Source organism: Pseudoclavibacter sp. 8L, from assembly GCF_902506465.1.
Lineage (GTDB): Bacteria > Actinomycetota > Actinomycetes > Actinomycetales > Microbacteriaceae > Pseudoclavibacter.
Map to the genome: position 1 here is coordinate 1839086 of NZ_LR733186.1, position 56983 is coordinate 1896068.

51 protein-coding genes and 1 rRNA gene are annotated in these 56983 nt (G+C 68.0%); 38 read left to right on the forward strand and 14 right to left on the reverse strand.

Annotated elements, in window-relative coordinates:
* Positions 1 to 146 precede the first annotated feature (146 nt).
* On the reverse strand, positions 147 to 509 hold the full coding sequence (locus GV007_RS15335) for a hypothetical protein (RefSeq protein WP_236558532.1): 363 nt from the start codon (positions 507 to 509) through the stop codon (positions 147 to 149).
* Positions 506 to 868, reverse strand: a complete 363-nt coding sequence (locus GV007_RS15340; RefSeq protein ID WP_160073914.1) for a bleomycin resistance protein — start codon at positions 866 to 868, stop codon at positions 506 to 508. Before GV007_RS15340 ends, GV007_RS15335 begins: the two co-directional genes overlap by 4 nt.
* Positions 869 to 907: 39 nt before the next feature.
* Between GV007_RS15340 and GV007_RS15345 the strand changes: the two genes are divergently transcribed.
* Complete coding sequence (locus GV007_RS15345; RefSeq protein ID WP_160073916.1) at positions 908 to 1507, forward strand: helix-turn-helix domain-containing protein; 600 nt, start codon at positions 908 to 910, stop codon at positions 1505 to 1507.
* Here GV007_RS15345 and GV007_RS15350 read toward each other — a convergent pair.
* On the reverse strand, positions 1504 to 2247 hold the full coding sequence (locus GV007_RS15350) for a DUF1028 domain-containing protein (protein WP_160073918.1): 744 nt from the start codon (positions 2245 to 2247) through the stop codon (positions 1504 to 1506). The two genes, GV007_RS15345 and GV007_RS15350, sit on opposite strands and share 4 nt — an antisense overlap.
* Before the next feature lie 158 nt (positions 2248 to 2405).
* Between GV007_RS15350 and GV007_RS15355 the strand changes: the two genes are divergently transcribed.
* The 5 genes from GV007_RS15355 (at position 2406) to GV007_RS15375 (ending at position 8512) form a co-directional block, all read left to right on the forward strand.
* Positions 2406 to 3935 carry an ABC transporter substrate-binding protein gene (locus tag GV007_RS15355; protein WP_160073920.1) on the forward strand — a complete coding sequence of 510 codons (1530 nt, stop codon included), beginning with the start codon at positions 2406 to 2408 and terminating at the stop codon, positions 3933 to 3935.
* An 83-nt stretch (positions 3936 to 4018) separates the two neighbouring features.
* Positions 4019 to 4984: an ABC transporter permease gene (locus GV007_RS15360; protein WP_160073922.1), complete on the forward strand. Its 966-nt coding sequence runs from the start codon at positions 4019 to 4021 to the stop codon at positions 4982 to 4984.
* Complete coding sequence (locus GV007_RS15365) at positions 4981 to 5904, forward strand: ABC transporter permease (protein WP_160073924.1); 924 nt, start codon at positions 4981 to 4983, stop codon at positions 5902 to 5904. Before GV007_RS15360 ends, GV007_RS15365 begins: the two co-directional genes overlap by 4 nt.
* Entirely contained in the window at positions 5901 to 7517 is a 1617-nt protein-coding gene (locus GV007_RS15370) for an ABC transporter ATP-binding protein (protein ID WP_160073926.1), read from the forward strand. Before GV007_RS15365 ends, GV007_RS15370 begins: the two co-directional genes overlap by 4 nt.
* Before the next feature lie 77 nt (positions 7518 to 7594).
* The gene (locus tag GV007_RS15375) at positions 7595 to 8512 is read left to right on the forward strand and encodes a DUF808 domain-containing protein (RefSeq protein ID WP_160073928.1); all 918 of its coding nucleotides are present in this window, start codon (positions 7595 to 7597) and stop codon (positions 8510 to 8512) included.
* Between the two features lie 28 nt (positions 8513 to 8540).
* Here the strand turns inward: GV007_RS15375 and GV007_RS15380 are convergent, their stop codons facing one another.
* Positions 8541 to 9461 carry a LysR family transcriptional regulator gene (locus tag GV007_RS15380; protein WP_160073930.1) on the reverse strand — a complete coding sequence of 307 codons (921 nt, stop codon included), beginning with the start codon at positions 9459 to 9461 and terminating at the stop codon, positions 8541 to 8543.
* 136 nt (positions 9462 to 9597) lie between these two features.
* Between GV007_RS15380 and putP the strand changes: the two genes are divergently transcribed.
* Complete coding sequence (gene putP / locus GV007_RS15385) at positions 9598 to 11100, forward strand: sodium/proline symporter PutP (RefSeq protein WP_160073932.1); 1503 nt, start codon at positions 9598 to 9600, stop codon at positions 11098 to 11100.
* 125 nt (positions 11101 to 11225) lie between these two features.
* Here the strand turns inward: putP and GV007_RS15390 are convergent, their stop codons facing one another.
* Both GV007_RS15390 and GV007_RS15395 read right to left on the reverse strand, forming a co-directional pair.
* Positions 11226 to 12941 carry an amidase gene (locus GV007_RS15390; protein ID WP_160073934.1) on the reverse strand — a complete coding sequence of 572 codons (1716 nt, stop codon included), beginning with the start codon at positions 12939 to 12941 and terminating at the stop codon, positions 11226 to 11228.
* Positions 12938 to 13978 carry an agmatine deiminase family protein gene (locus GV007_RS15395; protein WP_160073936.1) on the reverse strand — a complete coding sequence of 347 codons (1041 nt, stop codon included), beginning with the start codon at positions 13976 to 13978 and terminating at the stop codon, positions 12938 to 12940. Before GV007_RS15395 ends, GV007_RS15390 begins: the two co-directional genes overlap by 4 nt.
* 82 nt (positions 13979 to 14060) lie before the next feature.
* Between GV007_RS15395 and GV007_RS15400 the strand changes: the two genes are divergently transcribed.
* Entirely contained in the window at positions 14061 to 14696 is a 636-nt protein-coding gene (locus tag GV007_RS15400) for a TetR/AcrR family transcriptional regulator (RefSeq protein ID WP_160073938.1), read from the forward strand.
* Positions 14686 to 16506, forward strand: a complete 1821-nt coding sequence (locus GV007_RS15405; RefSeq protein WP_160073940.1) for a DEAD/DEAH box helicase — start codon at positions 14686 to 14688, stop codon at positions 16504 to 16506. Before GV007_RS15400 ends, GV007_RS15405 begins: the two co-directional genes overlap by 11 nt.
* 287 nt (positions 16507 to 16793) lie before the next feature.
* On the opposite strand, the gene GV007_RS15410 is transcribed toward GV007_RS15405, so the two are convergent.
* Positions 16794 to 18845, reverse strand: a complete 2052-nt coding sequence (locus GV007_RS15410; protein ID WP_328809502.1) for a Cna B-type domain-containing protein — start codon at positions 18843 to 18845, stop codon at positions 16794 to 16796.
* A 232-nt stretch (positions 18846 to 19077) separates the two neighbouring features.
* Here GV007_RS15410 and GV007_RS15415 point away from each other — a divergent pair, with 232 nt between their 5' ends.
* Both GV007_RS15415 and GV007_RS15420 read left to right on the forward strand, forming a co-directional pair.
* Positions 19078 to 20514 (forward strand): GH1 family beta-glucosidase, encoded by a 1437-nt coding sequence (locus GV007_RS15415; protein WP_236558533.1) that lies wholly within the window; start codon positions 19078 to 19080, stop codon positions 20512 to 20514.
* Positions 20511 to 21182: an HAD family hydrolase gene (locus tag GV007_RS15420; protein WP_160073946.1), complete on the forward strand. Its 672-nt coding sequence runs from the start codon at positions 20511 to 20513 to the stop codon at positions 21180 to 21182. The genes GV007_RS15415 and GV007_RS15420 overlap by 4 nt, the downstream gene beginning before the upstream one ends.
* A gap of 117 nt (positions 21183 to 21299) precedes the next feature.
* On the opposite strand, the gene GV007_RS15425 is transcribed toward GV007_RS15420, so the two are convergent.
* The 3 genes from GV007_RS15425 to GV007_RS15435 are packed head-to-tail and all read right to left on the reverse strand — an operon-like array spanning position 21300 to position 24482.
* Positions 21300 to 22196, reverse strand: a complete 897-nt coding sequence (locus tag GV007_RS15425; RefSeq protein ID WP_160073948.1) for a glycine betaine ABC transporter substrate-binding protein — start codon at positions 22194 to 22196, stop codon at positions 21300 to 21302.
* A 43-nt stretch (positions 22197 to 22239) separates the two neighbouring features.
* Positions 22240 to 23217, reverse strand: a complete 978-nt coding sequence (locus GV007_RS15430) for an ABC transporter permease (RefSeq protein WP_160073950.1) — start codon at positions 23215 to 23217, stop codon at positions 22240 to 22242.
* Entirely contained in the window at positions 23214 to 24482 is a 1269-nt protein-coding gene (locus tag GV007_RS15435; RefSeq protein ID WP_104299607.1) for a quaternary amine ABC transporter ATP-binding protein, read from the reverse strand. The genes GV007_RS15430 and GV007_RS15435 overlap by 4 nt, the downstream gene beginning before the upstream one ends.
* A gap of 462 nt (positions 24483 to 24944) precedes the next feature.
* Between GV007_RS15435 and GV007_RS15440 the strand changes: the two genes are divergently transcribed.
* The 20 genes from GV007_RS15440 (at position 24945) to GV007_RS15535 (ending at position 46910) form a co-directional block, all read left to right on the forward strand.
* Positions 24945 to 25787 (forward strand): CPBP family intramembrane glutamic endopeptidase, encoded by an 843-nt coding sequence (locus GV007_RS15440; RefSeq protein WP_160073952.1) that lies wholly within the window; start codon positions 24945 to 24947, stop codon positions 25785 to 25787.
* A gap of 834 nt (positions 25788 to 26621) precedes the next feature.
* A complete protein-coding gene (locus tag GV007_RS15445) occupies positions 26622 to 26804 on the forward strand; it encodes a hypothetical protein (protein ID WP_160073954.1) in 183 nt (60 codons plus the stop codon).
* 59 nt (positions 26805 to 26863) lie between these two features.
* Positions 26864 to 26980, forward strand: a 5S ribosomal RNA gene (rrf, locus tag GV007_RS15450).
* A gap of 249 nt (positions 26981 to 27229) precedes the next feature.
* The gene (locus tag GV007_RS19110; protein WP_201297721.1) at positions 27230 to 30271 is read left to right on the forward strand and encodes a hypothetical protein; all 3042 of its coding nucleotides are present in this window, start codon (positions 27230 to 27232) and stop codon (positions 30269 to 30271) included.
* A 156-nt stretch (positions 30272 to 30427) separates the two neighbouring features.
* On the forward strand, positions 30428 to 31465 hold the full coding sequence (locus GV007_RS15460) for an HAD-IIA family hydrolase (RefSeq protein WP_160073956.1): 1038 nt from the start codon (positions 30428 to 30430) through the stop codon (positions 31463 to 31465).
* Complete coding sequence (locus GV007_RS15465; protein WP_160073958.1) at positions 31462 to 31632, forward strand: hypothetical protein; 171 nt, start codon at positions 31462 to 31464, stop codon at positions 31630 to 31632. Before GV007_RS15460 ends, GV007_RS15465 begins: the two co-directional genes overlap by 4 nt.
* Positions 31629 to 32510, forward strand: a complete 882-nt coding sequence (locus GV007_RS15470) for a TlyA family RNA methyltransferase (RefSeq protein ID WP_236558535.1) — start codon at positions 31629 to 31631, stop codon at positions 32508 to 32510. The genes GV007_RS15465 and GV007_RS15470 overlap by 4 nt, the downstream gene beginning before the upstream one ends.
* Complete coding sequence (locus tag GV007_RS15475; RefSeq protein ID WP_104242281.1) at positions 32507 to 33430, forward strand: NAD kinase; 924 nt, start codon at positions 32507 to 32509, stop codon at positions 33428 to 33430. Before GV007_RS15470 ends, GV007_RS15475 begins: the two co-directional genes overlap by 4 nt.
* Complete coding sequence (gene recN, locus GV007_RS15480) at positions 33427 to 35175, forward strand: DNA repair protein RecN (RefSeq protein WP_160073960.1); 1749 nt, start codon at positions 33427 to 33429, stop codon at positions 35173 to 35175. The genes GV007_RS15475 and recN overlap by 4 nt, the downstream gene beginning before the upstream one ends.
* A gap of 11 nt (positions 35176 to 35186) precedes the next feature.
* On the forward strand, positions 35187 to 36908 hold the full coding sequence (locus GV007_RS15485) for a CTP synthase (protein ID WP_236558536.1): 1722 nt from the start codon (positions 35187 to 35189) through the stop codon (positions 36906 to 36908).
* Positions 36905 to 37549 carry an NUDIX domain-containing protein gene (locus tag GV007_RS15490; protein WP_104242279.1) on the forward strand — a complete coding sequence of 215 codons (645 nt, stop codon included), beginning with the start codon at positions 36905 to 36907 and terminating at the stop codon, positions 37547 to 37549. Before GV007_RS15485 ends, GV007_RS15490 begins: the two co-directional genes overlap by 4 nt.
* An 11-nt stretch (positions 37550 to 37560) precedes the next feature.
* The gene (xerD, locus tag GV007_RS15495; protein ID WP_160073962.1) at positions 37561 to 38523 is read left to right on the forward strand and encodes a site-specific tyrosine recombinase XerD; all 963 of its coding nucleotides are present in this window, start codon (positions 37561 to 37563) and stop codon (positions 38521 to 38523) included.
* Positions 38520 to 39392, forward strand: a complete 873-nt coding sequence (locus tag GV007_RS15500; RefSeq protein WP_104242275.1) for a ParA family protein — start codon at positions 38520 to 38522, stop codon at positions 39390 to 39392. The genes xerD and GV007_RS15500 overlap by 4 nt, the downstream gene beginning before the upstream one ends.
* Positions 39376 to 40242: a segregation and condensation protein A gene (locus GV007_RS15505; protein WP_416362314.1), complete on the forward strand. Its 867-nt coding sequence runs from the start codon at positions 39376 to 39378 to the stop codon at positions 40240 to 40242. The genes GV007_RS15500 and GV007_RS15505 overlap by 17 nt, the downstream gene beginning before the upstream one ends.
* Entirely contained in the window at positions 40235 to 40831 is a 597-nt protein-coding gene (gene scpB / locus GV007_RS15510) for an SMC-Scp complex subunit ScpB (protein WP_160073964.1), read from the forward strand. Before GV007_RS15505 ends, scpB begins: the two co-directional genes overlap by 8 nt.
* Positions 40832 to 40934: 103 nt before the next feature.
* On the forward strand, positions 40935 to 41840 hold the full coding sequence (locus GV007_RS15515; RefSeq protein ID WP_160074370.1) for a pseudouridine synthase: 906 nt from the start codon (positions 40935 to 40937) through the stop codon (positions 41838 to 41840).
* Positions 41837 to 42931: a prephenate dehydrogenase gene (locus GV007_RS15520; protein ID WP_160073966.1), complete on the forward strand. Its 1095-nt coding sequence runs from the start codon at positions 41837 to 41839 to the stop codon at positions 42929 to 42931. The genes GV007_RS15515 and GV007_RS15520 overlap by 4 nt, the downstream gene beginning before the upstream one ends.
* Entirely contained in the window at positions 42928 to 43719 is a 792-nt protein-coding gene (gene cmk, locus GV007_RS15525) for a (d)CMP kinase (RefSeq protein ID WP_160073968.1), read from the forward strand. The genes GV007_RS15520 and cmk overlap by 4 nt, the downstream gene beginning before the upstream one ends.
* The gene (gene der / locus GV007_RS15530) at positions 43712 to 45259 is read left to right on the forward strand and encodes a ribosome biogenesis GTPase Der (RefSeq protein ID WP_104242269.1); all 1548 of its coding nucleotides are present in this window, start codon (positions 43712 to 43714) and stop codon (positions 45257 to 45259) included. The genes cmk and der overlap by 8 nt, the downstream gene beginning before the upstream one ends.
* Positions 45260 to 45458: 199 nt before the next feature.
* Positions 45459 to 46910: a glyceraldehyde-3-phosphate dehydrogenase gene (locus tag GV007_RS15535; RefSeq protein WP_160073970.1), complete on the forward strand. Its 1452-nt coding sequence runs from the start codon at positions 45459 to 45461 to the stop codon at positions 46908 to 46910.
* Positions 46911 to 46987: 77 nt separating this feature from the next.
* Here the strand turns inward: GV007_RS15535 and GV007_RS15540 are convergent, their stop codons facing one another.
* Positions 46988 to 48490 carry an APC family permease gene (locus tag GV007_RS15540; protein WP_160073972.1) on the reverse strand — a complete coding sequence of 501 codons (1503 nt, stop codon included), beginning with the start codon at positions 48488 to 48490 and terminating at the stop codon, positions 46988 to 46990.
* 236 nt (positions 48491 to 48726) lie between these two features.
* On the opposite strand from GV007_RS15540, the gene GV007_RS15545 reads away from it, so the two are divergent.
* The 6 genes from GV007_RS15545 to GV007_RS15570 all read left to right on the forward strand — a co-directional run bounded on the left by GV007_RS15545 (position 48727) and on the right by GV007_RS15570 (position 52946).
* Positions 48727 to 49275: an RNA polymerase sigma factor gene (locus GV007_RS15545; RefSeq protein WP_160073974.1), complete on the forward strand. Its 549-nt coding sequence runs from the start codon at positions 48727 to 48729 to the stop codon at positions 49273 to 49275.
* Entirely contained in the window at positions 49272 to 49847 is a 576-nt protein-coding gene (locus GV007_RS15550) for a hypothetical protein (protein WP_160073976.1), read from the forward strand. The genes GV007_RS15545 and GV007_RS15550 overlap by 4 nt, the downstream gene beginning before the upstream one ends.
* Positions 49844 to 50140, forward strand: a complete 297-nt coding sequence (locus GV007_RS15555; RefSeq protein WP_160073978.1) for a hypothetical protein — start codon at positions 49844 to 49846, stop codon at positions 50138 to 50140. The genes GV007_RS15550 and GV007_RS15555 overlap by 4 nt, the downstream gene beginning before the upstream one ends.
* Positions 50141 to 50209: 69 nt before the next feature.
* On the forward strand, positions 50210 to 51691 hold the full coding sequence (locus GV007_RS15560) for a S1C family serine protease (RefSeq protein WP_160073980.1): 1482 nt from the start codon (positions 50210 to 50212) through the stop codon (positions 51689 to 51691).
* 58 nt (positions 51692 to 51749) lie between these two features.
* Positions 51750 to 52175, forward strand: coding sequence for an NUDIX hydrolase (locus GV007_RS15565; RefSeq protein WP_201297722.1), 426 nt, complete (start codon positions 51750 to 51752; stop codon positions 52173 to 52175).
* A 114-nt stretch (positions 52176 to 52289) separates the two neighbouring features.
* Positions 52290 to 52946, forward strand: a complete 657-nt coding sequence (locus tag GV007_RS15570; RefSeq protein WP_160073982.1) for a PadR family transcriptional regulator — start codon at positions 52290 to 52292, stop codon at positions 52944 to 52946.
* Positions 52947 to 53000: 54 nt separating this feature from the next.
* Here GV007_RS15570 and GV007_RS15575 read toward each other — a convergent pair whose 3' ends face one another.
* The gene (locus GV007_RS15575) at positions 53001 to 53672 is read right to left on the reverse strand and encodes a hypothetical protein (RefSeq protein WP_160073984.1); all 672 of its coding nucleotides are present in this window, start codon (positions 53670 to 53672) and stop codon (positions 53001 to 53003) included.
* Complete coding sequence (locus tag GV007_RS15580) at positions 53669 to 55117, reverse strand: alanine--tRNA ligase-related protein (RefSeq protein ID WP_160073986.1); 1449 nt, start codon at positions 55115 to 55117, stop codon at positions 53669 to 53671. Before GV007_RS15580 ends, GV007_RS15575 begins: the two co-directional genes overlap by 4 nt.
* Positions 55118 to 55224: 107 nt before the next feature.
* Between GV007_RS15580 and GV007_RS15585 the strand changes: the two genes are divergently transcribed.
* Positions 55225 to 55938, forward strand: coding sequence for an RraA family protein (locus GV007_RS15585; protein WP_201297723.1), 714 nt, complete (start codon positions 55225 to 55227; stop codon positions 55936 to 55938).
* A gap of 37 nt (positions 55939 to 55975) precedes the next feature.
* Here GV007_RS15585 and GV007_RS15590 read toward each other — a convergent pair whose 3' ends face one another.
* Positions 55976 to 56902 (reverse strand): SDR family NAD(P)-dependent oxidoreductase, encoded by a 927-nt coding sequence (locus GV007_RS15590; RefSeq protein WP_160073988.1) that lies wholly within the window; start codon positions 56900 to 56902, stop codon positions 55976 to 55978.
* Positions 56903 to 56983 lie beyond the last annotated feature (81 nt).

Sequence of the window (56983 nt, forward strand, 5' to 3'; positions counted from 1 at the left end):
CCGGCGCCCACCGAGATCTACACTTATGCGACGTCGGCAGCGTCAGATGTGTATAAAGAGACAGTGCTCGGCCTGTCACGAGATCCTAGCCAGTCGGTGGGCCCGCGATGGAGGCGAGGGGACTGCGCGCCCGCACCGTGCGAGGCTCACCAGCCGTGCGTGTTCATCCACTCTCGCCGTTGGTCGGCCTCCTCGCGGGACTCATCGCCGCGCCACGAGTCGTGCGCCGACAGGGCACCGTCGTCGAGCGTGACGAACGCGAAGCAGACGCCGCAGAGGGCTCGGCCGTGCGGGTAGCCGTCCGGGAGCCTCGGCGCCGGAACCGCGGGCGACCCGCTCGCCGGGCACCTGGGCGCGTCCGCGTCGATGTCGCTCCAGAGGAGGCTCGACCCCGTCCGGTTATGGAGGCCGGCGTGGCCAGCGCGACGCGTGCAGATCTCGCCGCTGCGGCGGCTGAGGCACAGCATCCGAGCGGCACCTGGCAGCTGGGCGATCGGGCGATTGCTCACGATGCTCCGATGAGGTTCAGCTGCGTGCCGTCGATGTCCACGAGGTACCCGACCCGACCACCCCAGGCCTCACGGGTGATCGGATGCAGTCGCGGGAACCCGACGCGCGTCTCCGCCACACCCGTCGCCCGGATCGCGGCGTAGAGCTCGTCGACGTCGGCGACGCGAATGCTGCACATCGCGCCGCTCGAGAAGGGATCGAGGTCCGGATGTGGGAAGAACTCGAGCGCGACCGTGCCGCGTTCGAGGATCAGCCACCCCGCATCCCGGTAGGCCGTCTCGAAGCCGAACGAACCGTAGAAGGCGGCCGTCGCGTCGAAGTCCCTCGAGGGGAGATTGGGAACCGCACGATCACGCATGCACCCAGCCTAGGCACGCTGCCTCGGTAGACTCGCGGCATGGCTGACCCGCGAGGATCCGAGGACGAAGAGCAGTTCGCGGTCACCTCGCTCGGGCTCGCGGTCCGGGCGGGCCGCAAGCGCCTCGATCTCTCGGTGCACGCGCTCGCCAAGCAGGCGGGAGTCAGTCTCGGGCTCATCAGCCAGCTCGAGCGCGGCATCGGCAATCCGTCGCTCGGCTCGATCCAGCGACTGGCGACCGCGCTCGGGGTGCCCATCACGCAGCTCCTGGAACCGCCGGCACCCGACTTCGCCGTCGTCACCCAGGACCGACGGCTGCGCTTGCCGACTCCGACCGATGTCCCGGAGGACGAGCGCGCGGTCCGTGAGCTGCTGACGCCTCGCAGCGAGTCGACGCTGCAGCTCATCCGGTCCGTGCTGCCGCCGCGCTTCACGAACGCGGGCCGCCCGTTCCGGCATATCGGAACGGAGAGCGTCACCGTGCTCTCCGGTCGCCTCATGGTGGTGCACGGTGAGGAGCAGGTTGTCCTCGAGGCGGGGGACACCGCGACCTACGCCTGCTCGACCGCCCACTGGTGGTCGAACGAGCACGATGGCGAGACGGTCGTCATCGGGGCCGTGAGCCCCTTCGAGCGCTAGGCCTGCGTCGAGCGCTCGCCCCTGCGGGAGTCTTCCGGCTCGGCGTCGACGGACGAGCTCGAGATCAGCGCCTCATGCAGGTCCTGGATGCGCAGCTCGAGCAGGCGGTCGAGCTCGTCGACGGGGTGGGTGTGGTCATCGACGCGCAGGTCGATCGCGAGCTCCGGCGGGTGGATGCGACGTTCCTGCTTGGTGGCGACGATGATCGCCGCGCTCTGCCGGCCTCGCGCGTCCCCGCCTGCGCTCTGGCCGGCGTGCAGCGCGACGAGCAGTCGTCTCGCGAACACGGCGATCGCGGTCGTCTGCTCGTGTTCGGGGGATCCGGGTTCCGGGGCGCTGCGCTCGAAGGAGTCGGCAATGGCGTCGAGCACTTCTGGCCCGGTGAGCAGGTTGCCGACGGTCACGTAGTCGGCGCCGTGGCGCTGGCCCGTCCAGGGGCTCGTGAGGTCTCCCACCCACGCGCCGGTGCGTCCGGTCAGGTCGAGTGCCGCCGTCTGTCGGAATTCGGGAGCGTCGTCCCATTCGGCGACGCGGCCCACGACGGCGTCGGGTGATTCGCCGGCCGCCAGGGCGTCGAGCATGCTGCCGCGCAGGGCTCTGTTGGTCCACGCCTGACTGGCGACGACCCCCACGGTCGGATCGATGGCGAGCACGGCGTTGCCCACCGCAAGGGATCGACTTGCGGTCACGGCGCCGAGGAGGCCCGCCGCGCGATCGCGTGCCAGCAGTGTGAAGGTCATGCTCGTCCTCGTCTCAGCAGCGCGCCTCGAGGTGGGAACCCCGGGCACTGGAATCGTTTGTGACGATCCTGTTTCGGCCGCCCTGCGGCCTTGTACCTCGCCCAAGCGTGCCACATACTGATGAAACATTCACGAAAATGAACGAAGTGGAGTGCATCATGCAACGACGAAGTGCAGGGATCGGAGCCGCGGCCATCGGCGCGCTCCTCGTCTTGAGCGGATGCTCGGCCGGCGAGAGCGTCGATCTCGGCGCCGGAGACGCCGTCGAAGGCGAAGTGCTCCACGCGGCAATCGGCGGCGAACCCGACCAGCTCGACCCCCACAAGACGTCCTCCTACTTCTCGTTCCAGGTGCTCGAGAACGTCTACGACACCCTTGTCGAACCCGACGAGAACCTCGAGATGCAGCCAGCGCTCGCGGAGTCCTGGGAGACCAGCGACGACCAGCTGACCTGGACCTTCACGCTGCGCGACGGTGTCACCTTCCACGACGGCTCCGACTTCACGAGCGAGGATGTCGTCTACTCGTACAACCGCATCATCGACGAAGAGCTTGCCAACGCGTGGAAGTTCGACGCCGTCACGAACGTCGAGGCACCGGACGACTCGACGGTCGTCATCACAGTCTCGCAGCCGACCCCGAACCTGCTCTCCAACCTCGGTGGCTTCAAGGGCATGGCGATCGTCGAGCAGTCCAACGTCGAATCCGGGGAGATCGCGAACGCGCCCGTCGGCACCGGCCCCTTCTCGCTCGCGAGCTACACGAGCGGCGACCGCATCGAGCTCGCCGCAAACCCCGACTACTGGGACGGCGCCCCGAGCATCGGCGGCGTCGAGTTCCAGTTCATCTCGGAGCCCTCGACGGCGCTCGCGGCGCTCAAGAGCGGTGAGATCCAGTGGACCGACGTCGTCCCCGCGCAGCAGGTCGAGGAGCTCAGCGGCGACGAGTCCATCGAACTGGGACAGAACCCGTCGAGCGACTACTGGTACTTGGCACTCAACGAGGGCAAGGAGCAGTGGCAGGACCCACGCGTCCGCCAGGCCATCGCCTACGCCATCGACCGCGACGCCATCGTGCAGGCGGTCAGCTACGGCACCGCCGAGGCCAACCAGCTCGCCATCCCGCAGGACAGCATCTGGTACACGGAATACGACAAGTACTCGACCGACATCGAGGAGTCGAAGCGGCTCCTCAGCGAGGCCGGTTTCACCGGCGGAACGCTCGACCTGCTCGCGACGAGCGAGTACCCCGAGACCGTCACGGCAGCGCAGATCATCGCATCCAACCTCGAGCCGCTCGGCATCACCGTCGAGATCAGGCAGCCCGACTTCTCGACCTGGCTCGATGAACAGAATTCCGGCAACTTCGACATGCTCATGATGGGCTGGCTCGGCAACATCGACCCGGACGACTTCTACTACTCACAGCACCACAGCGACGGTGGCAGCAATGCCCAGAAGTACTCCAACCCGGAGGTCGACGCGCTGCTCGACTCGGCCCGCACGGAGACCGACCAGGCCGCGCGCAAGGAGCTGTACGCGCAGGCCGCGACGATCATCGCCGACGACGCCAGCTACATCTACCTGTACAACCCGTCGGTGATCCAGGTGTGGAGCCCGACCCTCGGCGACTACGAGGCGCGCGCTGACCGGGCGACGCGCTTCCGCGACGCCACGCTGACCCCGTAGCCCGCCCCCGCCCAGCGACCGGGCGAGACGGCGGTACAGCAAGAAAACAACCCAGGACACAGGGTCCACGAGGGGAAAACCCAATGAGAATGTCGTTCGGCTCCATCGCCGCGTTCCTCGGCTGGCGCCTGCTCTACTCGGCGATCGTGCTGCTCGGAGTGCTCGTCGTCGTCTTCTCCCTCGTGCACTTCGTGCCGGGCGACCCAGTTCGGCTGGCGCTCGGCACGAGGTACACGCAGGAGGCGTACGACGCGCTCCGGGCGGCGTCCGGCCTCGACCGGCCCATCCTCGAGCAGTTCTTCTCCTACGTCGGCAACGCGCTCACGGGCAACCTCGGCGTGAGCTTCCGCAACGGCGACGCCGTGACGACGACGCTGCTCGAGCGCCTGCCGGCGACGCTCTCGCTGGCCGGCGTCGGGCTCGTGATCGCGCTCCTCATCTCCGTGCCTGCCGGCATCTGGTCGGCGCTCCGGGAAGGGCGCGTGAGCGACGGCGTCATCCGCGTCACGAGCCAGTTCGGCGTCTCGATTCCGGACTTCTGGATGGGCATGCTGCTCATAGGGCTGTTCTCGTCGACGCTCGGCTGGCTTCCCTCGAGCGGCTACTCGTCGATCAGCGAGGACCCGGCCGACTGGGCCAGGCACGTGCTCCTGCCCGGTCTCACCGTCGGCCTCGTCGCAGGGGCCATCATGACGCGCTACATCCGCTCGGCCGTGCTCGAGGTGGCGTCCATGGGCTACGTCCGAACCGCGAAGTCCAAGGGGCTCTCGGCGTGGACGGTGACGATGCGCCACATCGTCCGGAACGCGCTCGTGCCCGTCCTCACGATCGCCGGCATCCAGCTCGCGACGATCCTCGGCGGCGTCATCGTCGTCGAGGTCGTCTTCGCCTGGCCTGGACTCGGACGTCTCGTCTACGACGCCGTCTCCTCGCGCGACTACCCGCTCATCCAGGGCTCCGTGTTGCTCATCGCCGTGATGTTCCTCGCCGTGAACTTCATCGTGGATGTGCTCTACGCGCTCGTCGACCCGAGGATCCGGCTCTCATGACCGCACAGAACCCAGAAGCCACGCGGCAAGCGGAATCCGGCCCGCCCGCACCGGAGGATCGCACCCGCGTCGCAGCCTGGCGCCTTCTCCTCAGCAACCCCGTGACGGTCGTCAGCGCGGTGCTCCTCTTCATCGTCGTGTTCGTCGCCCTGCTCGGTCCCTGGATCGCGCCATACGGCGTCAACGACGTCGACGTCGCGAACCAGCTCCAGCCGCCGAGCGCCGCGCACTGGTTCGGTACCGACGACCTCGGACGGGACGTGCTGAGCCGTGTGATGATCGCATCTGGCGTCTCCCTGCAGGTGGCGTTCGTCTCCGTCACGTTCGCCTTCGTCGTCGGCGTGCTGGTCGGCGTCATCTCCGGCTACGCGGGCGGACTCCTCGACACCGTGCTCATGCGCCTCGTCGACGTCATGTTCGCGTTCCCCGTGCTGCTGCTCGCCCTCGCGATCGTCGCGATCCTCGCGCCGGGGCTCGCAACGACCATGCTCGCGATCGGCATCGTCTACACGCCGATCTTCGCGAGGGTCGCCCGAGCGAGCACGCTCTCGGTCCGCGTCGAGCCGTACGTCCAGGTCTCCCGCACGATGGGCACCCCGTGGGCGAGCATCCTCGGCCGCCACGTGCTGCCCAACATCACCGGCCCGATCATCGTGCAGACCTCCCTCTCCCTGGCCTTCGCGATCCTGGCCGAATCGGCCCTCTCCTTCCTCGGTCTCGGCATCCAGCCGCCGGCACCCTCCTGGGGCGGCATGCTCTTCGCCGCGCAGGGCTTCATCAGCCAGGCCTGGTGGATGAGCCTCTTCCCCGGCGTCGCGATCTTCATCACGGCGCTCTCCTTCAACCTGCTCGGCGACGGGATGCGAGACGTCCTCGACCCCAAGCAGCGCACCCTCATCGAGTCAAGGAGGAAGCGATGACCGCTCCAGCGCTCCGCGTCGCCGACCTGCGGGTCTCCATCGGCCGCAAGGACATCGTCCGGGGTCTGGACTTCTCGATCGAGCCAGGCGGAACGCTCGGCATCGTGGGCGAGTCCGGATCGGGGAAGTCGATGACCGTCCTCGCCGCCACCGGACTCCTCGACGCGCCAGGCGCCCGCGTCACAGGCACCAGCACGCTCAACGACCACAAGCTCGGGCAGGTCGAGCTGATCGGCGCCTCCGCCCGAACCCTGCGGAGCGTGCACGGCAACGGGATCGGCTTCGTCTTCCAGGACCCGAGCACCTCGCTCAACCCGCTGCTCACCCTCGGCCGGCAGCTGACCGAATCGCTCGAGACGCACCGACGCCTTTCGCGCCGCGCCGCGCGCACGAAAGCCATCGAGCTCCTCGACTCCGTCGGCATCCCAGAGCCTGAAGCGCGCTTCGACGCCTACCCGCACGAGCTCTCAGGTGGGCAGCGGCAGCGCGTCATGATCGCCATCGCGCTCTCCTGCGACCCCGGCCTGCTCGTCGCCGACGAGCCGACGACCGCCCTCGACGTGACCACGCAGGCGCAGATCATCGATCTCGTCCGCACCCTCCAGCACGAGCACGGCACCGCCGTCATCTGGATCAGCCACGACATGGGCGTCATCTCGCAGGTCGCCGACGAGGTGCTCGTGATGCGCCACGGCGAGGCCGTCGAACGGCGCAGCGCCATCGACCTCGTCACGGCTCCACGGCACCCGTACACCAGGGAGCTGCTCGCGGCGAGGCCCCGGCTCGGCAAGGCGAAGCCCACACCAGCGAAGCCGGACGCGACGACGATCCTCCAGGTCTCCGCGCTCGACGTGCGCTTCCCCATCCAGACCCCAAAGGGCCGCAGCCACGTGCACGCCGTCGACGGCGTCTCGTTCGAGCTGCGCCAGGGAACGACGCTCGGCATCGTCGGCGAGTCGGGCTCCGGGAAGTCGACCATCGCGAACGCGCTCACCGGCCTCGTCAAGCCGACGGGCGGCACTGCGACGCTCGAAGGCCTCGACGTGCTCAAAGCCGATAACCAGTTGCGGCGCCGCATCGCGATGGTCTTCCAGGACCCGTTCTCCTCGCTCGACCCCCGCATGTCCGTCGGCCAGTCGGTCGCCGAGCCGCTGCGCGTGCACCGCCTCCCCGCTGGCGGTTCACGGTCCGCGCGCATCGACGAGCTCTTCGACCTCGTCGAGCTCCCGCGGGACTTCATCGGCCGGTATCCGCACGAGCTCTCCGGCGGGCAGCGACAGCGAGTCTCGATCGCCAGGGCCCTCGCGCTCGAGCCGGACATCGTCATCCTCGACGAGTCGACGGCGTCACTGGATGTGTCCATCCAGTCCCGCGTGCTCGAGCTGCTGCGCAGGCTGCAGGACGAGCTCTCGCTCAGCTACCTCTTCATCGCGCACGACCTCGCGATCGTCGAGGAGATGAGCCACGACGTGCTGGTCATGCAGCGCGGGCGGATCGTCGAGCATGCCGCAGCCGACGAGATCTTCGGTGCCCCTCGGGAGGACTACACGAAGCAGCTCCTCGCGGCGATCCCGCCGGAGCTCCCGAGAAGTCTGAACGCGCATTCGTCCTGACCTCCCTGCTCTCGCACACCGCGGGTAAGCTCTGTCTGCCGCGTTCCGCGCTGCACCAGAACACCAAGGAGAACACCGTGCCCGTTGGCCTGCTCGCCGTCGTCGACGACATCCTCACCGCTGCGCTGAAGGCATCGGCGAAGTCGGCGGGAGTTGTCATCGACGACGCCGCCGTCACGCCGCAGTACGTGCAGGGCATCACGCCAGCACGAGAGCTGCCGGTGGTGTGGAACATCGCCAAGGGCAGTCTCTTCAACAAGTTCGTGATCATCATCCCGATCGCGCTGCTGCTGACGGCCTTCGCCCCCTGGGTGCTGCCCTTCCTCCTCATCGTGGGCGGGGTGTACCTCTGCTTCGAGGGCGCGGAGAAGGTCACCGAGTGGTTCGGACACCATCACGCGCTCGACGAAGACCATCCGCGTGACGAGAAGAAGCTCGTCTCGGGTGCGGTGCGCACCGACCTGATCCTCTCGACCGAGATCATGCTCATCTCGCTCTCGAACCTCGACCCCGAGCTGGGGTTCTGGATGCGCTTGGCGGCGCTCGTCGTCATCGCGCTCGCGATGACGGCCCTCGTCTACGGAGCCGTGGCGCTGCTCGTCAAGATCGACGACGTCGGCCTGCACATGGCGACCCGCCGCGACCGCCGCACCCGCCACCTCGGCGTGCGCATCGTGCGCTCCATGCCCGCGGTCTTCCGCATCATCAGCATCGTCGGAACCGTCGCGATGCTCTGGGTGGGCGGCCACCTCGTCATCATCAACGTCGGCGAGGTCGGCTGGCACGCGCCGGCAGACCTGCTGCACGAGATCGAGCATGCCCTCATGAACGCCGGTGCCGTCGTCGTCTGGCTCGTCGACACGCTCATCTCCGCCATCGTCGGGCTCGCCGTCGGCCTCGTCGTCGTCGGCATCACGCTGCTCGTCGGACGCATCCTGCCGAAGAAGGCCAAGGCCGCCTCGGCCGCAGAAGCTCCAAGCACCGAGAAGCACTAGCGACGCACCGCAGAGCCGGATGCTCGGCTCAGTCCTGCACGCCGGGTCCCGTCGCGGCGCCTCCGGCGACGAGCTCTGCGAAGGCCGTGCCAAGCGCATCCCTGACGAGACGAACGCTGTCTCGATCGCGGAGCGCCCCGCGCGTCGCCGTGAAGATGTCCCGGTGGGGGCGTCCCGGGAGGTCCAGGAAGCGCAGCCCGCCACCTGAGGCGGCACCCACGAGCTCGGAGACGAGGCCAACCGCGTGACCCGCGGCGATGAGGCGCAGGTGCGTGTGCAGGTCACTGGCCACGTACCGGACTTCCGGTTCGAATCCCGCCGCCCTGCACTGCTGCTCCGCCCAGTTCCGCGCGGCGGTGCCCGGGGGCTCCATCACCCAGGGGCTGTCGCGGAAATCGGCGATCGAGGTGGCGGACGAGGCCGCGCTGGTCGCGAGCGAGATCGCGTCGAAACCGAGGACCTCACGCTCGATGCCCTCCGCGTGCGGCCTGGTGTGGCCCGGATACTCCTCGGCGACCACGAGGTCGTACCGGTGCGCCTCGAGCTCGAAGAGCCCCTCTTCTGGTGAGACGGCGTCCACTTCGACCCGGATGTCTGGACGGGTCTGCTCCAGGAGCGTCAGGGCCCGGGGGAGCAGCGCGCGGACGACCGACTCAAGCGCGGCCACCCGCACCCGCTCGGTGCCCGTGCGCATCGCTGCGAGCTCATCGCGAGTGCGGGTCTCCAGGTCGAGCACACGCGCGGCGTGCTCGGCGAGCGTCACCCCCTGCGGCGTCAGCCGCACGCGCCTGCCATCCTGCACGAGCAGGGGAACGCCCACCTCGCGCTGCAGCTGCGCCAGCTGGTGCGAGACGGTCGATGCGCTGAAGTTGAGCGACGCCGCGACGGCGGTGATGGTGCCACGCAGCTGCAGTTCACGCAGCAGGCGGAGGCGGCGGAGGTCCCACATCCGACACCACCTTTCGATTTCATCGATGAGTTCGTTTCGGCTATCTTCGCTATTCGTCCGCAATCATGCCAGCAACACTGGAAAGGACGCGTACCCACCGGGGTCGACGCGTCGCTTCCAGAAGGAGTCACTGCCGATGTCCGATCTGACCTTCCAGCTCATCGCCCTCGCGATCTACTTCGCGGCGATGGTGGGCATTGGGATCTACGCGTTCCGCCAGACCAAAGACCACGAGGACTACATGCTCGGCGGGCGCAATCTCAGCCCAGGCACCGCGGCACTCAGCGCCGGAGCCTCTGACATGTCCGGCTGGTTGATGCTGGGGCTGCCCGGCGCGATCTTCGTGTCGGGTCTTGTCGAGGCCTGGATCGGTATCGGCCTGCTGATCGGTGCCTACTTGAACTGGCGTTTCGTGGCGCCGAGACTGCGCGCCTACACCGAGGTCGCCAGTAACTCGATCACGGTGCCGAGCTACTTCGAGAATCGCCTGCACGACAAGTCGCGCGCGCTTCGCATCGCGAGCGGTGTCGTCATCTTGGTCTTCTTCACCTTCTACATCTCGTCCGGCATGGTTGCCGGAGGCGTGTTCTTCGAGAGCAGCTTCAACGGGGACTACCTGACGGGCATGCTCCTCGTGGCCGGAGTCACATTGGCGTACACGCTCTTCGGGGGCTTCCTCGGCGCGACGTTCACCGACGTCGTCCAGGGGATCATGATGCTCCTCGCGCTCGTCGCCATCCCAGTGGTCGCGATCATGTCATTGGGCGGATTCGGGGGCGTGAGCGAAGCCATCGTCGCTTCGGGCGTCGACCACACGGGTCTCATCCCAGCCGAGCTGAGCTGGCCCGTCATCATCGGCATCATCTCTGCGCTCGGGTGGGGCCTCGGCTACGTCGGGCAGCCACACATCATCGTGCGATTCATGGCGCTCCGCGATTCGCACTCGGCGATCGCCGGCCGTCGAATCGGTATGGGATGGATGCTGCTCTCGATGCTGGGCGCAGTCACCGCTGGCATCGTCGGAGTCGCCTACGTTCAGCAGAATGGGATCGACATCGCCGACCCCGAGACGATCGTGCTCGTCATGGCGCAGGTGCTGTTCCACCCACTGGTCAGCGGGTTCATCCTCGCCGCGGTGCTTGCCGCCATCATGAGCACGATCTCGAGCCAGCTCATCGTGTGCTCGTCGGCGCTCGTCGAGGACCTCTTCATGGTCATCGCGAAGAAGAAGCCGGAGCAGAAGACACTTGTCCTGGCAGGACGAGGTGCGGTGCTCGCAATCGCGGTCGTCGCGGGCCTGCTCGCGATCAGCCCATCCGACTCGATCCTCGCGCTCGTCGGCTTCGCCTGGGCTGGCTTCGGTGCCGCCTTCGGCCCGATCATCCTGCTGAGCCTCTACTGGAAGAAGCTCACCAACTGGGGCGCGCTGGCGGGCATGGTCGCCGGTGCCGCTACGGTCTTCATCTGGTCAGCGCTCGGCACCGACTTGTACGAGATCATCCCCGGGTTCATCCTGAACCTGGCCGTCGCCGTCGGCGTCAGCCTGGCGACGCACAAGCCTGGCAGCGCGACCGACGTGGACGTCGAGCGAGAGTTCGCGGAGACCGGGGCACTGGCAATCGTCAAGCCGTCGAAGTAGCGGTTTCGCTGCGGCCTGCCGCCCCCTGCCGCCCTCAGTCGCACGAAGTTGTGGCCCGATGCGCTTCCCTGAATCGGGAGGCGCATCGGGCCACAACTCTGTCGGGACCGACTTGCGCCGAGATGTCAGAGCCGCGGCGTGCGCGGCGGCTCCGTGCGGCGCTCGCCCGTCGCCTCGAAGGCTGCGGCGAGGCGGAGGAGCGCCGTGTCGTCGTAGGCCCTCCCCGCGAAGGTGAGCCCCACCGGCATCCCGATGTCCGCCATCGTGCCCATGGGCACGGTCACGGTGGGGATGCCCAGGTGACGGATGGCGAGGTTCCCGTTCGCGACCCACACGCCGTTGCGCCAGCCCAGGTCTGCTGAGGCCACGTCGACGTCCATGTCGGCTGGGCCCACGTCGGCCACCGCGGGAAAGACGACGGCGTCGAGGCGTTGCGCGAGCATCCACTCCTCGAGGTCGACCCGCCGAGTCTCCTCGAGGCCGCGCACGCCGGCGGCCAGCTCCGGGATGTCGGCGAACGAGGCGACCGGATGCTCGCGCACGTGGTCCGGGTAGGTGGCGATGTCGTCATCGAAGCCCGTGTAGCGATCCGGGAGCGCCCCCTCGGGGTGCGGGAAGATGCGCGAGCCGTCGACCTGCGTCAGGGAGTTGAGCTCGGGGTCGGCGTTCGCCGCGAGGAAGTCCTCCCACCCCCACGCCGACAGGTCGACGATCTCCCGCTTGAGGTACTCGGGGGAGATGAGCCCGCGTGTGTGGATCTTCGGAGCTCCCGGCCGGTCGCCCTCGTAGTTCGACACGACGGGGAAGTCGACCTCGACGACGGTCGCGCCCGCCGCCTCGAGGTCAGCCCGCGCCGCCTCCCAGAGCTCGACGATGGATCGACGCGTGTCGATCTTCTGGCCGGTCGGGCCGCCGATACCCGGCTCGAGCGACGTTCCAGCCTCCGAGTCCGCGTTGATGTACATGCGAGGAACGCCGATGCGGGTACTCGCGAGGCTCGCACGCGCATCCGCCTGGTTCGACGGGAGCAGGGCGACGTACGAGGCGGGACGCACCTCCGAGACGGGAGGGATGCGCACCCACGGCTGCGCACGCCAGAAGTCGCCTCGCGTCTGGGGATCTTCGGCCACCACCACGTCGAGCACCTCGAGGAGGTCGGCCATGGAGCGAGCGTGGGGGACGACGACGTCCATCGTCGGGACGAGCGGCCAGTTGCCGCGCACCGAGATCACGCCTCGTGAGGGCGTGTACGCGCACAGCGCGTTGTTGGAAGCCGGGGCTCGACCGCTCGACCAGGTCTCCTCGCCGAGGCCGAACGCGGCGAAGCTCGCGCCCGTCGCGGTTCCCGAGCCGTTCGAGGACCCGGAGCCGAACGCGGACGTCAGGAACGCGGCGTTGTACGGGCTCTCGGCGCGGCCATACTCGCCGCGCTGCATGCCGCCATTCGCCATCGGCGGCATGTTCGTGAGTCCGAGGCAGATCGCACCCCCTGCGCGGAGGCGCTCGATCGTGAACGCGTCGCGCTGCGCGACGAGGCCCGCGAAGGCGGGGCTCCCGGACGCCGCGGTCAGGCCCTCGACGAGGTAGCTGTCCTTGGCCGTGTAGGGGATGCCGTCGAGCGGGCCGAGCAGGCGCCCCGCCGCGCGGCGCCGGTCCGAGGCGCGAGCCTCCTCGAGCGCATCCGGGTTCTCGACCACCACTGCGTTGAGGTTCGGGCCGCTCACGTCGTAGGCAGCGATCCTCGCGAGGTAGGCCTCGACCAGGCCGGCGCTCGTCGCGCGCCCGTCCTCGAGTGCGGTCCGCAGCTGCGCGATCGTCGCCTCGACCACGTCGAAGCTCACCGTGCGCCCCCGAGCGTGGGCTGCTGCTGGGTGATGCAGTGGATGCCGCCCCCGCGCGCGAACAGCTCACGGGCATCCACCGACACGACCGTGCGGCCGGGGTAGACCGACTCGAGCACCTCGCGCGCCCGCGCATCCGCCGCGTCGTCGTCGAAGCCGCACGCGATGACGCCGTCGTTCGTGACGAGGTGGTTGACGTAGCTCCAGTCGACGAAGCCCTCCTCATCGCGCAGCGTGCTCGGCGCCGGGATGCCGACGATCTCGAGTTCTCGGCCGGCGGCGTCCCGCTGGCCCGCGAGGTGCTCGCGCAGGCCGGCGACGACCTGGTGGTCCGGATGCTCGGGGTCGAGCTGCTCGTGCAGGAGGAGCGTGCCAGGCGCGGTGAGGGTCGCGACGATGTCGACGTGCCCGTTCGTGCCGAACTCGTCGTAGTCGCGGGTGAGCCCCCGCGGCAGCCAGATGGTGTGCGTCGCGCCCAGGGTCCTCGCGAACTCGGCCTCGACGCGCGTCTTGTCGGCGAGCGGGTTGCGTCGCGGATCGAGCTGCACGGTCTCCGTCGCGAGCAGCGTGCCCTCGCCGTCGACATGGATGCCGCCGCCCTCGTTGACGAGCAGCGAGCTCACGAGCTCAGCGCCGCTCGCCTCAGCCACGAAGCGGCCGATCCCCGCCGATTTCTGCCACTCGGCCCAAGCCGGCGCGCCCCAGCCGTTGAAGATCCAGTCGACGGCGCCGAGGACGCCGGGTCGTTCGTCGTCGGTGACGAAGGTCGGGCCGATGTCGCGCATCCAGAACTCGTCGAGGGGTGCCTCGAGGATCTCGATCTCCTCGCCGAGCATCCGGCGGGCGCGGTGCAGCTCGCTGGGATCGACGACCATCGTGACGGGTTCGAAGCGCGCGACGGCGTGCGCGACCGCGGTCCAGGCGGCGTAGCCGGCCTCACGCTGCGCGGCGGTGTCGCCGAGTGTGATCCCCTCGCGGGGGAAGGCCATCCACGTGCGATCGTGCGGCGCCGTCTCGGCGGGCATCTTCCAGGCCATATCCGGTCCTCCAGAACTCGATGCGAGCATTGTTGATCATCTGATCAACAAGTGCTCGAAGAGTACGTAGACTCGGGACATCGTGTCAAGAGCCATCAGGAAGCCAGCAGCAGAGCGCCGCGCCGACATCACCGCGGCTGCGATCGACCTCGCCCTCGAGGAGGGGCTCGCCGGTATCACCATGCGCGCCGTCGCCACCCGAATCGGCGTTGCCCCCGCCCTCGTCGCCCACTACGAGCCCAACATGGACGAGCTCGTCACGTCCACGTTCAGGGCCATCGTGGGAGGTGAGCTCGACGAGCTCGAAGCGCAGCTCGCGCCCGTCTCGTCGGCCTCCAAGAGGCTCGACCTGCTCGTGAGCACCCTCCTCGACGGCAGTCGCGACGCCGTCACGCACGTGTGGGTCGACGGATGGTCGCTCGGGCGGCGCAACGAGATCCTCGCCGAGGGGGTGCGAGCCGAGATGGACAGATGGCACGCTGCCATAACGCGCATCCTCGTCGAGGGAAGCGCGACGGGGGAGTTCCGAGTCCGCGAGGCGGACGCCGTCGCGTGGCAGATCCTCGGCATGATCGACGGCCTCAACGCCCACGCGCTCGTCCGCTGGGGGCGCGATGCAGACCGCGCCGATCTGCTTCGCTCAGTGCTTGATGCGATACTCAGAACTGAAACTGCCCAAATTCCTACAGAAACGACTAGTCTAAAGCGTGACTTCTAGCAATTCTTCCGTTCAGACCGAGGCCGAGGCTCCCTCCGAAGAGGCCCAGGCCCTGCCTACATTCGCCGATCTCGGTCTTGACGGGCCCGTACTCAAGGTCCTCAGCGACGTCGGGTACGAGACCCCCTCCGCCATTCAGGCCGCGACCATCCCCACCCTCCTCGAAGGCCGCGACGTCGTCGGCCTCGCGCAGACGGGAACCGGCAAGACCGCCGCGTTCGCGCTGCCCATCCTCTCCCAGCTCGACGTCGACCAGAAGACGCCTCAGGCGCTCGTGCTGGCACCGACCCGCGAACTCGCACTCCAGGTGTGCGAGGCGTTCGAGAAGTACGCGGCCCGCATGCGCGGCGTCCACGTGCTACCCATCTACGGCGGCCAGGGCTACGGCGTCCAGCTCTCCGCGTTGCGTCGCGGCGTGCACATCGTCGTCGGCACCCCGGGTCGCATCATGGACCACCTCTCGAAGGGCACGCTCGACCTCAGCGAGCTCAAGTTCCTCGTCCTCGACGAGGCCGACGAGATGCTCAAGATGGGCTTCGCGGAAGACGTCGAGACGATCCTCGCCGACACCCCGGACACCAAGCAGGTCGCGCTGTTCTCGGCGACCATGCCGTCGCAGATCCGCCGCATCTCGAAGAAGTACCTCAACGACCCCGCCGAGATCACGGTCAAGACGAAGACCACCACCTCGTCGACGATCACGCAGCGCTACCTCATCGTGAGCTATGCGCAGAAGGTCGACGCGCTCACGCGCATCCTCGAGGTCGAGAACTTCGAAGGCATGATCATCTTCGTTCGCACGAAGAACGAGACGGAGGGCCTCGCCGAGAAGCTCCGCGCACGCGGCTACTCGGCTGCAGCCATCAACGGCGACGTCGCTCAGGTGCAGCGCGAGCGCACCGTCAACCAGCTGAAGTCGGGCAAGCTCGACATCCTCGTCGCGACTGACGTCGCGGCACGCGGTCTCGACGTGGAGCGCATCAGTCACGTCGTGAACTTCGACATCCCGACCGATACCGAGTCGTACGTGCACCGCATCGGCCGCACGGGCCGTGCCGGTCGCACCGGTGACGCGATCAGCTTCATCACGCCGCGCGAGCGCTACCTGCTCGGCCAGATCGAGAAGGCGACCAAGCAGGAGCTCACGCAGATGCAGCTCCCCAGCGTCGACGACGTCAACACCACGCGCCTCACGCGCTTCGATGACGCCATCAGCGAGGCGCTCACGCAGTCCGACCGTGTCGAGAAGTTCCGCGACATCATCGAGCACTACGTGCGCCACCACGACGTACCGGAAGCCGACGTCGCGGCTGCCCTCGCAATCGTGGCCCAGGGCGAGACCCCCCTGCTCCTCGACGCGGAAGCAGAGCGCAAGGAGCGCTTCGAGCGCAACCAGCGCGAGCAGGCCGAGCGCAAGGAGCGTCGTGACCGCGAAGGTGGCGGCGACAGCCGTGGCTCGCGAGGTGGCGACCGCCGTGAGAGCGGTGGAGAACGTGCGCCCCGCCGCTCGCGCTCGAACGGCAAGCCCATGGCCATGTACCGCCTCGCCGTCGGCAAGCGCCACAAGGTCGAGCCCCGCCAGATCGTAGGCGCGCTCGCGAACGAGGGTGGCCTGAGCCGCGACGACTTCGGTGCGATCGACATCCGCCCCGGCTTCTCGCTCGTCGAGCTGCCCGCCGACCTGTCGAACGATGTGCTCGACAAGCTCACCGGCACGCGCATCTCGGGCAAGCTCATCGAGCTGACCCCAGACCGCGGACCGTCGCGCGACTCGGGCGACCGCCCCTACAAGAAGCGCTACGACAGCTGAATCGAGACTTCGTGAGATGCCCCTCGCCCGTGTGGCGAGGGGCATCTCTGCTTTGTCCAGGCTGCCGCGCGCTTTTGTCGAGGTGGCTTCCTCCTGCTCGGGAGGCCCCTGCCTCGGGGGCCGAGGTCGATGCGGAAACCGCTGTCGACTTCGCTTGTCGAGCGCAGGGCGGTCGAAGGTTCTTGGGCGTGGCGGCATCGTCGACGAGTCCAGCACAGCCCGCAGACGAAAAGGCGGGCCACTCGTGAGAGTGGCCCGCCTTTCCGCACTGGACTCCTCGGGGGAGACTAGTCGCGCGCGGTGCGCCGGCGCTTCAGCATGAAGAGCGCGCCCCCGGCCAGGCTCAGCAGGGCCGCGGTTGGAATCAGCCAATTCGGCATCTCTCCTCCCGTCGTGGCGAGGCTTCCGCCGTTCTGCGGCGTTGTAGGTGGCACGGGCTTGTCGGGCTGCGTCGTGGACCCCTCCGGGGTCGTTGGCGGCTGGGGAGGAACTGCGGGCTCAGTCGCCGTGGGCGTTGGCGTCGTGGTCGACGCAGGTGTTCCGGTCGGTTCTGGCGTTCCGGTCGGTGTGGGCTTCGGCGTGGCCGTGGGTGTTGGGGTAGCCGTGGGAGTTGAAGTGGGCCCTGGTGTCGAGGTCGGCGTCGGTTTCGGTGTCGAGGTCGGCGTCGCGGTCGGCTCGGGCGTTGAAGTCGGCGTGGCTGTGGGCTCAGGTGTTGCGGTGGGCTCGGGCGTCGGTGTCGGTGTCGGTGTCTGCGTCTGCGTGTTCGTGACCGTGATCACTGCACAGGCGTTCGACTTGGTGAGATCGACCGAATACGGCCCGGATACAACCGACGTGTAACCGGCGACCGCTTCCTCTTCGATCGTGTACGTGACCGGCTCGCCCGGGGCGAGCTGCGTCGGCAGGTTTTGCCAGACGTAGTGCTGAGTGCCGGGCGCCAACGTCACCGTCTGGTCCGCCAGCAGGGCGCCATCGAGGCCGACGGCGGGTGCGCCGTTCGCCAAGAGCTTGAATGTCGCGGCAGGCACGTCGAGTGGGCCCGCGGCCGGGGCTGCAGGGCAGGAACCCGTCCCGGCGCGCACGCCGGCTTCTGACTTGCCCGCCCACCGCTTCGCGAGCATGAGAGAGGTCGTGGGCTGCTCGGCGAACTCGGTGTCGCCCCAGCCTGAGGCGCTCACGAACTTGAACCAACCTCCGTCGACGACCTCGCCATCGATTTCGGTGGACGTGATGCTGGCGGAGTTCTTGATCTCGGCGTTCACCTTGGGGAGCACCGTGCGGTAAGAGAGCGCGTACTGGGCGTTGTCGCTCGGCTTCACGCCCTGCGATGCGAGGTAGTCGCTGATGCGCAGCTCGAGCGTTGTCGAGCCGTCCGGGTCAGTGGCGAAGGTGAGGAACTCACTGTCGGCAAGGCCGTAGAACGACTGGGGCGTGCCTCCGTCGCGGACGCTGAGTGTGAGGAAGTTCTTCAGGTACGGGCCAGCGAGCAGGCCGTCGAGCTCGGCTGCGGTGAGCGTCCGTCGTCCGTCGTCCGGGTCTTGTTTGATCTCAGGCGCGAACCCACCGAGGTTCTGCAGCTTGTCTTTCAGGATGATGTTCTGGCCGATGGTCGTGGGCTCGCCAGTCTGCCAGTTGTTCAGCTCCACGAACCATTGCGCGAAGATCTGACCGCTGTTCGCCGGCTGGATCCACGCGAAGTCGTACGCTGAGGAATCGAGCTTCAGCTTCTGCTGGAGGTTGACCGAGTCGCTGCTGTTGCCCGACCATTTGGTGATCATCATGGGGTTCTCGCCGGGAGCGGCACCGAACTTGATGACGGGGAGATATACGGCCTGGGCACCGATGGTGACCCGGTTGTCGACGGGGCTGCCCTCATCCGGGGCCTTCACGTAGGTGATGACGTACTCGAAGCCACCCGAAAGGGTGGTGGCACCAGCAGCGGCGTCGGTGAAGGTGACCGTGACTCTTCCGGTGCCGTTCGGGACGGCCGTGGCGATCTGCCCGAGCGCCACACTCTCGGTCGATGCCACGGCGAAGCCATCTGGCAGCGTCACATCGAACGAATCGCCCGGTGCCACCCCTGTTGGCATGCTGAAGCTGAAGGCCAGTTTGTAGGGCTGGTTCGGCGAAACCGTCTCAACGGCCTCGCCCGCTGCGTTGGTCAACGTGACGCCGCTTGTCGTTGGCTGCACGGTTGCTGCCGCCGCGCTTTGCGCAGCGAATGTCAGGCCTGCGAGTGCGAGTGCCGCGACAAGCAATGTCTTGAGAGTCGCCCCCGCGGTGTCTCGAAATGTGCGTTTCACTTCTCGTCTTTCCCCCGTCTGCTGGCCCCTTGGCACAGCACGAAGAACAAGACTATAGCCCGGTCCAATACTGAATCAGTCCGGATGTATGTAAATCCGCATTCTTCACTAAAAATTCCTGGTTCTGCTGATGGAGCACATCACAGCGTCGGTCGGGGGTGTTCTCCGCTGTGACCAGCTGGCGGAGGTGAACGCCACGGCCGCCGTCCACCGCTTCGCTAGAGTTGGCGTGCGCGACGACGCGCGTCCCACTCAGCCAAGGAGTATCGTGCCTGAACCCACCGCGGCATCTTCCCCTCGAGTCTTCTCCGACGATTTCGTCTGGGGCTCTGCAACCGCCTCCTACCAGATCGAAGGCGGTGCGGCAGAAGGCGGGAGGACCCCGTCGATCTGGGACACGTTCTCGCACACCCCGGGCAAGGTCGAGGGCGGCGACACCGGCGACGTGGCCATCGACCACTTCCACCGGTGGCGCGACGACGTCGAGACCATCACGGAGATGGGTCTGGATGCGTACCGCTTCTCGATCTCCTGGTCACGAGTGCAGCCCGGCGGCTCCGGCGCGTTCAATGAGGAGGGCATCCGCTTCTACTCCGACCTCCTCGATGCGCTCGTGGCGGCTGGAGTGAAGCCCGTGGCGACCCTCTACCACTGGGACCTGCCGCAGGAGCTCGAAGACGAAGGCGGCTGGGCGAACCGCAACACCTCATACGCCTTCGCGGAGTACGCGGCCCGCATGGCCGCCGAGTTCGGCGACCGCGTGCACACGTGGTCCACGCTCAACGAGCCGTTCTGCACGGCCTACCTCGGCTACGCCTCCGGCGTCCACGCGCCTGGGCGCACCGAGCCAGCCGCAGCGCTCGCGGCCTGCCACCACCTCAATCTCGCGCACGGCCTCGCCACGCGGGCCATCCGCACAGCGGTCGGCGAAGACGCCGTGGTCTCGGTCACCCTGAACTTCCATGTCATCCGCCCGGACGACCCCGAGTCCGCCGCCGACCGTGACGCCGTCCGCCAGATCGACGCCCTCGCGAACCGAGTCTTCCTCGGCCCCATGCTCTCGGGGCACTACGACGAGGACCTCATCCACGACACCCGCCACGTGACCGACTGGTCGTTCGTGCTGCCGGGCGACACCCAGCTCATCCACCAGCGCATCGATGTGCTCGGAGTGAACTACTACACGACGTTCCGCGTAAAGAAGTACCTGGGCACGGGGGAGCGCTCGCGCAACGACGGCCACGGAGAGTCCGCGGCGAGCCCCTGGGTGGGGGTCACCGACATCGACTTCGTCGACCAGGGGGCGCCCTACACGTCGATGGGCTGGAGCATCTTCCCCGACGGCCTCACCGAGCTCCTCGTGTCGCTCAGCGAACGCTACCCGGGGCAGGCGCTCATGGTCACCGAGAACGGCGCCGCCTTCCCCGATGTCGTCAGCGAGGACGGGCTCGTGCACGACCCGGAGCGCGTCGCGTACTACCGTGACCACATCGCCGCCATCGCAGACGCCATCGACGCCGGAGCTGACGTTCGCGGCTACTTCGCCTGGTCGCTGTTCGACAACTTCGAGTGGGCGTTCGGCTACAACATGCGCTTCGGCATCCTCCGCGTCGACTACGACACGCTCGAGCGCACCTGGAAGGACTCGGGGCGCTGGTACCAGCAGCTCATCGCCACGCGCACCCTCCCAGGGGCTGGTGCATGAGCGCGGTCGAACTCGTCATCTTCGACTGCGACGGGGTTCTCGTCGACAGCGAGGTGCTCGCGGTGCGGATCGAGCGGGAGATGCTCGCAGAGCTCGGCTGGCAGCTCACGCAGGACGAGCACGTCGCCCGGTTCCTCGGCACCTCCCAGGCGACCTTCGAGCGGAAGCTGCAGGAAGGACTCGGGCGTCCCGTGCCGGAGGGATGGTTCGCGCTGCAGCGCGAGACGCTCTTCCGTGCCTTCGACACCGAGCTGACGGCCGTCGACGGCCTCCCGGAGGCGCTCGCCGTCATCCAGGACGAGCTGGGGCTCGCGAGCTGTGTCGCCTCGAGCGGAGATCACGCGAAGCTCAGCAAGACGCTGGGGCACACCGGGCTCCACCCGCGCTTCGAGGGACGCATCTACAGCGCCACCGAAGTCGAGCACGGGAAGCCGGCGCCCGATCTGTTCCTTCATGCCGCCGACCGCATGGGCGTCGACCCCGGCAAGTGCGTCGTCGTCGAGGACAGCGCGTACGGCGTGCAGGCAGCGGTGGCAGCCGGGATGCACGCCTACGGCTTCGCGGGCGGACTCACGCCACGTGCATGGCTCGAAGATGCCGGTGCGCAGACGTTCGAGCACATGGCCGAGCTCCCGGCGCTCATCCGGGGCCATCAGCACCGCCACTGAAGGACGGTGGCTCCGCTTCGAGCCACCATCCTCGCGCGCCGAGAACGCAACGAGCCCACCCCGACAGATCGGGGTGGGCTCGTGTGGTTCGCGGGCTCCGCGAGACCGAAGTGCGGGCTACGCCGTGAGCGAGTCCACGTACTCCTGGTTCTCGGAGATCCACTGCTCGACGATCGGCGCGTAGTCGTCCGTGTCGTTCTCGTTGAACATCAGGTTCTCGAGCGAGTAGAGCTGCTCGGAGTCCATCTTGAAGTTCTGGATCCATGCCGCCGCGGTCGGGTGCGTCTCCACGATGTCGGCCTTGCCGTACGAGTGGATGCCCTCGGCGTCGCCCAGGAGACCCTGCGGGTCCTCGAGGTCACGCACGGGGAACGCGTCGTAGGCCCAGTGCGGGCGCCACAGCGTGACGACGATGTTCTCGCCGTTGTTCGTCGCCGTCTGCAGCTCGGTGAGCATCGCAGCGGTGGACGAGGTCTGGTAGTTCATCCCCTCGAGGCCATAGCCGGGGATGACGTCCTCCTGCGTGACGCGCGTGAGGCCAGCACCAGGCTCGATGCCGATGATGGTGTTGCCGAACTGGTCGGCCGAGCCGGCGAGCTCCTCCAGCGAGGTGATCGGGGAGTCCTCGTTGACCGCGATGGTCAGCGATGCCTCGTCGTTCCACGCGCCCAGGTCGACGATGTCGTCGCCGTACTCTGCGACGTAGTCGGAGTGCGTGACCGGCAGCCACGTGTCGAGCGTCAGGTCGTAGTCGCCCGTGGAGAGACCGGAGTAGACCGGAGCCGGGTCCGCGTACTCGAGCTCGACGTTGTAGCCCTGCTCGGTGAGGATCGCCTTCCACAGCTCGGACGCGGCGATGCCCTCGTCCCAGCCGTTGAACACGGCGATCGTGATGTCCTGCTGGTCGCCGTTCTCGAGCGTCTCAGCGGCGGTGTCGCCGGAGCATCCGGTGAGGGCGAGTGCCGCAGCGGAAGCCGCCGCGATCCCGGTGATGATTCGTTTCTTGGTACGCATGCGCGTCCTTTCGTTTCTGGTTAGGGGGAGTTGAGGTCTGTGGTCAGGCGGTGCCGGCCGCGACCGGCGCCCGAGTCGGGGTGGAGCTCGTGTCGACCTGCTCGAGATCTCCAGCCGCCTCGCGCTTCTGGGTGCGCTTGGAGCGGAGGAACGACGGCACGCGACGCTTCTGCCCGGCGAATGCGGCGGTCACCCGGTCGAGGAACATCGCGAGGATGACGACGGAGATGCCGGCCTCGAAGCCGAGGGCTACGTCGATCCGGTTGAGGCTCTGCACGACCTGCGCGCCGAGACCGCCCGCGCCGACCATTCCGGCGATGACGACCATCGACAGTGCGAGCATGATGACCTGGTTGACGCCGGCCATGATGGACGGCATCGCGAGCGGCAGCTGGATCTGACGCAGGATGCGGCCAGGGGTCGCGCCGAACGCGCGGCCGGCCTCGACCACTTCCTTGTCGACTCCGCGGATGCCCAGCTCGGTCATGCGCACGCCGGGTGCCATGGCGAAGATGATCGTCGCCACGATGCCGGGCACGACGCCCACGCGGAACAGGATGAGCGCGGGGATCAGGTACACGAACGCGGGCATGGTCTGCATGAAGTCGAGCACCGGCTTGATGGCGCTCGATGCTGCATCCGACTTCGCAGCCCAGATGCCCAGCGGGATGCTGAAGAGGATCGCGAGCGCACTTGCGACGAGCACGAGCGCGAGCGTCGCCATGGCGTTCTCCCACTGGTTCACGCCGACGATGACGAGGAAGCCGAGAAGGCTGCCGACGGCGAGCTTCCAGCCCTTCGCGAAGTACGCGATCGCGACGACGAGAATGAGGATCGCCCAGAACGGCGGCGTCTCGAGCACCCAGTAGACGCCCTCGTACATGCCCTGGAAGAGCGAGCGGATGACGGTGAAGACGCCGGAGAGCGCGTTCGTCAGCCAGTCGACGACCGCCTCCGCCCCGTCGCCGAGGGGAAGCCGGAACGTGGCCGGCAGGGTTGTGAGTGCGGTGGCCGCGATCATGCGTGGCTCCCTTCGAGAGTCTCTGCGATGTCCGCCGGGCTGACGCTCGTGACGGGGTCGATGATCGGGAGCAGGCCCGTGGTGCTCGGCACGTTGGCGAGCGAGGCGAGGATCGTGACGCGGGGAACCACACCGAGGAGGCGCTGGTTCTCGTCGACGACCGCGATCGGCAGGGTCGAGTCGACGGACAGCTCGAACAGGTCGGAGAGCGGCGTCTCGGGGGAGACCATCGCGATGTCGCGCTTGATGGCGCTCGCGAGGTCGGGCTGGCCGTCCTTCACGAGGCGCATGACGTGGCGGTCGATGACGGCGCCCTCGAGCTTGCGGCCCGTCGACGTGATGAACGCTCCGCCAGTCTGCGTGTCGCGCATGACGCGAAGCGCACCGCGTGGTCCCGCGCTCTGCGGGACGACTGCGCGTGCGGGTTCCATGACGCTGCCGGCCGTGAGCACACGAGCCCGGTCCACATCCTGGACGAACTGCGCGACGTAGTCGTTGGCCGGGTCCGTGAGGATCTCCTCCGGCGTTCCGATCTGCACGATCGCGCCGTCCCGCATGACTGCGATCCGGTCGCCGAGGAACATGGCCTCGTTGAGGTCGTGCGTGATGAAGATGATGGTCTTGCCGAGCTCGGCCTGCAGCTCGACGAGCTCTTCCTGCATCTCGCGGCGGATGAGCGGGTCGAGGGCGCTGAACGCCTCGTCCATGAGCAGGATGTCGGTCTCGGCCGTCAGAGCTCGGGCGATACCGACGCGCTGCTGCATTCCGCCGGACAGCTCGGACGGCAGCGAGTCGGCCCACTGGCCGAGGCTCACACGCTCGAGCACCTTGCGGGCTCGCTCGTTCCGCTCAGCGCGGGGGACACCCTGAACCTCGAGGCCGAAGGCTGCGTTCTCGAGCACCGTGCGGTGCGGGAAGAGCGCGAAGTGCTGGAACACCATGGAGACGTGGTTCTGTCGCACGCTGCGGACCTCGGCGGCGTCGGCCGTCGCGAGGTCGGTGCCGTGGATCACGATGCTGCCGGCGGTGGGCTCGAGCAGACCGTTGAGGGTCCGGATGAGGGTGGACTTGCCCGAGCCGGAGAGGCCCATGACGACGAAGATCTCGCCCTGCTTGACGTCGAAGGTGGCGTCGATGACTGCCGCGGTGACTCCAGCGCCGAGTTCAGATCTCGGCGTTCCGGAGCTCAGTCGCTTCGCGGCTTCCTTGGGCTTGCGCCCGAAGACCTTGGTGAGGCCCTTCACAGACACAGCTGTGTCGTTCACGCGTTCTCCCTGCGGTAGATGGATCGGACGCGAAAGGTCGCAGCGCTTCTCGACGGTGCCTCGGTGGGGGGAGGTCGTCGCGGTGGCGGCGGAGTACCAGGCGGATCAGCGCCAGAATCTCGATTGGGCGCGGATGCCACCCCAGGCGCGCGCTGCCGATCAAAATTGCCTAACTGAGGCAGCGGATAAAGCGCTCTGGGTTGGTCTTTCGCGGGGAATCGCGGCGCCGAACCGGTGTGGCGGCGATTGCTCCGAGAGTCAACGGTAGCAAGGGGGGTTCCCCGGGTATCGCCTGAAAGCCCTGATTTTCCGCCAAAGTCGCTGCATTCGCCGGGTGGCAACCTGGCGTCTCGCCTACGCTCATGCGGATCGCAGCGTGAACCGGGATAGTTACCGGAGCGTTACATCGTTGAGTGCATTCGGGCCAATCATCCGCCCAAGTTGGCCTGGGAGGATAGGCAAATGAGCGAACGAGCGCAGGATCCGCCCGTCACTGGCACCCCCGAGCAAGCGCCCCCGCGCACCCGACTCCTGAACCTCGTCGCCGCCCTGCTGGTGGTGTGCAGCGCAACCGTCCTCTTCGCCCTGGAGAGCAACCTCGGCTACCTCCCGCTCGTCGCAGGAGTGGCCCTCGCGTTCGTCGCCGATCGGAGCCTGGGACGAGACCTCCTGCTCATCGGAATCGGTATGGGCATCATCAGCCTCCACTCGATGAAGGCCGACATCTCGTGGGGCAACATCTTCGTCATGGGCACCGTGCTGTCGCTCGCCGTCGCCGTGCCGTATGCGATCTCCAGATGGGTCTACAAGGACCACGCCGTGCGGTTCCCGCTGCGTCGAGGGACACCGTGGTCGCGACCCGAGAAGATCTGGCTCGGCCTCGTGCTGGTTCTGGGCTGGCTCATCCTGCCGTTCTACTTCATCACCTCGGGCGTCTACCAGAACTGGCCAGCCGTCACGACGGCATCCGAAATCGGGCGCCTCTTCGTCGGCGTCGGGTTCGTCGGCATCTGGGACGAGCTCTTCTTCATCTGCACGGTCTTCACGCTCCTGCTCCGCCACTTCCCGTTCTGGGTCGCCAACGCCCTGCAGTCGATCGTGTTCGTGTCGTTCCTGTGGGAGCTCGGCTACCAGTCGTGGGGGCCGCTCCTGACACTCCCGTTCGCGCTCATCCAGGGCTGGATCTTCACGAAGACGAAGTCGCTCACGTACGTCATCTGCGTGCACCTGCTCTTCGACCTCGTCGTGTTCCTCGTCATCGTCCACGCCCATCACCCCGCCTGGCTCCCGATCTTCCTGTACTAGCTGCCCTCTGCCTCGTCCCCGTCATCGCTGCCCGGCGTTTCGCCCCCTGTAGGTGTCGTCAGAGGGACAAACGCCGGGCAGCGATCGCCGGGCAGTGTGCGGCGTGGGCGTCTCCACCGACTCTGGAGGCGGCGGGGCTGTGGCGAGCAGCTCGTGCATAGCCGGAGATCGAGGCGACGGTCGGAGTGTCGTGCGCGTCTACCTTCACGGCATGCCGCTGCCGCGCCCGTTGCCTGATGACCTCACGAGTGATGAGGGGTTCTCCGTATCAGCCGCGATGGCGCTCAATGTGCCGAGGAAGCGGCTCGAAGCCAGCGACCTCGTCGCCACGCACCACGGCATCCGGGTATCTGCTCGGAGCGTCGCGCCACGTGACCTCGATCTGAGCCTCGTTCGAGCGCGCCTCGGGCCCGGGCAAGTGCTTGCTGAAGCCTCGGGCGCTCGTTGTTGGGGGCTTCCGCTGCCCTGGAAGCTCGAGGTCGAGATGATCACCCACGTCGCAGTCGAGCAGCCCGCACATCCGCCGACCGGGAAGCTGATTCGCGGATATCGCCTGGATTCCAAGCGGTTCGTGCTGGCAGGCCTGTTGGGCATCCCGACCCTCGCGCCCGCGGCCCTCCTGGCGCAGCTTGCCGCGCGCCTCACCCTCACGCAGGCGGTGGTGTTCGCGGATGCACTCCGCACGTCGTTCGAGCACTACCCGGGTCGAAGCCAGCTCGCCCCGGGGCGACGACTCTCCGCTCCGCGCTTGAGCTCTCGAGGTCAGGATCGGAGTCTCCGAAGGAAACGCAGCTCAGGCTGCTCATCATCGGCGCAGGGTTCTCCGAACCTGTCATGCAGCGCAGTCTCTCCGTGCCCGGACACGGAAAAGCGCGCATCGATCTCGCCTACGTGCGCGAGAAGATCGCCATCGAGTTCGAGGGTGAGGGGCATTTCAAGGGCGCGGCCTCAGCGCGAAGGGATCTGGCGCGCACGGAGGCACTGCAGCGAGCCGGAGGGCGAAACGCCGGGCAGTGATCGGCGGGCGCGGGGGCNTGTGGTGTGTGGTTCGGAACATGATTGGTTATCCATAGTGTTTCGGCGGTCATAGCGAGAGGGAAACGCCCGGTTACATTCCGAACCCGGAAGCTAAGACTCTCAGCGCCGATGGTACTGCAGGGGGGACCCTGTGGGAGAGTAGGTCACCGCCGGACTTCTTCATAAGCCGGGGTTGGTTGTTGAGTGAGCAGAGATGCTCCTCGATGACCAACCCCGGCTTTTTTTCATTCGCCACCAACCGCGACAACACAACGCAGCGCCGAAGTACCCCGGCGGCAGCACAGGGCACGTCCCTGAGCTCCGGAGTGCTGTGACGTAGGCTGGGTGGCGACGCAAGCGTCCAAGGTGAGGCGCATTCATACAAGCACGACAACAATTCGACAGCGCATCCCGAGGAGCTATTCATGGACGCAAACGACAACGAGCGGCGAAACCCGAGCAACGAACGCGGATCCGGCAACCGCCAGGAACGCAGCGGCCAGGATGGGCGACGGGATGCGAACTCCCGCGGCGGCGACCGCAAGCAGTTCGGCGACCGCAAGCCCTACACAGGCAGCGGCGACCGCAACCAGGGAGAGCGACGCAGCTACAACAACCGTGACGACGGCCAGCGTGGCGAGCGCAAGTCGTACCCGCCCCGCGATGGTGAGCGGAAGTCGTACGCGCCTCGTGATGACAGCCGTGGCGAGCGCAAGTCGTACCCGCCCCGCGATGGTGAGCGTCGTTCCTTCAAATCCCGCGATGACCGCGGCGACAACCGTGGTGAGCGCAAGTCCTACCCTCCCCGCGATGGTGAGCGGAAGTCCTACGCCCCTCGTGACGACAACCGTGGCGAGCGCAAGTCGTACCCGCCCCGCGATGGCGAGCGGAAATCCTACGCGCCACGTGATGGTGAGCGTAAGTCGTACCCACCGCGTGACGGTGAGCGTCGTTCCTTCAACTCCCGCGATGACCGCGGCGACAACCGTGGTGAGCGCAAGTCCTACCCTCCCCGCGATGGTGAGCGGAAGTCCTACGCCCCTCGTGACGACAACCGTGGCGAGCGCAAGTCGTACCCGCCTCGTGATGGTGAGCGTCGTCCCTTCAACTCCCGCGATGACCGCGGCGAGCGCAAGTCGTACCCTCCCCGCGACGGCGAGCGGAAGTCCTTCGCACCCCGCGATGACAATCGCGGTGAGCGGAAGTCCTACCCGCCTCGTGATGGTGAGCGTCGTCCCTTCAACTCCCGCGACGACCGCGGCGAGCGCAAGTCGTTCCCGCCCCGTGATGGTGAGCGGAAGTCGTACGCTCCGCGCGATGACAGCCGTGGTGAGCGGAAGTCCTACGCTCCTCGTGACGACAGCCGTGGCGAGCGGAAGTCGTACCCACCCCGTGACGGCGAGCGCAAGTCGTTCCCGCCCCGTGATGGTGAGCGGAAGTCCTACGCTCCTCGTGACGACAGCCGTGGTGAGCGGAAGTCCTACGCTCCTCGTGACGACAACCGTGGCGAGCGCAAGTCGTACCCTCCCCGTGATGGTGAGCGGAAGTCGTACGCTCCTCGTGACGACAGCCGTGGTGAGCGGAAGTCCTACGCGCCCCGTGACGGTGAGCGGAAGTCGTACCCGCCCCGTGACGGTGAGCGGAAGTCGTACGCTCCTCGTGACGACAACCGTGGCGAGCGCAAGTCGTACGCGCCCCGCGATGACAACCGTGGTGAGCGGAAGTCCTACGCGCCCCGCGACGACAACCGTGGCGAGCGCAAGTCGTACCCACCACGTGACGGTGAGCGGAAGTCGTACCCTCCCCGTGACGGTGAGCGGAAGTCGTACCCTCCACGTGACGGTGAGCGGAAGTCGTACCCTCCACGTGACGGTGAGCGGAAGTCGTACCCTCCCCGTGACGGTGAGCGCAAGTCGTACCCTCCCCGTGACGGCGAGCGACGCTCATCCGGTCCCCGTGGCGACAGCCGTGGCGGACGCGACGATCGTGGCTTCTCGGGTGGGCGCGGACGTCCGGCGCCTGAGCGTCCGGAGCTGACCGAGGAGGAGCTGCTCGCGCGTGAGCTCCGCCCCGTTCGGGCAGAACACATCGACCCGATCGTTCCCGACGAGGTCAGCGAGTCCGATCTCCCGAAGGGTGCCCGCAACGAGCTGAAGACGCTCGAGGCGACCAACCAGGAATTCGTCGCCAGGCACCTCGTGATGGCATCGGTCCTCATCGACAGTGATCCCGAGCTCGCCCATCAGCACGCCGTCTCGGCGGCGCGCCGCGGCGGACGTATCGCCATGGTGCGCGAGACCCTCGCCATCACGGCGTACACGATCGGCGACTACGCGTTGGCGCTTCGCGAGCTGCGCACCTACCGTCGCATCAGCGGCAAGGAAGACCAGCTGGCGCTCATGATCGACAGCGAGCGCGGCCTCGGCCGCCCGGACCGGGCCCTCGAGCTCGGTCGCGCCGCCGATCGCACGGGTCTCGGCCCGGCCGAGCTGGTACAGGTCGCTATCGCCATGTCAGGTGCGCGTCTCGATCAGGGCGCCGCCGAGCTCGCGCTTGCCGAACTCGAGATCCCCCAGCTCGACCCGAAGCGTGCCTACTCGTACAGCCCGGCCTTGTTCGCCGCCTACGCGACGGTGCTCGAGGAACTCGAGCGCAGCGCAGAAGCGGAGCGGTGGACGGCCCTCGCCACCAGGGCACAGGACGCTCTCGACGCCGTCAAGCACGACGAGCACGAGACGATCGAAGTTGTCACCGAAGGCGAGTTCCCCCCACTTGAGGAGGACCAGGTCGACGAGGACGGGATCGGAGCCGAGGACGAGATCGTGGGCGAAGGCCCGACGAGCGCTGTCGAAGGCTCGGGAATCGTCGCCGATGGCGAATCCTCTGAGGCCGCGGAGTACTCGCGTGACGAGGACGACCTCGAAGCCGAGGTGGATGAGTTGCTCGCGGCGGCCGGTGACACGGTCGCAGCTGAGCCCGCACCTGAGGCTGAGGCTGAGGCCGACGTCATCGACGAAGCCGCTGCCGTGCTCGACGACGAACTGGTCGCCGAGGTCGAGGAAGAGGCGGACGAGATCGTCGCTGAAGCCGAGGCGCTGGATGGGGTTCAGGAAGAGGCTGACGAGATCGTCGCCGAGGCGGAGACTGCCGACGAGGTGAAGGAAATCGAGGAAGAGGCTGACGAGATCGTCGCCGCTGCCGAGGATGACCAGGATCTCGAGACCGGCGAGCACGAGATCGACGAGCACGAGAGCGCGCCTGTCGCCGTCGACGTCGAGCTCGACGTCGTCCCGGCGCCTGCTGAAGCTGAGGTCGCATCGGAGTCAGACGCTGACACCGCGCCTGCCGATGATGCATCGGCGGCTGATGTTAGCGACGATGAGAACAGTGACGACGAGAACGACGACAACGAAGACGAGGAGAAGAAGCGCAAGGGCGACGAGCCCGAGCCCCTCTTCGACCTGTGATCGGACGCGGGGCGGCGGAATCACTCCGCCGCTCCGCTCCGCGACCGCCCGCAGCGCTTGCAGCGCGCCAATCGCGTCGATCCTGCCTGGGTCGACGGCAAGATCCCCAGAGTCAGGCTGCCGAAGCCGACGAGCTGAGAGAGACGAGAGATCCTGATGGCTTTGTTCAAGAAGAGCACCGGAACCGGGCCTTCCCCGCTCGACGGCGTGGACGTGGTGCTGGCGGACTTGGATGGCGTCGTCTACCGCGGACCGAACCCGGTGCCGTACGCGGTGGAGAGCCTGAACGCGCTTGCGCCGGCCGGTCTCCGTTCTGGGTACATCACGAACAATGCCTCGCGGACCGACGAGCAGGTCGCGCAGCATCTGCGCGAGCTGGGGCTCACACTCACGGCAGAGGACGTCGTGACGAGTCCGCAGGCGGCGGTGCGTCTCCTCGCTGACCAGGTGGCCCCCGGCGCGCTTGTGCTCGTCGTCGGTGGGGACGGTCTCATCGACGAGCTCGCGAAGGGCGGATTCCGCGTGACGCGATCCGCGGACGACGAACCTGACGCGGTCATCCAGGGCTTCGCGCCGCACGTCGGCTGGGAGCACCTCGCGGAGGCCTCGTTCGCGCTCGCACGGGACATCCCGTGGGTCGCGACGAATCAGGATTGGACGATCCCTGTCGCTCGTGGCATCGCCCCGGGCAACGGAACGCTGGTGTCGGCCGTGCATACGGCGGTGCAGAAGCTGCCGCTCGTCGCCGGGAAGCCGGAGAAGGCGATCTTCGATGAGGCGGTGCGCCGCTTCGACGCGAAGCAGGCGCTGTTCATCGGCGACCGACTCGACACCGACATCAAGGGGGCCTCGAACGCCGGCATGGCCTCGGCGTTCGTGCTCACGGGCGTCGACCGTCCCAAGCAGCTCATTGCAGCGCCCCCCGGTCAGCGTCCCGACTTCATCTTGAGCGACCTTCGCGAGCTCTCGCAGCCGTACCCGAAGGTCGTCAGCGAGCGTCCACAGGCCGAAGTGGCCGTTGCGCGCGTCGGAGACGCGCAGGTCACGGTGCGTGGCATCGACGTCATCGTCGACCGCGCCGGATCCTCGCCCATCAACCTCCTCCGTGCTGGGTGCGCGGCGATCGCGGCTTCAGAGAAGCTCATCTACGCGCTCCGGGTGCCGGAGGTGCTGTACTTGGAACTCGCGTCGTGAGCGTCGACGCAGGCGGGAGCGGCGACGCGGAGCTCGCCCCCGAGCTCGATCGCATCGCGTCCCTGCCCGTCTCGGAGCGTGCGGCAGAGTTCTCGCAGCTGCACCAGCAGCTGGGGGAGCTCCTGGAGAGCACTCCCGTGCAGCTCTTCGACGGGGACAGCGCGTGAACGGTCCGATCACGAGCCCCGAGGGCGGCCCGCTCAAGCGCCTCGACACCGAGCTCACCCAGCGTGGGCTCGCGCGCAGCCGCACGGCCGCAGCGCGTCTCATCGAGGCCGGCCTGGTCTCCGTGAACGGTGTGCAGGCGAGCAAGACGGGCCTTCGCGTCGCCGACCACGACGAGCTGACGATCGCTGGGGGAGATGACTTCGTCTCACGCGCTGCGCACAAGCTCGTCGCAGGTCTCGACGCGGTACCGACGCTCGACCCCACTGGTCGAGTGGCGCTCGACGTGGGCGCATCCACCGGCGGCTTCACGCAGGTGCTGCTCTCTCGCGGCGCACGTCACGTCGTGGCACTCGACGTCGGGCACGACCAGCTGGCGCCCTCGGTGCGCGATGATCCTCGCGTGTCGAACCTGGAAGGCGTCAACGCCCGGTTCGTCGACGCCGAGCAGCTCAACGAACTGCTCGCGGCGGCGGAATCGCCCGTGCGCTCCGCCGATATCGACCTCGTCGTCGGCGATCTCTCATTCATCTCCCTGACCAAGGTGATCGCCCCCATCCTGGCGATGGCGCCCGGGACCGTCGACGCCGTGCTGCTCATCAAGCCGCAGTTCGAGGTCGGGCGTACGGGCGTCAAGGGCGGCATCGTCCACGACCGCAAGCTGGTCGCGCCCGCGCTCGAGCGGGTGCTCTTAGAAGCCGCCAGTTGCGGGCTCGAACTCGTCTCCCTGCGGCCGTCTCCCATCGTGGGAACGCACGGGAACTCAGAATTCGTCGCTGTCTTCCGCACGTCGAGAGGCTCGAGTCCAGCGGATGCTGACAGACTCGACACTCTGCGGCGAGCCATCGTCGAAGCGGAGGACTTGGAGGCAGATCGATGAGCGGGAACTCGAAGCGGCGGATCCTCGTCGTCAGCCACGTCGCACGCGAAGACGCCATCGAGGCGGCCATGACGGTGCTGCAGCTGCTCGACGATGCCGGTGTCGTTCCCGTGCTCGAGCCTTCGACGCACCGCGAGCTGCTGCGCCTCGACAGGAACCGGGTGCCCCGGACGACCATGGCGCTCGGCGATCAGCTCGCGGCCGACGAAGTCGAGATCGCGATCGTGCTCGGGGGCGACGGCACCATCCTGCGTGCCGCTGAACTGGTGCGCGATGCCGGGGTCCCGATTCTGGGGGTCAACCTCGGTCACGTCGGCTTCCTCGCCGAGAGTGAGCGAGACTCGCTCGCGGACGCCGTCGGACGAGCCCTCGATCGCGACTACGAGGTCGAGGAGCGGATGACGCTCGACGTCCGGGTCACGCTCGGCGGCCAGACCGTCTACGAGACCTGGGCCCTCAACGAGGCATCCATCGAGAAGGCCAGCCGTGAGCGGATGCTCGAGCTGGTTCTCGAGGTCGACGGGCAGCCGCTGCTCAGCTTCGGCGCAGACGGCGCGATCTTCTCGACTCCGACTGGCTCCACCGCCTACTCGTTCTCCGCGGGCGGTCCCATCGTGTGGCCGACAGTCGAGGCGCTGCTGCTCGTGCCGATCAGCGCGCACGCCCTCTTCGCGAGGCCCATCGTCGTTGGACCGAGCTCGACGCTCGCCGTGGAGATCATTCCCCGCACCGGCACGCCGGGTGTGCTGTGGTGCGACGGGCGACGCACCTACGACCTCACGGCGGGCTCCCGCGTGACGGCAACGCGCGGAGGCGCCCCGATCCGGCTGGCGCGACTCCACAGTGCGCCGTTCAGCAAACGACTTGTCGAAAAATTCCAACTCCCGACTTCAGGATGGCGAGGACCCGCACGCGCATGATTCTTGACATCGACATCTCCGGCCTCGGCGTCATCGAACGCGCCGAGCTTCCCCTCGGCCCCGGCTTCACCGCGATCACGGGGGAGACCGGCGCAGGCAAGACCATGATCGTCACAGCGCTGGGCCTGCTCCGCGGCGGGCGCGCCTCCGCGGACGCGGTGCGATCGGGCGCGAGCAAGGCAGTCGTGGAAGGGCGCTGGCAGCTCAACGCCGACAGCGCTGCAGCGCGCCTCGCGGCAGACGCGGGCGCAGAGCTCGACGAGAACGACGAGCTCCTCGTGGCCCGCCAGGTGAGTGCCGAGGGGCGGAGCCGAGCCTGGCTCGGCGGGCGCGGGGTGCCAGCCTCGATCCTCGCCGACCTCGGAGAGCGCCTTGTCGTGGTGCACGGGCAGAGCGACCAGTGGCGGCTTCGCAGCGAGGGTGCGCAGCGTGCCGCGCTGGATGCGTTCGGTGGCGCCGAGCTGCGCAGCGCGCGCACCGTGGTTCGCGAGGCGCATGTTCGCCGGGGGGAGCTGCGCGCCGAGCTGCAGACGCTGAGCGATGCTGAGGCCGAGCGCGAGCTCGAAGCCGCCCGACTGCGCCGAGCCCTCGCCGACATCGAGCCGGCCGAGCCGCAAGCGGGGGAGGACGTGACACTTCTCGCCCGCATCGAGCGGCTCTCCAACCTCGAGGCGCTCCGGCGCGACGTCGGCCAGGCGCACGAGCTCCTCGCCGGTGACAGCTCCGCAGGCTTCGGCGGACAGGGCGGCGCGAGCTCCACCGAGCTGGTCTCGCAGGTGCGAGCCCTCATCGACAGCGCGACAGCAAGCGACCCCGCATTGGGCGAGCTCGGACAGGCGGCGGCTGACATCTCGTTCGCGATCGACGAGCTCGGCCTGCGCCTCGCCAGCTACCTCGACGGACTCGAAGCCGAGGGAAGCGGTGAACTGGCGGAGCTCAACGAGCGGCTCACGCTGCTCACGAGCCTCACACGAACCTACGGACCGACGCTGGACGACGTGATCGAGCTCGGCTCCCAAGCGGGCATGAAGCTGCTGGAACTCGAGAACGACTCGACGCGCATCCAGCAGCTCGAGACCCAGATCGCCGAGGCGGAGGAGGCGCTCGCCGCCGCGGCTGCGCGCCTCACGGAACTGCGGACCGCGACGGCTGCGGTGCTCGAGGCGCGCGTCACGGAGGAGCTCCACGCGCTGGCCATGCCGGCAGCCCAGCTGACCGTGGCGATCACCCCGCTCGACGAAATCGCGGCCCACGGCGGCGACCGGGTCGCGTTCATGCTCCGTCCGCATCCAGGAACCGAGCCGGCCCCGCTCGGCAAGGGCGCGTCCGGCGGCGAGCTCTCTCGCGTCATGCTCGCGCTCGAAGTCGTGCTGGCGGACGTGAGCTCAGTGCCGACCCTCGTGTTCGACGAGGTCGACGCCGGCGTCGGCGGGTCCGCGGCCATCGAGATCGGGCGCCGCCTGCAGCGGCTCTCCGCGAACGCTCAGGTCATCGTCGTCACGCACCTGGCGCAGGTCGCGGCGTTCTCGGACAACCACATCAGCATCGAGAAGTCGAGCGACGGACAGTTCACGACCTCCAGCATCCGCCGGATCAGCGGCGCAGACCGGACGCAGGAGATCGCCAGGCTCCTGTCGGGACTCTCCTCCAGCGAGACCGGGAACGCCCACGCAGAGGAGCTGCTCGAGCTCGCCGCGGCGAATCGCACAGCGTCAGGCGCAGACGGATCGCGGTCCGTCGGCTAACATGGAATTCCGTGACTAGCGCAGATATCCCAGTTGCGGGAAACGACCAGGCCGTTGTCAAGCAGATCTATGTGACCGGGGGCGTGGTCTCCTCTCTCGGCAAGGGCTTGACCGCTGCCAGCTTGGGCAACCTCCTCAGGGCCCGAGGCCTGCGCGTCGTCATGCAGAAGCTCGACCCGTACCTCAACGTCGACCCGGGCACCATGAACCCGTTCCAGCACGGCGAGGTGTTCGTCACCAACGACGGGGCTGAGACCGACCTCGACATCGGCCACTACGAGCGCTTCCTCGACGTCGACCTCGCGCAGTCGGCCAACGTCACGACCGGGCAGATCTACTCGAGCGTCATCGCCAAGGAGCGCCGCGGCGAGTACCTGGGCGACACGGTCCAGGTGATCCCGCACATCACCGACGAGATCAAGCGACGCATGCGCCTCCAGGCCAGCGAGGAGCCTCGCCCCGACGTCATCATCACCGAGGTCGGCGGCACGATCGGCGACATCGAGTCGCAGCCATTCATCGAGTCGGCCCGCCAGCTGCGCCATGAGCTCGGACGCGACAACGTGTTCTTCGTGCACGTCTCGCTCGTCCCGTTCATGGGGGCCTCAGGCGAGCAGAAGACCAAGCCGACCCAGCACTCGGTCGCGGCTCTCCGCTCCGCGGGTATCCAGCCGGACGCGCTCGTGCTGCGCAGCGACCGCCCGGTGACCGAGAGCAACAAGCGCAAGATCGCCCTCATGTGCGATGTGCCGGAGCGCGCGGTCGTGAATACCATCGACCTGCCGTCGATCTACGACATCCCGCGCGTCCTGCGCGATCAGGGACTCGACGAGTACATCATCGAGCAGCTCAAACTCCCCGCCGAGCCCATCGAGTGGAGCGCCTGGGAGCGCCTGCTCGAGGTCGTCCACCAGCCCAAGCATCAGATCACGGTCGGCCTGGTCGGCAAGTACATCGACCTCCCCGACGCCTACCTGTCCGTGACCGAGGCGCTGCGGGCCGGCGGCTTCGCGAACCAGACGCGCGTCAAGCTGCGCTGGATCCCATCCGACGAGTGCGAGACGGCAGAGGGCTCCGCAGCACAGCTGAGCGACGTCGACGCGATCTGCGTGCCAGGCGGCTTCGGCATCCGCGGCATCGAGGGCAAGCTCGGCGCCCTGCGCTTCGCTCGCGACAACCGCATCCCCACGCTCGGGCTGTGCCTCGGCATGCAGTGCATGGTCATCGAGTACGCACGCAACGTCGTCGGCATCAGCGACGCGAGCTCGTCCGAGTTCGACCCGGAGACGCCGAACCCCGTCATCGCGACCATGGCCGAGCAGGTCGACATCATCGAGACCGGCGACCTCGGCGGCACGATGCGCCTCGGGTCCTACCCGGCAGCCCTCGATGAGGGCTCCATCATCGCCGAGCTCTACGGCTCGACCCTCGTCGAGGAGCGCCACCGTCACCGCTACGAGGTGAACAACGCGTACCGCGATCAGATCTCGGATGCGGGCCTCCACTTCTCGGGACTCTCGCCGGACGGCACCCTCGTCGAGTACGTCGAGCTGCCGCGCGAGGTGCACCCGTTCTACGTGGCCACGCAGGCGCACCCCGAGCTCAAGTCGCGCCCCAACAACGCGCACCCGCTGTTCTCCGGCCTCGTCGCCGCCGGCCTCGAGCGTCAGCGCTCCGGTCGCCTCGTCGACGTCGAGGAGAGCGTGCAGGACGTGGACCAGGTCCAGCAGTGACCTCGTCCGCTGAATCGGGGCCCTTCGCCGACGCGGTCGCGGAAGACACGGTGCTCGAGTCGAGCGTCGTCTTCCGCGGCGCCGTCTGGGACATCGTCCGCGAGCGGTTCCGTTTCGGCGGAGAGGTGCTGACGCGGGAGTTCATGTCGCACACGGGAGCGGTTGCAGTGCTCGTGCTCGATGACGCCGACCGCATCCTCTTCATCCGCCAGTATCGTCACCCGGTCGGGCGGCGCGACTGGGAGTTGCCGGCAGGGCTCCTCGACGCGCCCGGCGAGGACCCGCTCGACGCCGCGAAGCGCGAGCTCGGCGAGGAGGTCGACCTGCTCGCGGACCGCTGGGATGTGCTGCTCGACCAGTACACCTCGCCGGGGGGCAGCAGCGAGAACGTGCGGGTCTACCTCGCCCGCGGTCTCTCGGCCACTCCGGAGGCGTTCGATCGCACCGGCGAGGAGGCCGAGCTCGAGCAGCGCTGGGTTGCGCTTCCCGACGCGCTCGAGGCCGTCCTCGACGGCTCCGTGCAGAACCCGTTCGTCGTCTCGGGCGTCATGGCGCTCCACCTCGCGAAGGAACGCTCCTTCTCGACGCTCCGACCCGCGGACGCGGCCTGGCCGACCCGCTCGCCGGGGCGCCCAGAGTAGTCGGCCAGCCCATGGCCGCGGATCCGGTCGAGGCTGCGTCGGACGCGGCCCGCCTCGATACCTACCTCAGGCATCTGACGATCGAGCGCGGCCTCTCCGCCAACAGTCTCGGGGCCTACCGGCGAGACCTCGTCAAGTACCTCGACTGGCTCGAGCAGGGTGACCGCGGCCCGGTCGCGGCCGCGAAGCCCGAGGACGTCACCGCCTTCCTCGCGCACCTGCGCGACGGCGAGCAGCTGGCCGCCTCCTCCATCTCGAGGACGCTGTCCTCGGTGCGCGGCTTCCACCGGTTCCTGCTCGACGAGGGCGTGCTCGAGGTGGACGCCACCGCGCGGGTGCGCGCGCCGAAGCTGCCGTCACGGCTCCCGAAGGCGCTCACCGTGGCCGAGGTGGAGCGGCTGCTGCAGGCAGCAGACGGCGAGACGCTCGAGGCGATGCGCGACACCGCGCTCGTCGAGCTCCTCTACGCGAGCGGCGCGCGCATCTCCGAACTCGTCGACCTCAACGTCGATGACCTGCTCGAGCCCGGCATCCTCCGGGTGCGGGGCAAAGGCAACAAGCAGCGCATCGTGCCGGTCGGCAGCTTCGCGCAGCGAGCCCTCGACCGCTACCTCGTTCGAGCGAGACGCGAGCTCTCCTCGCGGGGGAGCGCAACCCCGGCGCTGTTCCTCGGCACGCGCGGTGCGCGGCTCTCCCGGCAGAGCGCCTTCAACCTGCTCGACGCGATCGCAGCGCGGGCGGACCTCGCCGGGCGCGTCTCCCCGCACACACTCCGCCACTCGTTCGCGACGCACTTGCTCGAGGGCGGAGCGGATGTGCGCGTCGTGCAGGAGCTCCTCGGCCACGCCTCCGTCTCGACGACGCAGATCTACACGCTCGTGACGGCCGACACGCTCCGGGACGTCTACGCGACGAGCCATCCGCGCGCCACCCTCGGCGGAGGCCAGGCCGGGGATAGGATGCAGAGGTCATGAGCGAAGAGACCATCGAATCCACTCCCCGCAGCGCAAGCGCGGTGTCGACGCGACTCTATAACCACTTCGACGTGCCAGAGGAACTCGACGACCACGGCCCTGCGCGCATCATCTCGATGTGCAACCAGAAGGGTGGCGTCGGGAAGACCACGACGAGCATCAACCTCGGCGCCTCGCTCGCGCTCTACGGCCGCCGTGTGCTCGCCGTCGACTTCGACCCGCAGGGTGCGCTGAGCGCGGGCCTCGGCATTCGCACCTACGACGCCCCGACGGTCTACGACCTGCTCATCGGCACGGTCAAGGACCCGCACGAGGTCATCCAGCCGACGGCCTTCCCCGGCCTCGACGTGATGCCCGCGAACATCGACCTCTCTGCTGCGGAAGTCCACCTCGTCACCGAGGTCGCGCGCGAGCAGATCCTCGCGAGTGTGCTGCGCAAGGTCTCGAGCGAGTACGACGTCATCATCGTCGACTGCCAGCCCTCGCTCGGCCTCCTCACGGTCAACGCCCTCACCGCCAGCCACGGCGTGATCATCCCGCTCGAGTGCGAGTACTTCGCGCTCCGCGGGGTTGCACTGCTCGTCGAGACCGTCGACAAGGTGCGCGACCGCCTCAACCCCTCGCTCGAGCTCGACGGCATCCTGCCCACCATGTACGACGGCCGCACCCTGCACTCGCGCGAGGTGCTCGACCGCGTCTACGAGGCGTTCGGCGACCGCGTCTTCGACACGGTCATCGGCCGCACCGTGAAGTTCCCCGACGCCTCCGTCGCCGGCGTGCCCATCGTCAGTTTCGCTCCAGAGCACACCGCGGCGAAGGCCTACCACCAGCTCGCGCGCGAGTTGGTCGAACGTGGCGCCGTCGCCTAGCACGCTGACCGCACGGGCCACTCCGGCCAGGCAGGGGAGCTCGGCCGCCGCCGACATCGAGGCGGCCCCGGACGCGGACTTCCGTGTCTCCCTCAGCAACTTCGAGGGCCCGTTCGATCTCCTGCTGACGCTCATCTCGAAGCACGAGATGGACATCACCGAGGTGTCGCTCAGCCGCGTCACGAGCGAGTTCATCGGGTACCTGAACGACCTGTCGACGCCGGAGGAGCTCGATCGGGCGAGCGAGTTCATCGTCGTCGCGGCAACGCTGCTCGACATGAAGATCGTCAGTCTGCTTCCGCAGGGCGAGTACGTGGATGCGGAGGACGTGGCGATTCTCGAGGCACGAGATCTCCTGTTCGCGCGCCTCCTGCAGTACAAGGCGTTCAAGGAGGTCTCCGCATGGTTCGCGGCAGCGCTCGGCGTCGAGGGGCAGCGCACGACGCGTGCCGTGCCCCTGGAGGCGAAGTTCCGAGAGCGCATCCCGGAGCTCGTCTGGACGCTGTCCGCCGCCGACTTCGCTGCGCTCGCGACGCTCGCGCTCGCGCCACGAGAGATCCCGACCGTCGGCCTCACCCATCTCCACGCTCCCAAGGTGAGCATCCGAGAGCAGGCCCGCATCCTCGTCGCGGTCCTCCAGGACGGCGAACCGCGCACCTTCCGGGAGCTCGTCGCCGACGCCAGCGCTCGCGGTGTGGTCATCGCGCGCTTCCTGGCCCTCCTCGAGCTGTACCGCAGGGCCGCGTTGAGCTTCGAGCAGGAGTCCCCGCTCGGTGAGCTCATCGTGCAGTGGGACGCGCAGGACTGGGATGCGGCGCAGCTCTCGAGCCTCGGAGACGACGATGACTGACCTCACCGCGACCGAGCAGCCCTCCGATCGGGGCGAGCAGCCAAGCGTCGAGCTCGACCGCGCCGTCGAGGCGATCCTCTTCGTCGCCGACGAGGCACTGTCGCTCGTGACCATCGCCGGCGCCGTCAGCCGCCCCGTCTCCGACGTCCGAGCATCCATCGGCCGGCTCGTCGCCGACTACAACGGCGACCTCGGCGGGCCGGAGCGCGGCTTCGAGCTGCGCGAGGTGGGCGGGGGATGGCGGCTCTACGTGCGCGAGACGCTCGATGACATCGTCGCCGACTTCGTGCTCACCCGCCAGCCGTCGAGGCTCTCGCAGGCTGCGCTCGAGACGCTCGCGGTCATCGCCTACCGTCAGCCCATCACCCGTTCGCAGGTGGCGCAGGTCCGCGCTGTGAACGTCGACTCGGTGGTGCGTACTCTGGTAGCACGTGGCCTCATCGCAGAAGACGGCCACGATGACGTGACCGGGGCCATTCGCTACGTCACGACCCAGGCGCTTCTGGTGCACCTGGGACTCAACTCGCTCGACGAGCTGCCAAAGATTTCACCTCTGCTCGACGAAGGACAGGACGGATTCCATGAGTGATCAGCGAGGGCGCGCACCGCGCCACGGCGACACCGACCGCACCGCCGACGAAGCCGCGGCGCTCCGCCAGGCTGCACAGGCGCGACCGGAAGGTGGCTACTCGATGGACGATTTCGCCGACATCCCGCTCCCCGGCCGCGAGGTCGCCCCGGTGGAGGAGCGCAACGACGGCGTTCGTCTGCAGAAGGCGCTCGCGGCGGCAGGCGTCGCCTCCCGTCGTGTCTGCGAGCAGTACATCACGCAGGGACGCATCGAGGTCAACGGGGTCGTCGTGACCGAACTCGGGAGCCGCGTCTTCCCAGACCGTGACGAGGTCGCGGTGGACGGGACCCCCATCCAGCTCGACCCGAGCAAGCGCTACGTCCTTCTCAACAAGCCCACAGGCGTCGTCTCGACGATGCGCGACGAGCAGGGCCGCCCGGACCTTCGCGAGTTCACAAGCGAATTCGAGGAGCGGGTCTACAACGTCGGCAGGCTCGACATCGACACGAGCGGCCTGCTGATCCTCACGAACGACGGGGAACTCGCGCACGTGCTCGCGCACCCGTCCTTCGGCGTGGAGAAGACGTACATCGCCCGCGTCGAGGGGCGCGTGTCCGCGAAGGCCCTGCAGCGCCTTCGCCAGGGGTTCGAACTCGAAGACGGCTTCATCAAGGCCGACAGTGCGAGGCTGCTCGCCGATCAGCCGAGCCACACGGCGTCGCTCGTCGAGATCGTGCTGCACTCTGGCCGCAACCGCATCGTGCGTCGCATGCTCGAAGAGGTCGGGCATCCCGTCAGCGCGCTCGTGCGTCGGAGCTTCGGGCCGTTGAACCTCGGCACGCTGCGCGAAGGGGAGATGCGCGAGTTCACTACACTGGAACTCGGCCGCATCCTGAAGCTCGCCCGGCGAGCCGGTGAGCAGCGCGAGAGCGGTGCCCCCGCGCAGTCAGCAGCCCCCGAGCGCGGGCCGAAGCAGGGGAGAACCGCGCGGCAGGCGCCGTCTGCCCAGTCGAAAGGTCGTCGATGACGCCAACTCGAACCAACTCCCCGGTGCGGGTGGTCGGTGCCGGGCTGCTCGGCACGAGTGTCGGTCACGCGCTCCGGAGGCTCGGCGTCGACGTCCAGCTCGACGACATCTCGCCGTCGGTGCTCCAGCTCGCGGTCGACTACGGCGCGGGAACTCCCGCAGCTGATGCTGCCGGGGGAGAGCCACCCCGAATCGTCGTGGTCTGCGTGCCGCCTGACGTGACAGGGCAGGTCGTCGCGGCCGAGCTCGAGCGCTGGCCCGACGCCATCGTGACCGACGTCGCGAGCGTGAAGTCGGCACCGCTCGCCGAGCTCGTCGCTCGTGGAGCCGACATCAGCCGGTACCTCGGCTCGCATCCCATGGCCGGCCGCGAGACGGGCGGACCGCTCTCGGGCCGCGCCGACCTCTTCGTCGGGCGCCCGTGGGTCATCGCGCACCACGAGCAGACGAGCGTCTTCGCGCTGCAGGAGGTCGAAGGCCTCGCGCTCGACCTCGGCGCGACTCCCGTCGCCATGACGGCCCACGACCACGACCGTGCCGTCGCGCTCGTCTCCCACGTCCCCCAGCTGGTCTCCACGCTGCTCGCCTCCCGCCTCGTCGACGACGAGGACGGCGCGACCGCACTCGCAGGCCAGGGGCTGAGAGACCTCACGAGGATCGCCTCGAGCGACCCCGTCCTGTGGACCCAGATCCTCACCGCGAACGCGGCTCCGACTGCTGCGGTGCTCCGCAAGCTGCAGGCCGACCTCGACAAGGTCGCGGGCGCGCTCGAGCGCAGCCAGGAGCGCGGCTCCGGGCGCATCATCGCGGAACAGCTCGCGACCGGCAACGCCGGCGTCGCGCGCCTGCCAGGCAAGCACGGCTCCTCTCGACGCGAGTTCGACTCTGTCACGGTCATGATCGACGACAAGCCCGGCCAGCTCGCACGCCTCATGGGCGATGTGGGCGATGCGCAGGTCAACGTCGAGGACTTCCGGATGGAACACGCGCAGGCATCGAACGTGGGCCTCGTCGTCATCTCCGTCGTGCCGTCGGCAACGGCGAAGCTCGTCGAAGAGCTCGAGCAGCGAGGGTGGAGGATCGCCGCATGAGCGCCTCCACCTCACCGCTCGCCGCCTCCGTCGGGGGCAGCCCCCTCGTCGTCGCCGTCGACGGCCCGGCAGGATCGGGCAAGTCCAGCGTGTGCCGCGAGAGCGCGAGGCGCCTCCGCTTCAGCTACCTGGACACAGGCGCCGCCTACCGCGCGCTCACCTGGTTCGTCATCGAGCGCGGCTGCGACCTTGACGACACCGCAGCTATCGTCGCCCTCCTTCCGACCTTCATCGCCGAGTACCGCATCTCGCACAGCCCGGACGAGCGCTGGGTCCGCGTGGGCGCGACCGATGTCTCGGAGCGCATCCGCGACACCGCCATCTCCGGCGAGGTCTGGCGAGTTTCCCGGGTGCCAGAGGCCCGTGAGGCCCTCACGGCGCTCTTCCGGAGCACCATGGCCGAGACGGCAGCTGCCGGCATCATCGCCGAAGGTCGGGACATCACGACGGTCGTGGCCACGGATGCGCCCGTGCGCATCCTCATGACCGCGGACGAGGCCGTTCGCATCGCGCGCAGGGCCGGCGAGAAGGCGGGCGAGGCGGTCTCCGCGGTGGCAGCGTCCGTCTCAGCGCGCGATGCCCGCGACGCCAAGGTGACCAACTTCACCGAGGCCGCCGACGGCGTCACGGTGCTCGACACGACGAGGCTCGACTTCGAGCAGTCGGTCGAGGAATTCCTGCGAATCGTCGCCTCGGCGCCCGATTCGCACCAGACGACAGCACCGTCGCTGGCAGCCGCCCCGAGCGCGCTGTCAGACACGACAACACGAAGGAGTCACGATGACTGACGACCAAGGGAACAACGACGAGGCCACCCAGGCCTCCGATGAGTTCGACGCAGCAGGAGGCGAAGAGCTCGTCTCGCGCCTCGAAGGGCTCGACGAGTCCGTCGTCGAGCAGCGCACCAACGCGCTGCGCCAGAGCCTCGACGACTACGAGCTCGAGGAAGACGACCTCGAGGTGCTCCTCGGCGCCTCCGAGGACGGCGACGCCATCACGTACCTGCCAGCGCTTCCCGTGCTCGCGGTCGTCGGCCGACCCAACGTCGGCAAGAGCGCGCTCGTCAACCGCATCATCGGCCGCCGCGAGGCCGTCGTGGAGGACACGCCGGGCGTGACCCGCGACCGCGTCTCGTACAAGGCCGAGTGGAACAACCGCTGGTACACGATCGTCGACACCGGTGGGTGGGAGCCCGACGCGAAGGGCATCGACCTGTCGGTCGCCCAGCAGGCGGAGATCGCCGTCGAACTCGCTGACGCCGTGCTCTTCGTCGTCGACGCGAATGTGGGCCCAACCGCCACGGACGAGCACGTCGTGAAGCTGCTCCGCAAGACGGACCGGCCCGTCATCCTCGTCGCGAACAAGGTCGACGACGCCGTCCAGGAGCCGAACGCGGCGCAGCTGTGGAGCCTCGGGCTCGGCGAGCCATGGCCGGTCTCGGCAGTCCACGGACGCGGAGTCGCCGACCTCCTCGACAAGGTCATCGAGATCCTCCCCGAGGTCTCCAAGGTCGCGAAGGAGGAGATCGGCGGACCCCGCCGCGTCGCCATCCTGGGCCGCCCGAACGTCGGCAAGTCGAGCCTCCTCAACAAGGCCGCGGGCGAAGAGCGTGTCGTCGTCAACTCCCTTGCCGGCACCACTCGCGACCCCGTCGACGAGCAGGTCGAGCTGGGCGGCAAGATCTGGCGCTTCGTCGACACGGCGGGCATCCGGCGTCGGGTGCACCTGCAGCAGGGCGCGGACTTCTACGCGTCGCTGCGCACGACGGCAGCCCTCGAGAAGGCCGAGGTCGCCGTCGTCGTCCTCGACGTGACCGAGGCCGTCAACGTGCAGGACCTGCGCATCATCGACCTGGTGCTCGAATCCGGGCGCGCACTCGTGCTCGCCTTCAACAAGTGGGACATGCTCGACGATGAACGCCGCTGGCAGCTCGAGCGTGAGGTCGAACGCGATCTCGCCCACGTCGCCTGGGCACCGCGCGTGAACATCTCCGCCAAGACCGGCCGCCACCTCGAGAAGCTCGTGCCGGCCCTCGAACTGGCCCTCGACTCATGGGACACGCGCATCCCGACGGGCAAGTTCAACGCGTTCCTCGCGGAGCTCACGGCGGAGTTCCCGCACCCGCTCCGTGGTGGCAAGCAGCCGCGCATCCTGTTCGGCACCCAGGCGCAGACGCGTCCGCCGACATTCGTGCTCTTCACGACCGGCTTCCTCGACCCTGGCTACCGTCGCTTCATCCAGCGTCGACTCCGCGAGGTGTACGGCTTCGAGGGCTCGCCGATCATCACGAACATGCGTGTCCGCGAGAAGCGGGCGAAGCGCAGCTAGCGCGTCCGCCAGCGCCGAGGGGCCCGTTCCGCAGCTGCGGGACGGGCCCCTCGTGGCAAATTCAGCGCTTTTTTCCTCATTGTGAATACGGAGGTGCCCCTCGGCCCGGATTCCCGCACGTCAGGCAGCGCAGAACCGTAGGATTTTTCGTGAGCCTGGCTGTCAGGCGTGAACTTTCGACGTTGAGGGGTCCCATTCGATGATGGAAAAGTCCGAGAAGACGCAGCACGAGTGGCTGGAGAAAGTCGGCATCGCCGAGCGGATGATCCCGCTCATCGGGAACCTCTACCGCACCCGCAACGTCGTGACCTCCATCTATGGTCACCGCCTCATCAATCTCTCCGCGATCGACATCATCAAGGCCCACCGCTTCGCGCGCCGCATCAACGATGTCGAGCTGTCACTGGACGCGACGCTGCCCATCCTCGAGCGGCTGCAGGAGTTCGACCTCGGAACCGCCTCGATCGATCTCGGCGAGCTCGCGACCCGATTCGCGGCACAGTCGGAGGACCTCGACACCTTCCTCGCGAATCAGCTCCTCGAGGTCATCGGCACCGGCTCGCCAGACTCCGGCGCTGACGTCGTCCTCTACGGATTCGGTCGCATCGGTCGCCTGCTCGCCCGCATCATCATCTCGCACGCCGGCACCGGGCGTGGTCTGCGCCTCCGGGCCATCGTTGTGCGAAAGGGCAGCGACAACGACCTCGAGAAGCGGGCGAGCCTGCTGCGACGGGACTCCGTGCACGGCGCCTTCGCGGGGTCGATCTCCGTCGACCAGGCCGCCTCGACGATCCAGGCCAACGGCACCGTCATCAAGGTCATCTACTCGAACGACCCAGCCACCGTGGATTACGCCTCGTACGGGATCCGGGATGCCATCGTCGTCGACAACACGGGCCGCTGGCGCGACGCCGAGGGTCTCGCGCAGCACCTCCAGAGCCCCGGCGTGCGCCGGGTGCTCCTGACGGCGCCGGGCAAGGGCAAGCTCAAGAACATCGTCTACGGCATCAACAACGCCGGCATCACGGACGACGACCGCATCCTCTCGGCGGCGTCCTGCACGACCAACGCGATCACGCCCGTCCTCAAGGTCATCGACGAGCGATACGGTGTCGTGCACGGACACGTCGAGACGGTGCACTCGTTCACCAACGACCAGAACCTCATCGACAACTTCCACAAGGGAGACCGCCGCGGACGCGCCGCGGGACTCAACATGGTCATCACGGAGACCGGGGCGGCGAAGGCGGTCGCGAAGGCGCTCCCGCACTTCGAGGGCAAGCTCACCGGCAACGCCATCCGCGTTCCCACGCCGGACGTCTCCATGGCGGTGCTCAACCTGACGCTCGAGCGTCCGACGACTCGCGGTGAGGTGAACGACTTCCTCCGTCAGATCTCGCTCAGCTCCGTGCTCCGTCAGCAGATCGACTACATCGAGTCGAGCGAGGTCGTCTCCACGGACTTCGTGGGCACGACCCGGGCTGGCATCGTCGATGGGCTCGCGACCATCGCCGAGGGCAAGAACCTCGTGCTGTACGTCTGGTACGACAACGAGTTCGGCTACTCCACCCAGGTGGTGCGCATCATCGAGCAGCTGGGTGGCGTGCAGCCCCCGATCGTGCCGCACCGCAAGGAGCTGTCGCAGATCTAGCTCCACGCCGCGTCACGCAGCGAGACGGCCCCGTCCACCGGAAGGTGGACGGGGCCGTCTCAGCGAGCAGGGGCCGGCTACTTCAGCTCTCCGGAGCCCAGCGTGTCGGCGAGCGAGTGCTGCTCCTTGCCGAGGCGCGAGTTGCGGCGGCTGTAGAGGAAGTAGACCGCGAGGCCGATGACGAGCCAGATGGCGAACCGCAGCCAGGTGAGCGTCGACAGGTTGAGCATGAGCCAGAAGCACAGCACTGCCGAGAGGATCGGCAGGAACGGCGACCACGGCATGCGGTACGCCAGCTCACGGTTCGGGTACTTCTTGCGCAGCACGAGGATGGAGAGGCTCACGAGCACAAACGCGGAGAGCGTGCCGATGTTGATCATCTCCTCGAGCCAGTCGACGTTCGTGAGCCCCGCGAGGAGCGCGACCGCGATGCCGACGCCGATCTGCAGGCGGATCGGCGTCTTGCGCTTCTCGCTCGTGATGCTCCACGAGCGTGGGAGCAGCCCGTCGCGGCTCATCGAGAACAGCACTCTGGCGAGGCCCATGAGGAGCACGAGGATGACCGTCGTGAAGCCGAGGAGAATGCTGATCGAGATGATCTGCGCGGCCCAGTCGGCCCCCACGAGCACGAATGCCGTCGCGAGCGAGGGAGTCTCGGAGGCCGCGAGGTCGGTGTAGGAGACCATGCCCGTGATGACGAGGCTCACCGAGAGGTAGAGCACGGTCACGATGGCGAGGCCGAGGAAGATACCGCGGGGCAGGTTCTTCTTGGGGTTCTTGACCTCTTCCGCGCTCGTCGCGACGACGTCGAACCCGATGAACGCGAAGAACACGATGGATGCGCCGGCGAGGAGACCGAAGACGCCGTACATGCTCGGCTCGGCGCCGGACATGAAGGAGAAGAGCGACTGGTGCCACGCATCCGCTCCCGAGTCCTGCGCGGGCTGCGACGGCGGGATGAACGGCGTGTAGTTCTTCACGTTGACGAAGAAGGCGCCGACGACGATGACGAAGAGGACGGTCGCGACCTTCAGGATCGTCAGGACCGCGCTGACGCGGGAGGAGAGCTTGGTGCCGAGCGCGAGCAACGTCGTGAGGACGGCGACGATGAAGAACGCGGCCCAGTTCAACTCGAAGAGCCCGAAGATGCTGAGCTTCGGTGGGATGTCCCAGCCCCAGATGTTGACGACCTCCTGCAGGTACACGCCCCAGTAGCTGGCGATGACGGCGGAGGCGGAGAGCATCTCGAGGATGAGGTCCCAGCCGATGATCCACGCGAGCAGCTCTCCGAGTGTCGCGTACGTGAACGTGTACGCGGAGCCGGCGACGGGCACCGAGGACGCGAACTCGGCGTACGCCATGATCGCGAGACCGCACGTGACCGCCGCCAGGAGGAAGCCGATCGTGATCGAGGGGCCGGCGTTGTTGGCGGCCGCCTTCGCTCCGACGGAGAAGATGCCGGCGCCGACGGCAACGGCGACGCCCATGATGGCGAGGTCCCACACGCCGAGGGAGCGCTTGAGCGACCGTCCCTCGGAGTGCGAGTCCGCAAGTGATGCCTCGATGCTCTTCGTTCGCATCAGGCTTTCGAAAAAGCTCAAGGAGTTCCCCCAGGATTCTTGCAAGCGCGCGTGTGTACGCGCGCGCGAGTGGAGTTTACCTGTTGGAAACACGATGGTCGACGCCCTGATTCGCCGCTTTCGCTGGCGGTCTCACGGGGCACCAGGCATTAGCAGGAAGCAGCGAGGAGGGGTGTCATAGGGTTGCTCGCGAGTGGAGCCGCCGGGTCCACTGGTTTTCGCGAAGGAGGGTCCACATGCCTGACCTCGCCGAGGCGCCGGACGCGCTGCTCGTCGCCCGCGCCAGAGACGGTGACCAGCGCGCGTTCGAGGTGCTCATCCGTCGCCACTGGGGGCTCATGATCGCCACCGCGATCCGACTGCTCTCATCCCGCGCGGACGCCGAAGATGCGGTGCAGGACGCCTGCATCGTCGCCTGGAAGCGACTCGACCTCCTCCGCGAGCCCAGCGCTGTGCGCGCGTGGCTCGTGCAGATCGCGGCTCGCAAGGCGACCGACCTGCTCAGGAAGAGAAAGTTCGAGCAGGACATCGACGACGTCGAGGCGCCTGCCGCGAAGGATCTCGGGCCGTCGGCGCAGCTCGAGTTGAACGCCAAGCTCGATGCCGCATCCCGAATACTCGGCACGCTTCCTGAGCTCCAGCGTCAGTGCTGGGTCCTCAAGGAGACGGCGGGCTTCACCTACGCCGAGATCGCCGAACAGCTCGAAACGAACACCTCGACGGTGCGAGGGGCCCTGTCGCGGGCCAGGCTCGCGCTGCTGCGTGGAATGGAGGAATGGGCATGAGCGAAGACGACGAACCGACCATCGGCGCTGCGGGGTATACCCTCACGCAGCTCTCCGAGTACCTGGAAGCCGGTCGCGTGCCCTACAACGCCGACATCGAGAGCGACCCGGAGTGCGAGCGAGCGCTCGAAGCCCTCGAACGCGTCACGCGCGCCTCCCACGACCTCATCGAAGCCGAGTCGGCAGCGACACCAGGGCCGAGCGGAGCGTGGCTGCAGTCGATGCTGCGTGGCATCGCGACGGATGCTCGTGCAGGCCGCGAGATTCCGCTCACCTCGGTCGAGCCCGAGTTCGAGTTCTCGCAGAGCGAGGGCGTCGTGCGCGAGATCGTCCGGCGCACGGGGGATGCCATGGACGGCGTCCTGATCGGCCGCTGCGTCCTCGACGGCGACGTGACTGAGCCGGGTGCGCCCGTGCACCTCACGGTCTCTGTCACGGTTCTTGGCTTGAGGCCGCTGCATCCGCTGGCCGACCGCGTTCGGGAGGCGATCGCCGAGGCGCTCGCCGTCCACACGACCCTGCAGGTCACCGGCATCGACATCGTCATCGCCGACGTGAGGAGCGCCGAATGATCGACCGAGAGCGAATCGCCGAAGCCGTCGAGGCGGCGACCATCGGTGCCCCAGGGGTGGTTGAGCTCCTGCCCATCACGAGCATCCATCTGGGATCGCTGCACGTTGAGGTCGGCACGTCGGGCGACGCCACGACCGTCGCCGTCCGGGTGCGCGTCGAGGCGTCTATCCCTCAAGCGCAGATCCTGGAAGGTCTCGCCGAGCGCATCAAGGCGGCTGCGCTCGCCGAGCTTCCGCCCGGATCCGTGGTGCGTGTTCGGATCAGGGTGCACGCGCTCGCGGGTCGAAGCTGAGCCACAGCTTCGCCATAGGAAGGCCATAGCCCCGGGTTGGATGCTCAGTGGTGTCGAAAGGAACCACACATGTCCACCCCCTCCTTCCCGGAAACGAACCCGCAGGACGGCGCCAAGCCGCACCTCGAGTCCTCCGCTCAGCAGCCGTCCTCGTCCTCGCAGTCGCACGCCTTCGCGCCGCAGTACTCCTCCGGCCCGTACCAGCCCGGTCAGTACGCGCCGGCCGGCTACCAGGCGCCCCAGTACCAGGACTATTCCGCGCCCCAGTACTCGACCCCTGACTACGCGGGCGCCGAGTACCCGTCGAACAGCTTCGGTCCGGCGGGTTCGCAGGCGACGGCTCAGGCCCCGAAGCCCCGCAAGCGCCGCTTCGGCACGGTCGCGCTCCTCACCGCGGGCCTCCTTGTCGGCGGCGTCGTCGGTGGAGGCGTTGGCGGAGCCGTCGTCGGCGGCTTCGGCTCATCCCAGGTGGCGGCAGGGTCGTCCAGCTCGCAGTCGATCACGGTCAACAACCCGCAGGACGCGACGCTCGTGACGAGCATCGCCGCGGTGGCCTCCCCGAGCGTCGTCACGATCTCCGCATCCTCCGGTCAGACGGGGGCGAGCGGCTCTGGTGTCGTCGTCGACGGTTCCGGGTACATCGTCACGAACAACCACGTCGCGACGATCGACGGCGCTACCGGCAACGCGGAGCTCTCCGTCCAGACGAGCGACGGCCGCCTGCTGCCGGCGACCCTCGTCGCCGGCGACCCCGTGCTCGATCTCGCGATCATCAAGGTCGAGGACACGTCGCTGACCCCCATCACGTTCGCTGACTCCGACTCGCTCAATGTGGGCGATGTCGCCGTCGCCATCGGTGCTCCGCTCGGTCTCTCCGACTCGGTGACCGAGGGCGTCGTGAGCGCCCTCGACCGTGGCATCCTCGTCAGCTCCTCCGCGGTCCCGGAGGAGGTCCAGTCTGACGGCACCCAGGAAGACAGCCCGTACAACTTCTGGCGCGGCGACCCGAACTCGTCCGAGGGGCAGACGAGCACCCAGGGCTCGTCCTCCGTCGCTCTCCCGGTCATCCAGACCGATGCCGCCATCAACCCGGGCAATTCCGGTGGCGCGCTGGTCAACCAGGACGGTGCCCTCATCGGCATCAACGTGGCGATCGCTGGCGCCGGCAGCAGCAGCAGTGGCGCGTCCGGCAACATCGGCGTCGGCTTCTCGCTGCCCTCGAACCTCGTGAAGCGGGTGGCGGAGCAGCTCATCTCGAGCGGTGCCGTCTCGCACGGGTTCCTCGGAGCGAGCGTCAGCGACCCGACGGCGGCGGACTCGAGTGTGGCGGGGGCCTACGTGACGCAGCTCACCGCAGGAGGCCCAGCGGCGCAGGCCGGCATCCAGGCGGGTGACGTGATCACCTCGTTCGGTGGACATCGCGTCTCCAGCTCGACGGACCTGACGGCCCAGATCCGTGCCCTCGAGCCGGGAACGCAGGTCGAAGCCGTGCTGATGCGCGGCGGCCAGGAGCAGACGGTCCGGGTCACGGTGGGCGAGCTCGGGCAGTAACGGCAAGAACGGCGACGCCTCCTTTCGGCGCCAGCGGGCACGCACCTATCCTTGGTGCGTGCCCGCTTCTGTGCTGACTGTCGCCGCCATCTGCTTCGAGGATTCCGAGGGGCAGGTGCTCACGGTCCGCAAACGCGGGACGACGAAGTTCATGCTCCCCGGTGGGAAGCTCGAACCGGGGGAGTCGCCGAAGGCGGCGGCTCTTCGCGAGATCGAGGAGGAGGTGGGGATCGTGCTCGACGACGCCGACGTGACGCTCCTCGGGGAGTGGAGGACCGCGGCCGCGAACGAGGCGGCGACCGGCCTGATCGGCACGGTGTACCTGGCTGAGCTGACCGGGACGCCACGGGCTCGCGCCGAGATCGCGGAGCTGCGCTGGGTGGACGCGTACCCGTCGCCGGGAGCCGACCTGGCCGACCTCGCGCCGTTGCTCAGTGAGTGCGTCATGCCCGAGCTTCGGAGGCGTCGCGACGCGCGTGGCTGAGCGCTTCCTGAACCGCTAGAACATTCTCCGATATATCGCTTGACAGCGACTCTTCTCCGATATATCGTCGAGCTATCGGAGTTGCAAGGTGCAGCTCCGGCAGAAAGGTTCACCATGCGCAAGCACTTCACCCACAACCACCACCCGTTCGACGCAGACCGAGGCCGCTCCCACGAACAGGGCCGAGGGTTCGGCCATGAGGCCGCACAGGACGAGCGCGTCCGTCGCTTCTCGCACGGATTCGGCCCGGGACGAGGATTCGGTCCCGGATTCGGGCCTGGGGCCGGCCACGGTCCAGGCTTCGGCCCGAAGTTCGGCCCACGCGGCCACCGCCGTGCAGGCAAGGGCGACGTCCGCGCCGCCATCCTCTCTCTCCTCGCGGAAGGCCCCTCCAACGGCTACGGCCTCATCAAGGGCATCGCAGAGAAGACCGACGGCGTCTGGCGCCCAAGCCCCGGCTCCGTCTACCCGACGCTGCAGCAGCTCGTCGACGAAGACCTCATCGAGCAGGGCGGCACTGAGAAGAAGCCGGTCTTCGAGCTCAGCGAATCGGGCCGCACCTACGTGGCCGAGCACGCCGAGGAACTCGAGCAGGGCTGGCGAGGCGTCGCCGGGATGTCAGAGTCCGCGAGCAGCCTTCGCGAATCGGCCATGCAGTTCATGGGCGTCATGCAGCAGTTCCGGCTCGGTGCGAGCGAGGAGCAGCAGCAGGAAGCCACCAAGGTCCTTGACGACGCCCGCAAGGCGCTCTACACGATCCTCGCCAAGTAGCGGCGCGGATGCCGACGGCCAAGAGCGCCCACCCGCGGCGCCGGAGGGCGAAGGTCAGGAGCGGTCGCGCTGCTTGGACTCGCGTCGCTCCTGGATCTTCGCCTCGCGCGCCAGCTTCCGCAGCTCCTTCTCGAGGTCGTCGAAGCGATCTCCGCGTTCCGGGTCGTCCTCTGGCGAGTTCGGCAGCTGCATCCGCGGACTGCCCTTCGACCACGGGTCGAGCAGCTCGTGCTCGATGTGCGACGAGATCTCGGTCCACGCATCGGCTCGTGCCTGCTCGATCAGCCCGTCGATGAACGCGTCGTCCTCGCGATCCGCTTCGATGCGCTCGCTCACCGCCTGCGAGGCCCGCTCGCGGAAGCTCAGCGTCTCGATGTCCGCGTGCCGGTAGTCGTGGGCGCTCAGCGACCTGCCTGGTCGCGCGCGGTCCCGAACCCCGGCCACGCGCTCAGCCGAGTACCGCAGCTCCTTGAGGACCCGGTCGAGCGAGGCGTTCGCCGCCTCGCGATAGTCGGCGGCAGCGAACGGCACCTTCTCGCCGACGGTCCGCTTGATGATCGAGTTCTTCACGTCGAGACGCACGATGCGCATCGCCAGCAGCAGGCCATCGTCGATGGCCTCCGAGAGCTCAGGGAAGATGACCGGCGGCAGTCCGGTCTTCTTCTTGGGCTTCGTCTGCTGACTCGTGGAAGCTGTCCGTGCTTTGCGGCGCCAGCGGAACATCATCCCTGGCCCTTGGGAGCCTGAGACTCCTGGTGCGGGAGTCCAGCCGCGCCGAGCTTCGTGGCTCCGCGGGAGCGGGCTCGCTGCTCCTCGAGAGCTTCCAGGAACTCCGCCTCCCAGGCCACATCGACGTCGATGCCCTGTCGCCTGGCTTCCTCGACGCTCAGCTCACGCGGGAAGCCGTGCGTGTCGGAGAGCAGGAACACGTCGGCGCCGGTGAGGGTCGACCCCTTGTACGCAGCGAGCGCCTTGAGGCCGCCCTTGAGCGTGCGCCGGAACGAGCGCTCTTCCTTGACGAGCACCGCGACGACTTCGTCTCGGCGCTCGCGCACCTCCGGGTAGTCATCCACGTAGAGGTCGGCGATCGTCGGCACGAGCTCCGCGAAGAAGTTCTCGGAGATACCGAGGATGAGGGCCTCTCGGATCGCGCGACGCACGAGGCGGCGCATGACGTACCCCTGCTCCTTGTTCGACGGCACGACTCCGTCAACCGCCAGGAACGTCGCCCCGCGCAGGTGGTCGGCGATGATGCGCATCGAGAGCGTGTGCTCTTCGTAGCTCTTGCCGCTCAGCTGCTCGATCTGCTCGACGATCGGGCGCAGGAGCGAGATCCGGAAAACGTCGGGGGAGTGGATCGCTGCCGCGGCGATGCGCTCGAGTCCACCGCCGAAGTCGACGTTGCGTCGTTCGAGCTCGACGAAGGAGCCGTCTTCGACGCGCCGGTACTGCATGAAGACCTGGTTGCCGATCTCCATGAACTGGCCGCTGTCGCTCGCCGGGTGCGCGCGACCGTACGAGGGGTCGTGATTCTCAGGTCCGAAGTCGTAGAAGACCTCGCTGTCGGGGCCGCAAGGGTCTCCGATGGGGGTCGCCTCGAGCGATCCGCCACGTGACCACCAGTTCTCGCTGCCGTCGTAGAAGAAGATGCGCTCGCCAGGGTTCACGCCGCGGGCGTCGCCGTCCGCCTGGCTCCCCATCTCGACGATGCCGGCTTCGATCCCGCGCTCCGCGAAGGCGGCCTGCCAGATGCGGGCGGCCTCGTCGTCCCGCGGGATGCCCGCGGCCTCGTCGCCGATGAACGCGGTCACGTAGAGACGGTTCGGGTCGATGCCGACCTCGTCGACGAGGAACGACAGGAATGCGGGGATCTGCTCCGCCTTGAAGTAGTCGCCGAGGCTCCAGTTGCCGAGCATCTCGAAGAACGTCGTGTGGCGGTTGTCGCCGACGTCCTCGATGTCCTGCGCGCGCACGCAGGGCTGGCTGTCGGTGAGGCGCGTTCCGGCTGGGTGGTCTTCGCCGAGAAGGTAGGGCAGAAGGGCCTGCATACCGCTCCCGGTGAAGAGCGTCGACCCGTCCCCGCGGGGGATCAGCGGGGCTCTGTCGATCCTGACGTGCCCGAGTCGCTCCTGGTAGTCGAGGTAGGCATTGCGAATCTCATGCGCGTCCATGTGGAGAGTGTTTCACAACTCCGGATGTCGTATCGTGATCTCGCCGAACGTGGGGGCGTTCAGGCACTCGGAGACGAGTGCTCGAGTGAGGTTCAGGGGAGTCGTCTGTGCAGGAGATCGCGCAATTGTGGACCGGTGCGACGGGGCTGTCGACCGCGCACGTCGCCGACGGATGCGTGCGGGCCGGGGTGGCCGTGCGCTGCGGGCCCGCCGCGGTGAGGTCCGTGTCGGAGGATGCGCCGCGACTCGCGGGGCGCTGCCTTCCCGTTCGCCACTGCGGCAGCGTCGACGTCCTCCTCGAGGCCATGGATCGGGCGCACCCCGGCGACGTGCTGGTCGTCGACAACCAGGGCCGCACCGGCGAGAGCTGCGTCGGCGGCCTCATCGTGCTCGAGGCGAAGGCGGCGGGGCTCGCGGGCATCGTCATCTGGGGACTGCACCGGGACACGCGCGAGGTCCGTCGCGCGGGTCTTCCGGTGTTCAGTCTGGGCTCGCTGTCGGCGGGGCCCGCGCGCCTCGACGAGCGTCGGCGCAGCACGTTCTCGTCCGCGGAATTCGGGGAGCACACCGTGCGCACGCGCGACGTCGTCTTCGGTGACGAGGACGGGGTCGTCTTCGTGCCAGGGGATCACGCCAACGAAGTGCTCATGCACGCCCTGCAGCTCAGGGACGCCGAGCGCTCGCGAGCCACGAGCATCCGCTTCGGCACGACTCTCCGCCAGCAGGTGCAGTTCTCCGCCTACCAGCGGGCGCGCCGGACCGAGCCGGAGCTCACGCTGGACGAGCATCTCGCCCGGACCGGCGACGCCGGTAGCGTGTGAGCCCTCGTAGCTTCCTCGGCGACCGCCTCGCTGAGACCTAGGCGACCGTCTCGCTCAGGCGAAACGTCGCGGAGGTCGACTCCTCGCTCAGCTGCCACAGGCGCTCGGCCCGCTCACGGTCGCGCTGCGTGGTCGGCTTGTCCAGCTTCACAGGGGCACCGCGCACGGTGCGCGCCGGTCCGAGGTAGTCGCCACCGGCAACCGTGTCGCTCGTCAGTGCGTGCACGGCGATGGCCGCAGCCCGATGCTTGCCGTGAGCGAATGGCCCGGCGAGGCGCGACGCGAAGCGCTGCCAGGCGGTCGGCTCGTTCACGCCCGTGCGCACCGGGGTTGCCCCGTTGACGGGAATGCCCGGGTCGACGACCAGCGCCTCCGCCGGTGCGCCGGCTGCTCGCAGGCGACGATCGAGCTCGAACGTGAACATCTCGAGCGCGTGCTTCGACGCGGCGTACGCGCGGCGCGGCTCGTACAGGTGCGTGCTCTGCCAATCCTCGAGATCGAACGGGTAGATGCGGGTGGCGAGGCTGCCGACGGCCACCACCCGGCTGATCTCCGTCGCATCGCCGCGGGCTGCGGGCTTCGGGGCGACCAGCGCATCCATGAGCTGAGCCGTGAACTCGAAATGGCCAAGGTGGTTGGTCGACATCGTGAGCTCGCGACCGGCGGCATCGTGCTCGCGCTGCGTTCCTGGAGCCATGTGCGCGGCGTTCAGCAGCACCCCGTCGAGGCGCTCGCGGGAGCTCAGCGAAGCGGCCGCGCTCGCGATGGACTCGCTCGACGTGAGGTCGAGGACGATGCGGCTCGTGCTCGCATCCGGCACCTGCTCGGTGATGGAGATCAGGGCCGTGTTGAGTTTCTCGATGCTGCGCCCGAGCAGCACGACGTGGTGGCCGCGGCGTGCGAGCTCTTCCGCGGCGAAGTAGCCGACACCCTGCGTGGCACCGGTGATGGCGAAGGTCTTCATCGTCACACTCCTTCAAGCCTCGAACGTTTCGAGACTCAGAGTACAACGCTTCGATTGCTGAAATATTTCCGTGGCGTAAGG

Excerpts from the sequence above, each read along its gene's own strand:
- GV007_RS15395 (WP_160073936.1), bottom strand. The coding sequence starts at position 13,978 with ATGGCCTGGAAGATGCCCGCCGAGACGGCGCCGCACGATCGCACGTGG.
- recN (WP_160073960.1), top strand. The coding sequence starts at position 33,427 with ATGATTCTTGACATCGACATCTCCGGCCTCGGCGTCATCGAACGCGCC.
- GV007_RS15440 (WP_160073952.1), top strand. The coding sequence starts at position 24,945 with ATGAGCGAACGAGCGCAGGATCCGCCCGTCACTGGCACCCCCGAGCAA.
- GV007_RS15355 (WP_160073920.1), top strand. The coding sequence starts at position 2,406 with ATGCAACGACGAAGTGCAGGGATCGGAGCCGCGGCCATCGGCGCGCTC.
- GV007_RS15360 (WP_160073922.1), top strand. The coding sequence starts at position 4,019 with ATGAGAATGTCGTTCGGCTCCATCGCCGCGTTCCTCGGCTGGCGCCTG.
- GV007_RS15445 (WP_160073954.1), top strand. The coding sequence starts at position 26,622 with ATGCAGCGCAGTCTCTCCGTGCCCGGACACGGAAAAGCGCGCATCGAT.
- GV007_RS15535 (WP_160073970.1), top strand. The coding sequence starts at position 45,459 with ATGATGGAAAAGTCCGAGAAGACGCAGCACGAGTGGCTGGAGAAAGTC.
- GV007_RS15430 (WP_160073950.1), bottom strand. The coding sequence starts at position 23,217 with ATGATCGCGGCCACCGCACTCACAACCCTGCCGGCCACGTTCCGGCTT.
- GV007_RS15550 (WP_160073976.1), top strand. The coding sequence starts at position 49,272 with ATGAGCGAAGACGACGAACCGACCATCGGCGCTGCGGGGTATACCCTC.
- GV007_RS15545 (WP_160073974.1), top strand. The coding sequence starts at position 48,727 with ATGCCTGACCTCGCCGAGGCGCCGGACGCGCTGCTCGTCGCCCGCGCC.
- scpB (WP_160073964.1), top strand. The coding sequence starts at position 40,235 with ATGACTGACCTCACCGCGACCGAGCAGCCCTCCGATCGGGGCGAGCAG.
- GV007_RS15560 (WP_160073980.1), top strand. The coding sequence starts at position 50,210 with ATGTCCACCCCCTCCTTCCCGGAAACGAACCCGCAGGACGGCGCCAAG.
- GV007_RS15500 (WP_104242275.1), top strand. The coding sequence starts at position 38,520 with ATGAGCGAAGAGACCATCGAATCCACTCCCCGCAGCGCAAGCGCGGTG.
- cmk (WP_160073968.1), top strand. The coding sequence starts at position 42,928 with ATGAGCGCCTCCACCTCACCGCTCGCCGCCTCCGTCGGGGGCAGCCCC.
- der (WP_104242269.1), top strand. The coding sequence starts at position 43,712 with ATGACTGACGACCAAGGGAACAACGACGAGGCCACCCAGGCCTCCGAT.
- GV007_RS15340 (WP_160073914.1), bottom strand. The coding sequence starts at position 868 with ATGCGTGATCGTGCGGTTCCCAATCTCCCCTCGAGGGACTTCGACGCG.
- GV007_RS15570 (WP_160073982.1), top strand. The coding sequence starts at position 52,290 with ATGCGCAAGCACTTCACCCACAACCACCACCCGTTCGACGCAGACCGA.
- GV007_RS15460 (WP_160073956.1), top strand. The coding sequence starts at position 30,428 with ATGGCTTTGTTCAAGAAGAGCACCGGAACCGGGCCTTCCCCGCTCGAC.
- GV007_RS15425 (WP_160073948.1), bottom strand. The coding sequence starts at position 22,196 with ATGCGTACCAAGAAACGAATCATCACCGGGATCGCGGCGGCTTCCGCT.
- GV007_RS15350 (WP_160073918.1), bottom strand. The coding sequence starts at position 2,247 with ATGACCTTCACACTGCTGGCACGCGATCGCGCGGCGGGCCTCCTCGGC.
- putP (WP_160073932.1), top strand. The coding sequence starts at position 9,598 with ATGTCCGATCTGACCTTCCAGCTCATCGCCCTCGCGATCTACTTCGCG.
- GV007_RS15515 (WP_160074370.1), top strand. The coding sequence starts at position 40,935 with ATGGACGATTTCGCCGACATCCCGCTCCCCGGCCGCGAGGTCGCCCCG.
- GV007_RS15365 (WP_160073924.1), top strand. The coding sequence starts at position 4,981 with ATGACCGCACAGAACCCAGAAGCCACGCGGCAAGCGGAATCCGGCCCG.
- GV007_RS15380 (WP_160073930.1), bottom strand. The coding sequence starts at position 9,461 with ATGTGGGACCTCCGCCGCCTCCGCCTGCTGCGTGAACTGCAGCTGCGT.
- GV007_RS15475 (WP_104242281.1), top strand. The coding sequence starts at position 32,507 with ATGAGCGGGAACTCGAAGCGGCGGATCCTCGTCGTCAGCCACGTCGCA.
- GV007_RS15370 (WP_160073926.1), top strand. The coding sequence starts at position 5,901 with ATGACCGCTCCAGCGCTCCGCGTCGCCGACCTGCGGGTCTCCATCGGC.
- GV007_RS15590 (WP_160073988.1), bottom strand. The coding sequence starts at position 56,902 with ATGAAGACCTTCGCCATCACCGGTGCCACGCAGGGTGTCGGCTACTTC.
- GV007_RS15555 (WP_160073978.1), top strand. The coding sequence starts at position 49,844 with ATGATCGACCGAGAGCGAATCGCCGAAGCCGTCGAGGCGGCGACCATC.
- GV007_RS15540 (WP_160073972.1), bottom strand. The coding sequence starts at position 48,490 with ATGCGAACGAAGAGCATCGAGGCATCACTTGCGGACTCGCACTCCGAG.
- GV007_RS15580 (WP_160073986.1), bottom strand. The coding sequence starts at position 55,117 with ATGGACGCGCATGAGATTCGCAATGCCTACCTCGACTACCAGGAGCGA.
- GV007_RS15345 (WP_160073916.1), top strand. The coding sequence starts at position 908 with ATGGCTGACCCGCGAGGATCCGAGGACGAAGAGCAGTTCGCGGTCACC.
- GV007_RS15520 (WP_160073966.1), top strand. The coding sequence starts at position 41,837 with ATGACGCCAACTCGAACCAACTCCCCGGTGCGGGTGGTCGGTGCCGGG.
- xerD (WP_160073962.1), top strand. The coding sequence starts at position 37,561 with ATGGCCGCGGATCCGGTCGAGGCTGCGTCGGACGCGGCCCGCCTCGAT.
- GV007_RS15575 (WP_160073984.1), bottom strand. The coding sequence starts at position 53,672 with ATGATGTTCCGCTGGCGCCGCAAAGCACGGACAGCTTCCACGAGTCAG.
- GV007_RS19110 (WP_201297721.1), top strand. The coding sequence starts at position 27,230 with ATGGACGCAAACGACAACGAGCGGCGAAACCCGAGCAACGAACGCGGA.
- GV007_RS15420 (WP_160073946.1), top strand. The coding sequence starts at position 20,511 with ATGAGCGCGGTCGAACTCGTCATCTTCGACTGCGACGGGGTTCTCGTC.